This window comes from Brasilonema angustatum, assembly GCF_059505445.1.
Genome location: NZ_JCACKO010000133.1, coordinates 1 through 57,671 on the forward strand (window position 1 = coordinate 1; position 57,671 = coordinate 57,671).

49 protein-coding genes and 1 pseudogene (1 of these 50 running past the window's edge) are annotated in these 57,671 nt (G+C 41.2%); 26 read left to right on the forward strand and 24 right to left on the reverse strand.

Annotated features, from left to right (window positions below):
* Positions 1–2,383: tetratricopeptide repeat protein (locus AC5JM2_RS23465; protein WP_495837234.1), on the forward strand; the 2,383-nt coding region annotated here is incomplete at its 5' end.
* A 244-nt stretch (positions 2,384–2,627) separates the two neighbouring features.
* Entirely contained in the window at positions 2,628–2,810 is a 183-nt protein-coding gene (locus AC5JM2_RS23470; RefSeq protein WP_495837235.1) for a hypothetical protein, read from the forward strand.
* A 670-nt stretch (positions 2,811–3,480) separates the two neighbouring features.
* Here the strand turns inward: AC5JM2_RS23470 and AC5JM2_RS23475 are convergent.
* Together AC5JM2_RS23475 and acsF are read right to left on the reverse strand one after the other, a co-directional pair.
* The gene (locus AC5JM2_RS23475) at positions 3,481–4,386 is read right to left on the reverse strand and encodes an alpha/beta fold hydrolase (protein ID WP_495837236.1); all 906 of its coding nucleotides are present in this window, start codon (positions 4,384–4,386) and stop codon (positions 3,481–3,483) included.
* A 292-nt stretch (positions 4,387–4,678) separates the two neighbouring features.
* Positions 4,679–5,755 carry a magnesium-protoporphyrin IX monomethyl ester (oxidative) cyclase gene (gene acsF, locus AC5JM2_RS23480; RefSeq protein WP_495837237.1) on the reverse strand — a complete coding sequence of 359 codons (1,077 nt, stop codon included), beginning with the start codon at positions 5,753–5,755 and terminating at the stop codon, positions 4,679–4,681.
* 634 nt (positions 5,756–6,389) lie between these two features.
* Here acsF and AC5JM2_RS23485 point away from each other — a divergent pair.
* Together AC5JM2_RS23485 and hemN are read left to right on the forward strand one after the other, a co-directional pair.
* Positions 6,390–7,103, forward strand: coding sequence for a biliverdin-producing heme oxygenase (locus AC5JM2_RS23485; protein WP_495837238.1), 714 nt, complete (start codon positions 6,390–6,392; stop codon positions 7,101–7,103).
* A gap of 267 nt (positions 7,104–7,370) precedes the next feature.
* Positions 7,371–8,753, forward strand: a complete 1,383-nt coding sequence (gene hemN / locus AC5JM2_RS23490; RefSeq protein ID WP_495837239.1) for an oxygen-independent coproporphyrinogen III oxidase — start codon at positions 7,371–7,373, stop codon at positions 8,751–8,753.
* A gap of 284 nt (positions 8,754–9,037) precedes the next feature.
* Here hemN and ovoA read toward each other — a convergent pair whose 3' ends face one another.
* The 3 genes from ovoA to AC5JM2_RS23505 form a co-directional block, all read right to left on the reverse strand.
* Positions 9,038–10,372, reverse strand: a complete 1,335-nt coding sequence (gene ovoA, locus AC5JM2_RS23495) for a 5-histidylcysteine sulfoxide synthase (RefSeq protein WP_495837240.1) — start codon at positions 10,370–10,372, stop codon at positions 9,038–9,040.
* 135 nt (positions 10,373–10,507) lie between these two features.
* Positions 10,508–11,482: an L-histidine N(alpha)-methyltransferase gene (gene egtD / locus AC5JM2_RS23500; protein WP_495837241.1), complete on the reverse strand. Its 975-nt coding sequence runs from the start codon at positions 11,480–11,482 to the stop codon at positions 10,508–10,510.
* A 530-nt stretch (positions 11,483–12,012) separates the two neighbouring features.
* Complete coding sequence (locus AC5JM2_RS23505) at positions 12,013–12,291, reverse strand: hypothetical protein (RefSeq protein WP_495837242.1); 279 nt, start codon at positions 12,289–12,291, stop codon at positions 12,013–12,015.
* A gap of 747 nt (positions 12,292–13,038) precedes the next feature.
* Between AC5JM2_RS23505 and AC5JM2_RS23510 the strand changes: the two genes are divergently transcribed.
* On the forward strand, positions 13,039–14,352 hold the full coding sequence (locus AC5JM2_RS23510; protein ID WP_495837243.1) for a serine hydrolase: 1,314 nt from the start codon (positions 13,039–13,041) through the stop codon (positions 14,350–14,352).
* A gap of 963 nt (positions 14,353–15,315) precedes the next feature.
* Positions 15,316–17,244 (forward strand): alpha-amylase family glycosyl hydrolase, encoded by a 1,929-nt coding sequence (locus AC5JM2_RS23515; RefSeq protein WP_495837244.1) that lies wholly within the window; start codon positions 15,316–15,318, stop codon positions 17,242–17,244.
* Positions 17,245–17,580: 336 nt separating this feature from the next.
* Here the strand turns inward: AC5JM2_RS23515 and AC5JM2_RS23520 are convergent, their stop codons facing one another.
* Both AC5JM2_RS23520 and AC5JM2_RS23525 read right to left on the reverse strand, forming a co-directional pair.
* Positions 17,581–18,768 (reverse strand): mechanosensitive ion channel family protein, encoded by a 1,188-nt coding sequence (locus tag AC5JM2_RS23520; RefSeq protein ID WP_495837245.1) that lies wholly within the window; start codon positions 18,766–18,768, stop codon positions 17,581–17,583.
* 91 nt (positions 18,769–18,859) lie between these two features.
* Positions 18,860–20,893, reverse strand: coding sequence for a histidine phosphatase family protein (locus AC5JM2_RS23525; protein WP_495837246.1), 2,034 nt, complete (start codon positions 20,891–20,893; stop codon positions 18,860–18,862).
* Positions 20,894–21,603: 710 nt separating this feature from the next.
* Between AC5JM2_RS23525 and AC5JM2_RS23530 the strand changes: the two genes are divergently transcribed.
* Positions 21,604–22,542, forward strand: coding sequence for a LysR family transcriptional regulator (locus AC5JM2_RS23530; RefSeq protein WP_495837247.1), 939 nt, complete (start codon positions 21,604–21,606; stop codon positions 22,540–22,542).
* A gap of 53 nt (positions 22,543–22,595) precedes the next feature.
* On the opposite strand, the gene AC5JM2_RS23535 is transcribed toward AC5JM2_RS23530, so the two are convergent.
* The gene (locus AC5JM2_RS23535; protein ID WP_495837248.1) at positions 22,596–23,828 is read right to left on the reverse strand and encodes a pentapeptide repeat-containing protein; all 1,233 of its coding nucleotides are present in this window, start codon (positions 23,826–23,828) and stop codon (positions 22,596–22,598) included.
* A 639-nt stretch (positions 23,829–24,467) separates the two neighbouring features.
* On the opposite strand from AC5JM2_RS23535, the gene AC5JM2_RS23540 reads away from it, so the two are divergent.
* Both AC5JM2_RS23540 and AC5JM2_RS23545 read left to right on the forward strand, forming a co-directional pair.
* A complete protein-coding gene (locus AC5JM2_RS23540; RefSeq protein WP_495837249.1) occupies positions 24,468–26,975 on the forward strand; it encodes an adenylate/guanylate cyclase domain-containing protein in 2,508 nt (835 codons plus the stop codon).
* Positions 26,976–27,029: 54 nt separating this feature from the next.
* Positions 27,030–28,529, forward strand: coding sequence for a mechanosensitive ion channel domain-containing protein (locus tag AC5JM2_RS23545; protein ID WP_495837250.1), 1,500 nt, complete (start codon positions 27,030–27,032; stop codon positions 28,527–28,529).
* 63 nt (positions 28,530–28,592) lie between these two features.
* Here the strand turns inward: AC5JM2_RS23545 and AC5JM2_RS23550 are convergent, their stop codons facing one another.
* From AC5JM2_RS23550 to AC5JM2_RS23560, 3 genes are all read right to left on the reverse strand, one after another.
* Entirely contained in the window at positions 28,593–28,793 is a 201-nt protein-coding gene (locus tag AC5JM2_RS23550; RefSeq protein WP_495837251.1) for a type II toxin-antitoxin system RelE/ParE family toxin, read from the reverse strand.
* Between the two features lie 314 nt (positions 28,794–29,107).
* A complete protein-coding gene (locus tag AC5JM2_RS23555; protein ID WP_495837252.1) occupies positions 29,108–29,314 on the reverse strand; it encodes a hypothetical protein in 207 nt (68 codons plus the stop codon).
* Positions 29,315–29,423: 109 nt separating this feature from the next.
* Positions 29,424–30,101, reverse strand: a complete 678-nt coding sequence (locus AC5JM2_RS23560; protein ID WP_495837253.1) for a LuxR C-terminal-related transcriptional regulator — start codon at positions 30,099–30,101, stop codon at positions 29,424–29,426.
* A gap of 102 nt (positions 30,102–30,203) precedes the next feature.
* Between AC5JM2_RS23560 and AC5JM2_RS23565 the strand changes: the two genes are divergently transcribed.
* From AC5JM2_RS23565 to gatB, 3 genes are all read left to right on the forward strand, one after another.
* Positions 30,204–30,860, forward strand: a complete 657-nt coding sequence (locus tag AC5JM2_RS23565) for a DUF3386 domain-containing protein (RefSeq protein ID WP_495837254.1) — start codon at positions 30,204–30,206, stop codon at positions 30,858–30,860.
* Between the two features lie 362 nt (positions 30,861–31,222).
* On the forward strand, positions 31,223–31,723 hold the full coding sequence (locus AC5JM2_RS23570) for a HugZ family pyridoxamine 5'-phosphate oxidase (protein ID WP_495837255.1): 501 nt from the start codon (positions 31,223–31,225) through the stop codon (positions 31,721–31,723).
* A gap of 150 nt (positions 31,724–31,873) precedes the next feature.
* Complete coding sequence (gatB, locus tag AC5JM2_RS23575; protein ID WP_495837256.1) at positions 31,874–33,349, forward strand: Asp-tRNA(Asn)/Glu-tRNA(Gln) amidotransferase subunit GatB; 1,476 nt, start codon at positions 31,874–31,876, stop codon at positions 33,347–33,349.
* 363 nt (positions 33,350–33,712) lie between these two features.
* On the opposite strand, the gene AC5JM2_RS23580 is transcribed toward gatB, so the two are convergent.
* Positions 33,713–34,444, reverse strand: a complete 732-nt coding sequence (locus tag AC5JM2_RS23580) for a hypothetical protein (RefSeq protein WP_495837257.1) — start codon at positions 34,442–34,444, stop codon at positions 33,713–33,715.
* 181 nt (positions 34,445–34,625) lie between these two features.
* On the opposite strand from AC5JM2_RS23580, the gene AC5JM2_RS23585 reads away from it, so the two are divergent.
* The gene (locus AC5JM2_RS23585) at positions 34,626–35,423 is read left to right on the forward strand and encodes a DUF3891 family protein (RefSeq protein ID WP_495837338.1); all 798 of its coding nucleotides are present in this window, start codon (positions 34,626–34,628) and stop codon (positions 35,421–35,423) included.
* Positions 35,424–35,431: 8 nt separating this feature from the next.
* On the opposite strand, the gene AC5JM2_RS23590 is transcribed toward AC5JM2_RS23585, so the two are convergent.
* The 3 genes from AC5JM2_RS23590 to AC5JM2_RS23600 all read right to left on the reverse strand — a co-directional run bounded on the left by AC5JM2_RS23590 (position 35,432) and on the right by AC5JM2_RS23600 (position 38,433).
* On the reverse strand, positions 35,432–36,496 hold the full coding sequence (locus tag AC5JM2_RS23590) for a glutathione S-transferase family protein (protein ID WP_495837258.1): 1,065 nt from the start codon (positions 36,494–36,496) through the stop codon (positions 35,432–35,434).
* A 122-nt stretch (positions 36,497–36,618) separates the two neighbouring features.
* A complete protein-coding gene (locus tag AC5JM2_RS23595; RefSeq protein WP_495837259.1) occupies positions 36,619–37,077 on the reverse strand; it encodes a hypothetical protein in 459 nt (152 codons plus the stop codon).
* Between the two features lie 453 nt (positions 37,078–37,530).
* Positions 37,531–38,433 (reverse strand): M48 family metallopeptidase, encoded by a 903-nt coding sequence (locus AC5JM2_RS23600; RefSeq protein WP_495837260.1) that lies wholly within the window; start codon positions 38,431–38,433, stop codon positions 37,531–37,533.
* A 441-nt stretch (positions 38,434–38,874) separates the two neighbouring features.
* On the opposite strand from AC5JM2_RS23600, the gene AC5JM2_RS23605 reads away from it, so the two are divergent.
* The 4 genes from AC5JM2_RS23605 (at position 38,875) to AC5JM2_RS23620 (ending at position 40,716) form a co-directional block, all read left to right on the forward strand.
* Positions 38,875–39,150, forward strand: a complete 276-nt coding sequence (locus AC5JM2_RS23605; RefSeq protein WP_495837261.1) for a ribbon-helix-helix domain-containing protein — start codon at positions 38,875–38,877, stop codon at positions 39,148–39,150.
* Between the two features lie 95 nt (positions 39,151–39,245).
* Positions 39,246–39,656 carry a XisH family protein gene (locus AC5JM2_RS23610; protein ID WP_495837262.1) on the forward strand — a complete coding sequence of 137 codons (411 nt, stop codon included), beginning with the start codon at positions 39,246–39,248 and terminating at the stop codon, positions 39,654–39,656.
* 56 nt (positions 39,657–39,712) lie between these two features.
* A complete protein-coding gene (locus AC5JM2_RS23615; RefSeq protein ID WP_495837263.1) occupies positions 39,713–39,985 on the forward strand; it encodes a XisI protein in 273 nt (90 codons plus the stop codon).
* A 71-nt stretch (positions 39,986–40,056) separates the two neighbouring features.
* Positions 40,057–40,716 (forward strand): Uma2 family endonuclease, encoded by a 660-nt coding sequence (locus tag AC5JM2_RS23620; protein WP_495837264.1) that lies wholly within the window; start codon positions 40,057–40,059, stop codon positions 40,714–40,716.
* 119 nt (positions 40,717–40,835) lie between these two features.
* On the opposite strand, the gene AC5JM2_RS23625 is transcribed toward AC5JM2_RS23620, so the two are convergent.
* Genes AC5JM2_RS23625 through AC5JM2_RS23635 form a run of 3 tightly spaced genes read right to left on the reverse strand, consistent with a single transcriptional unit; the run spans position 40,836 to position 41,807 of the window.
* Positions 40,836–41,225, reverse strand: a complete 390-nt coding sequence (locus AC5JM2_RS23625; RefSeq protein WP_495837265.1) for a type II toxin-antitoxin system VapC family toxin — start codon at positions 41,223–41,225, stop codon at positions 40,836–40,838.
* Positions 41,212–41,475, reverse strand: coding sequence for an AbrB/MazE/SpoVT family DNA-binding domain-containing protein (locus AC5JM2_RS23630; protein WP_495837266.1), 264 nt, complete (start codon positions 41,473–41,475; stop codon positions 41,212–41,214). The genes AC5JM2_RS23625 and AC5JM2_RS23630 overlap by 14 nt, the downstream gene beginning before the upstream one ends.
* 23 nt (positions 41,476–41,498) lie before the next feature.
* The gene (locus AC5JM2_RS23635; RefSeq protein ID WP_495837267.1) at positions 41,499–41,807 is read right to left on the reverse strand and encodes a type II toxin-antitoxin system HicB family antitoxin; all 309 of its coding nucleotides are present in this window, start codon (positions 41,805–41,807) and stop codon (positions 41,499–41,501) included.
* A gap of 62 nt (positions 41,808–41,869) precedes the next feature.
* Between AC5JM2_RS23635 and AC5JM2_RS23640 the strand changes: the two genes are divergently transcribed.
* The 3 genes from AC5JM2_RS23640 to AC5JM2_RS23650 all read left to right on the forward strand — a co-directional run bounded on the left by AC5JM2_RS23640 (position 41,870) and on the right by AC5JM2_RS23650 (position 42,736).
* The gene (locus tag AC5JM2_RS23640; RefSeq protein WP_495837268.1) at positions 41,870–42,001 is read left to right on the forward strand and encodes a hypothetical protein; all 132 of its coding nucleotides are present in this window, start codon (positions 41,870–41,872) and stop codon (positions 41,999–42,001) included.
* Positions 42,002–42,110: 109 nt separating this feature from the next.
* Positions 42,111–42,401 (forward strand): nucleotidyltransferase family protein, encoded by a 291-nt coding sequence (locus AC5JM2_RS23645; RefSeq protein WP_210616362.1) that lies wholly within the window; start codon positions 42,111–42,113, stop codon positions 42,399–42,401.
* Positions 42,398–42,736 carry a HepT-like ribonuclease domain-containing protein gene (locus tag AC5JM2_RS23650; RefSeq protein WP_495837269.1) on the forward strand — a complete coding sequence of 113 codons (339 nt, stop codon included), beginning with the start codon at positions 42,398–42,400 and terminating at the stop codon, positions 42,734–42,736. Before AC5JM2_RS23645 ends, AC5JM2_RS23650 begins: the two co-directional genes overlap by 4 nt.
* 278 nt (positions 42,737–43,014) lie before the next feature.
* Here AC5JM2_RS23650 and AC5JM2_RS23655 read toward each other — a convergent pair.
* From AC5JM2_RS23655 to AC5JM2_RS23670, 4 genes and pseudogenes are all read right to left on the reverse strand, one after another.
* Positions 43,015–44,893: pseudogene (locus tag AC5JM2_RS23655) on the reverse strand (WD40 repeat domain-containing protein); the annotation flags it as partial.
* Complete coding sequence (locus AC5JM2_RS23660; protein ID WP_495837270.1) at positions 44,886–46,712, reverse strand: nSTAND1 domain-containing NTPase; 1,827 nt, start codon at positions 46,710–46,712, stop codon at positions 44,886–44,888. The pseudogene AC5JM2_RS23655 and the gene AC5JM2_RS23660, both read right to left, overlap by 8 nt.
* A 235-nt stretch (positions 46,713–46,947) precedes the next feature.
* A complete protein-coding gene (locus AC5JM2_RS23665) occupies positions 46,948–47,889 on the reverse strand; it encodes a DUF1822 family protein (RefSeq protein ID WP_495837271.1) in 942 nt (313 codons plus the stop codon).
* A 47-nt stretch (positions 47,890–47,936) separates the two neighbouring features.
* Complete coding sequence (locus AC5JM2_RS23670; RefSeq protein ID WP_495837272.1) at positions 47,937–48,623, reverse strand: hypothetical protein; 687 nt, start codon at positions 48,621–48,623, stop codon at positions 47,937–47,939.
* Positions 48,624–48,862: 239 nt separating this feature from the next.
* Here AC5JM2_RS23670 and miaB point away from each other — a divergent pair, with 239 nt between their 5' ends.
* The 5 genes from miaB (at position 48,863) to AC5JM2_RS23695 (ending at position 53,702) form a co-directional block, all read left to right on the forward strand.
* The gene (gene miaB, locus AC5JM2_RS23675) at positions 48,863–50,218 is read left to right on the forward strand and encodes a tRNA (N6-isopentenyl adenosine(37)-C2)-methylthiotransferase MiaB (protein WP_495837273.1); all 1,356 of its coding nucleotides are present in this window, start codon (positions 48,863–48,865) and stop codon (positions 50,216–50,218) included.
* 169 nt (positions 50,219–50,387) lie between these two features.
* Positions 50,388–50,843: a hypothetical protein gene (locus tag AC5JM2_RS23680; protein WP_495837274.1), complete on the forward strand. Its 456-nt coding sequence runs from the start codon at positions 50,388–50,390 to the stop codon at positions 50,841–50,843.
* Between the two features lie 83 nt (positions 50,844–50,926).
* Complete coding sequence (locus tag AC5JM2_RS23685; RefSeq protein WP_495837275.1) at positions 50,927–51,670, forward strand: gamma-glutamyl-gamma-aminobutyrate hydrolase family protein; 744 nt, start codon at positions 50,927–50,929, stop codon at positions 51,668–51,670.
* 95 nt (positions 51,671–51,765) lie between these two features.
* Positions 51,766–52,878: a D-alanine--D-alanine ligase family protein gene (locus tag AC5JM2_RS23690; RefSeq protein ID WP_495837339.1), complete on the forward strand. Its 1,113-nt coding sequence runs from the start codon at positions 51,766–51,768 to the stop codon at positions 52,876–52,878.
* A gap of 161 nt (positions 52,879–53,039) precedes the next feature.
* Entirely contained in the window at positions 53,040–53,702 is a 663-nt protein-coding gene (locus AC5JM2_RS23695; protein ID WP_495837276.1) for a hypothetical protein, read from the forward strand.
* A gap of 283 nt (positions 53,703–53,985) precedes the next feature.
* Here AC5JM2_RS23695 and AC5JM2_RS23700 read toward each other — a convergent pair whose 3' ends face one another.
* Both AC5JM2_RS23700 and AC5JM2_RS23705 read right to left on the reverse strand, forming a co-directional pair.
* On the reverse strand, positions 53,986–54,129 hold the full coding sequence (locus AC5JM2_RS23700; RefSeq protein WP_495837277.1) for a hypothetical protein: 144 nt from the start codon (positions 54,127–54,129) through the stop codon (positions 53,986–53,988).
* A 32-nt stretch (positions 54,130–54,161) separates the two neighbouring features.
* Complete coding sequence (locus AC5JM2_RS23705; RefSeq protein ID WP_495837278.1) at positions 54,162–54,443, reverse strand: hypothetical protein; 282 nt, start codon at positions 54,441–54,443, stop codon at positions 54,162–54,164.
* Positions 54,444–56,226: 1,783 nt separating this feature from the next.
* Here AC5JM2_RS23705 and AC5JM2_RS23710 point away from each other — a divergent pair.
* Positions 56,227–57,671: the 5' portion of a UDP-N-acetylmuramoyl-L-alanyl-D-glutamate--2,6-diaminopimelate ligase gene (locus tag AC5JM2_RS23710; protein ID WP_495837279.1), read on the forward strand. 49 nt of this gene lie beyond the right edge of the window; only the first 1,445 of its 1,494 coding nucleotides appear in the window; its start codon is at positions 56,227–56,229; its stop codon lies beyond the right edge, outside the window.

Here is a 57,671-nt window from a genome sequence, read left to right on the forward strand (position 1 = left end):
AGTCGAGGTTTTGGGATTGAGATATTTATCCTCTTTTTTTGGCGAAGGTATTGTTATTGGAAGGGAAATATTTGTCAACGGTTTGGTAGAAGCAGTTAAAAAACAGCCCTTAGTAGGAGTCATTGGTCCTTCGGGTACTGGAAAATCTTCTGTTGTGTATGCTGGGCTGATTCCCCAACTGCGTATGACAGAAAACTGGGTGATTGAATCATTTCGTCCTGGGAATCAACCATTTTATCAGCTAGCATCTGCGTTAGTTCGTCAATTAGTGCCAGGAGTTGATGAAATTCAACAATTGCGCTCAGCAGCTGGACTAGATAAAAATATACAGCAGGGTTTAGTTACTTTGGAGCAGATAATGTCTCGCATTATGGAACGTAATCCGGGTAAACGTCTGCTGCTGTTTGTCGATCAATTTGAAGAACTCTACACCCTTTGTCAGAAGGAAGAACAAGAACGCTTTGCTGATTTGATGCTCCAAGCTATCCATCAGGAAAATTTAACATTAGTTTTCACATTACGGGCTGACTTCTACGGCTTTGTCCTTGGTTATCGTCCTTTACGAGATGCATTGCAGCAGTTTACACCGCAACTGTTAAGTGCAATGAATCGAGAGGAACTACTTCGAGCAATTGAACAACCAGCCCAGAAGATAGAAGTCCAATTAGAAGCACAATTGGCGCAACGAATTTTAGATGATGTTGGCAATGAACCGGGGAATCTCCCATTGCTAGAATTTGCCATGACTCGACTTTGGTCTTTACAGCAAAACCGCACACTCACTCATCAAGCATACCAAGAGATAGGTGGTGTGAAAAAAGCGCTAGCAAATCATGCTGAGGAAGTTTACCAAAAATTGAGTGAAACAAAGCAAAAAGCTGCACAGCGCATCTTTGTGCAATTGGTGCGCCCAGGGGAAGGAACTGAGGATACTCGTCGCATCGCCACCCGCAAAGAAGTAGGAAATGAGAATTGGGGATTGGTGAGTGATTTAGCAGGATACACAGCCCGTTTGGTTGTCACCGGACATGATGAGAAATCTGGGGAAGATACAGTGGAAGTTGTCCATGAAGCCCTAATCCGCGAATGGCAAACGCTGCGCGAGTGGATGAAAAAAGACCGTTTGTTTCGAGCTTGGCAAGAGCGGTTAAGGGATATTATACATCAATGGGAAGAGACAAAACGAGATCAAGGAGTATTGTTGCGTGGTGTGCCGCTGTCAGAAGCAGAAGAAAAATTAAACACACGGAGCGAAGAGCTAAGTTCATCAGAGCAAGATTTTATCCAACTAAGTATTGAACAACGCGATCGCCAGCTTCGAGAAGAGAAAGCCCGTAGGCGAAGGGGAATTGCTAGTGTTTCAGGGGCAGTATTGATGATTATGACGACATTGGGACTGACAGCTTGGTATCAGTCGAAACAAGCAGAACTCAATTTTGCTATAGCTAAACACTACTCACAAGCGTTTATTTTTATGGCTGAGTACGGGAACAAGAAAGGAGCACTAAACGAGTTCACCCAAGCGTTGCGCCTAAATCCTAACAATGCTAATCTCTACTACAACCGAGGGTTTGTCTATATTAAGTTGGGAAACAACAAAGGCGCAATAGAAGATTACACCCAAGCCCTGCGTCTTAATCCTAAGTATACTAAGGCCTACAACAACCGAGGGTTTGTCTATATTAAGTTGGGAAACAACAAAGGCGCAATAGAAGATTACACCCAAGCCCTGCGCCTAGAGCCTAACTATGCTGATGCCTACTACAACCGAGGGCTTGTCCGTACAAACTTGGGAGACAACAAAGGCGCAATAGAAGATTACAACCAAGCGTTGCGTCTAAATCCTAACGATGCTAAAGCCTACTACAACCGAGGGCTTGTCCGTACAAACTTGGGGAACAAAAAAGGGGCAATAGACGATTACAACCAAGCCCTGCGCCTTAATCCTAACGATGCTAAAGCCTACTACAACCGAGGGTATGTCCGTAGTGATTTGGGAGACAAAAAAGGCGCATTAGACGATTACAACCAAGCCCTGCGCCTTAATCCTAAATATACTGATATCTACTACAACCGAGGGCTTATCCGTGGTGACTTGGGAGACAAAAAAGGGGCAATAGAAGATTACAACCAAGCCCTGCGCCTAGATCCTAAGTATGCTAACGCCTACTACAACCGAGCGCTTGTCCGTAGTGACTTGGGAGACAACAAAGGTGCATTAGACGATTACAACCAAGCCCTGCGCCTTAATCCTAACGATCCTGACGCCTACAACAACCGAGCGCTTGTCCGTAGAGATTTGGGAGACAACAAAGGGGCATTAGACGATTACAACCAAGCCCTGCGCCTAAGGGACGAGGGCGCGAAGAACCAAAAAAATTAATTTTATTATGGCTTATCCTAATTATGGCAACAATTTTAAACTTAGTTATTAGGGCGCGTAATTTAACTGGGCAAGCTTTTTCTTCATTACAATCAAGAAAAATATGTTTCTTTCATATGTTGCTAGTGACGATTGCCCAAAGGGCTTCATCCTTAAGAAAGAGGACTAATTCTTTCCAATAGAAGTAGCACAGTTATAGAATTAGGTACTTAATTGAAATTAAAAATTATGAAATGGAAAAAAGATGAATAAGACATTGATATCAATTCTAATGTTTGGATTCTTACTGTTGTTTATCATTTCTCCCTTTGCTGGTCTTGCAAGCTTGATGATCCTGTTGTTATTCACAGCTTTTTTCTCTTTAGCATCGAACATATTCCAAGCAATTATCGGTAGCAGTGATACCAACTCTAATTCCTCAGGTTAATGGGAGCATCCCAATTTTGCACAGACACCTGGCGAATAGAATTCGCGGCTACACAGGCAAAGTCCGCCTGCGCGGACTAATTACAGCCTGCCTCCGCAGGCTTTGTTTGTATAGCCCCAGACTTCCAGTCTGTTAGCGAAGCGGCACGAAGTGCGGGCATTTTGCACATTTGGGATGTTCCCGTTTGTATTTGGGTGCAATACACGCTCAAATTAAATAGGTTGGGCATTGTAGTGCCCAACCTACACAATATGTGTATTTCAGTAGTCCATAGGTTTACTCAGATCTTGCACCTCCGGCTGATACGCCTTGAACTGAAGTTCAAGGCTAATAACCCAAGTCCGTTAAAACGGACTGAAAAACTTACCCAGTCCGTTTTAACGGACTTGGACTTTGAGCCAATAAATTTATTTCTTGGCGGACGAAAAGTATGGTGCAAGATCTGAGTTTACCTGTTTCTCCGTCATCAGCAGGACTTACGCAACAAGGGAGAATGTCATTGCGAACGGAACGTAGTGGAGTGTAGATGCGAAGCGGCTTCCCGATAGCCGTAAGGCGTGGCGTCAGCCATAGGGTAGCAATCTCGACCTTGAGGAGATTGCTTCGCTGTCGCTCGCAATGACGGAATTACGTTGAAATGCGTAAGTCCTGATCACAAAGGAAAAGCTGTTCAAACAGATGACTCAAGTAAAGGTAAAAATTTCCTAATTAGCCCAATCGTGACAGCAGGAAGTTCCAATTGGGGGGTTAAGCCTACATCCTCTAAGTTATAAAAGATGCGGACTGCCTGAGGGTTCATGTCTGCAAGTCGGCGACCGACTTCTGGTCCTGTAAATTCTGACTTTTGCCCCCAAATCATAGCAGTAGGAATGGTCAATTGAGTTATATATTGAGATAAATCAAAAGATAAATCACCACGTACGAAAGCAAGAGCAGCATACTCTCCATTAAACTGTTGAGCAGATTGCAAATATGCTTCGACAATTTCAGGATAAACTCGTTCTGGACGAGCAAATTGACGTTCTTCCAAAAAGCTGCGAATGCCAAAACTGCTAGAAACCCCAGTCATGTAAAGCAATCGATCTACAACTGGGATGTTGACAATTTGAGCAGATAAACTCTTGCTGTAATCTTGTCCAAATTCAGCCAAACCTGCTGGTGTGGTCAAAATTAAAGACTTGAATAAATCGGGGCGAAGAATCGCAGCGCGAATCGTGAAAGCAGCAGTGAGTGAAGAGGCGATCGCACTAATCGGACCATTGCAAGTCCTTTCTATGAACTCAATAATAGTTTGAATGTAGTCATTAACACTATAACTTCGAGCCGGATGGTCAGAGCGTCCCCACCCAATCAAATCCGGCGCGACGATTCGATAATCCGCAGCAAAAGCTGGATAAACTTTAGACCACTCGTAAGCAGAAGAACCACCACCAAACGCGTGTAGGAAAACTAATGTTTTCTCGCTTGATTGCTCAACATTTGTGTCAGACCACGGTTTCCCAATAGCAGTATAGTACACTATTCTTCCTAGCGTGGTCATCACATATTTTTCACCAAACCCAGGGGGTAAAAACATAGAAATACCTAGTGTGCTGCATTATCATTTCCATCGTGCAGACAGCAGCTAGGAAAAGACATCATTCTAAAGTTGAATCTATAGCAGGGAACAGGGAACAGGGAACAGGGAACAGGGAATAGGGAACAGACTTTCAAGTCTCTTGGTGACCGTGTTTTCTCATTAGTTCGTGTCTTAATCTACCTGGCGACTGCTGTACAAAGCGAATGGTGCAGCAAACAAGTGAATGATTTACACTCAGTCCTTAAGGACGAGTGTAGGCGAATGGCAAATCTTTATGTTTCCGGAAAGTTCAGCAAACTGCTTGGCGAGATACTTCAGCATCAATAGGCTTGATAAAGTAAAGCCGTAACAAATGCCCGATGATTGAAAGTATCAAGGGTAACTTTTGAAAGAATTTGACAATCTTTGGACTATTGCTGTTGTTAATCTCTGTAAGCTTGAGATTAATATCAGAACACTCTTCCAGCCGCCGGAAAAACTCTGGGTGTTCTGTATTTAATATCACAGGAAATGCCCGTGCAGCGGTTTCATTCGTCTTTTCAATCACTTGGATATTGTACTCGTATGCATTGATGCCAATAGAGTGATAAAATGACGCCCTCTCCAGCACTGTTAAAGTATGAGTCGCGAACACAGACAGCAGGAAAAACCGTACCCACAAACGGGCTTTCCAGTTGTTCCAGAGTTGGGGTTGCGATCGCAACAGCGCTTTAAAGAAATCTCCATGTCGATTCTCATCTTGACACCAACTCTCGAAATAGCCAAACAAGGGATAGAATTTCAACTCTGGATGTTTCTCTAGGTGACGGAACATAATGATGTAGCGCCAGTAGCCAATTTTCTCAGACAGGTAAACTGCGTAGATAATCCACTCTGGTGGGAAAAAGGTGTAGGTACGATTCTTTGTCAGATAGCCCAAATCCAGTGAGAGATTAAAATCCCCCATTGCTTTATTGAGAAATCCCGCATGGCGTGCTTCATCCCGCGCCATAAAATTAAAAGCTTCCGCCAAAAGAGGATTTCGCTGTTTGAGTCTGCGCGATAACTCTTTAAACAGAAGAAACCCAGAAAACTCTGAAGTGCAAGAGCGTTCTAAAAAATCAATAAAAGCACGGCGTGTTTCCCCATCAATCATATCCCAACTCTGCTGAAACTCAGAATCACGCACGAAGTGATGGCGGTTATAATCAGCCCGCAGTTCATCCACAATAGCTCTCAACTGGGCTTCATCCGCTGAAATGTCCAACTGTGCTACAGCGTCAAAGTCAGTCGTGTAAAACCTGGGCGTTAACAATGTTTCCTGCACAGGCGCTTTCACACCTGGCTTTTGCAACTCAGGCGTAGGAGTTTGAAGAGACTTAGCCATGAGAATCGTTCAATCAATTTATCTTTTTAAAGCTATATAAGCATAAAATCTTCTTGAAATCTATCAAAAGTAAAATAATTTAAAAAAATGATTTGTAAATCCGAAAATATAAATAAATATAAACGGTTTCCTAGTTACACAACGATTTGATAGTTTAATGGTTAAAGTAGTCATCAATATGGTTTGGAGCAACAAGCGAGCGTGATAGTGTCTCGCTCAGTTCTGCTCTAAACCCAAGATAGCTATCTCTGCCTAACTCTGAGGTTAACTGTGAACTGCTTTTATAATCAGTGAACAGTGAACAGTAAACAGTGAACAAGGGGTGGACGAGTCCATTTCCTACCTGATAACTGATACGAGTGGTACCAATACGGTTCGGTTAAGATCCCCCCGCCTGCGGCGACCCCCTTAAAAAGGGGGTAAAAGAGGGTTATAAGCCCCCCTTTTTAAGGGGGGTTGGGGGGATCTTCAAAATATTAAAACGTTAACCGAACCGTATTGCGAGTGGTACTTGATAACTGATAACTGATAACTGTTGAAGCCTTACACTGGGAATTCTGCGAAAATCCGAAACTTCAATAAATCAAACCCTTGTTTGGGTACGTATTTTATTTGGACGAGAACGATTTTAACGATGAGTAGCAATCTAGCCCAAAAACTTCGCTGCGGAACACAACAGGCTCATGCAGCAATTGAAAATGTGGGATTTATGAAATGTTTTGTTAAAGGAGTTGTCAATAGAGACTGCTTTGCAAAATTTTTAGGTAACTTGTATTACATCTACAGCGAACTAGAAGCAGCATTAGAGCACTACAAAGACCATTCTTTGATCAGTGCTGTGTACTTTAAAGAACTCAATCGCAAAGCTCATTTGGAAAAAGACTTAGAATTTTACTATGGGCAAGACTGGAGAGGGAAAATCGCACCTTCAAAAGCTGCTCAAACTTACATAAGCCGCATTCATGAACTTTCTGCCAAAGAACCTGCGTTATTAATAGGTCATGCCTATACTCGCTACATGGGTGACTTGTCTGGTGGTCAAATGTTGCAAAAGGTTGCTCAGTCAGTCTTGAAGCTTTCCGGATATGAAGGCACATCTTTCTACAATTTTGACCAAATTCCAGACAAGAAAGCATTTAAGGACAAATATCGTCAAACGTTAGATGAACTGCCAATAGATGACGCAACCGCCGACCGGATTGTTGCAGAAGCAAACAACGCATTTCACCTGAATATGCAAATGGTTCAGGAGTTAGAACAAACCCTGATCAAAGCAATTGGTCAAGTCATGTTCAATACCCTGATTAATAGCAATAACACTGATAGCACCGAACTCAGTACAGCTTAGAAATTACACCTCATGCAAAAGTCAACAAACTAGGGGTGTAAGGGTGTAGGGGTGTAGGGGTATAAGGGTTTGAACATCTACACCCTGGCACTCCTATACCCCTTGCCCAAACCCTTGATTTCTTGTTTCCATGCCTAAGTTCTAATATAAATATGAGTGCTTTTATCAAGGTGCATGAATAACGGATTTTATGACGCGTATATAAGATGATTTATCTGTTTGATTCTGACGGTATTCTATACGCTCATCTTATTGGAAGCTACCTCAATGGTTTATCAAATTCCTGGTGTAAAATTTGATTTCGATATCATCAAAAAGTACGATGCTCCTGTACCCAGATACACCAGCTATCCACCAGCAACACAATTAATAGAAGCATTCACCCCAAGCGACTTTAAAAGTGCGATCGCCACCTCAAATCAAAGAAAAACTCCCCTTTCTTTGTATTTTCACATACCCTTTTGCCAAAGTCCTTGTTACTTTTGCGGTTGTAACGTAGTCATTTCAAACAACAAGAATATTGCTCAACCATACGTGGAGTATCTGGTTCGCGACATCAAGAAAACAGCCAGCTTCATTGACCGAGATAGAGAAGTGGTTCAGATTCACTGGGGTGGCGGAACCCCTAATTATTTAAGCCTTGAACAAGTAGAATTTTTATGGAAAAATATCAAGAAAAATTTCACCCTGAGCCAGACAGCAGAAATTTCTATTGAGATTAATCCCCGCTATATCGATAAAAACTACATTTTCTTTTTGAAAGAAATTGGGTTTAACCGCATTAGTTTTGGTATTCAAGATTTTAATCGTCAAGTGCAAGTTGCAGTGAATCGCGTCCAGCCAGAAGAAATGCTGTTTGATGTGATGAGCGCGATTAAAGAAGCGAAGTTTGACAGTGTGAATGTAGATCTCATATACGGTCTACCTTACCAGACTGTCCAGACATTTCAAGAAACGGTTAAAAAAACAATTGAATTAAACCCAGACAGGATTGCTGTTTTTAACTTTGCTTATGTCCCTTGGCTGAAAACAGTGCAAAAAAACATACCAGTAGAAGCACTACCGCCAGCACAGGAAAAGTTAGAAATTTTGAAGACGACAGTTGAGGAGTTGACGAATCATCAATATTTATTTATTGGCATGGATCATTTTGCCAAATCTAATGATGAATTAGCAATCGCTCAAGGCGATCGCACTCTCAAACGCAACTTCCAAGGCTACACAACTCAAGCACAAGCAGAACTCTTTGGTTTTGGTGCCACATCCATCAGTATGCTAGAAGATACCTACGCCCAAAATCACAAGCAATTAAAGGATTACTATCAGGCAATTGACACAGATATTCTACCTATTAGTAAAGGTATCAAACTTACTTGGGATGATATTCTCAGACGCGATGTGATCATGAGCATCATGTGTCATTTTCAACTGTATAAGCAAGATATTGAAGACAAGTACCATATCGTTTTTGACGATTATTTCTCTGAGGAATTAGAAGTGTTGAAGAGTTTAGAAGCAGATGGATTGGTTAGGCTATCAAAAAACCACATTAGTGTCACAGAAATCGGTAGACTACTCATACGAAACATTGCTGTCATCTTTGATATGCACACAATCAAACAAGAGAAAAAGTTCTCTCGTGCAATTTAAAGACTTATATAGCAATCCGTGCAGGAGTTGTGAAATTACTCGTTGAGGTAGGGAACGCTTAACAGGGAACAGGGAAGAAGAATGTACAAATGTACTTTGTTTTTAAGCGCAGAGCGCAGGCACTTTCACACAAATGAAATAGGACTGCTATAGGCGCTTGCCCTTTAACCGAAAAGTATTGAGACCTCTTGCAGAAGTCGGAAACTCTTAACTTTTAACAAAATCTTGTAACATTTCACTTTTGCCAGAGGTTTAATGTCTAAAATTACGAGATTCTTTGATTTCTAAATGCCTTGAACAATCCTAAAACCTGCGTGTTGATAGAAGTTGGGACGGAACCAGTTGCGGTAATATTTTAAAGCCTCTGTGCCGTTCGTTATCCAACATCCTCCTAACATCATGTGATGTTTTGTATCGAAAAAAATAGCAGAATTATCTTCATAAAGATAATGAGGTTTATATCCTGAAAGTGGGTTTAGATTATCACTCAACCATTCCCAAACATTACCCCGCAAATCGTACAGTTCAGAGTAGCTTTTTGCTGTTTCTAACATCCCGACGGGACTCGGTGATCCAAATTTTAAATTGAGATTGTAATTATCTACATCATCTTCTAACAAAGTATTACCGTAAGTAGCTAAATGGTACTCTGCTTCACTCATTAAGCGAGTCTGATTGTCTTTCCAATGACAGTAAGCCATTGCTTCATAGTGATTGACTTCCACAGGCCAATCTAAAGGTAAGTCCATTTCATCAAACATGGCTCGATATTTATAGCTACCATTTTCATGTAGCCAAAATTTGGGATGTTGAATATTGTATTGAGTTTTCCAATTCCAAGATTCTTCATCCCAATAATCTTGATTTTCGTAGCCACCTGACTTGACAAAGTAGATAAATTCGGCATTGGTAATTAGATATTTACTGGCTAAAAAAGATGCAACTTCAACAGTGCGATCGCCATACTCAATATCCCATCCGTAGGTTGGATCATCATAGGCTTTGCCTATTTTCACGACTCCACCAGCAACTTCTATCATTTCATTCTGAGGAGTGTAACCATTAAAAGGGGCATATTTCCAGTTTTGGGGACGTTTGACTCTCTCTACAGACAATTGGCGAATTAACACCGAAGAGGTTTCAATGTGAATACGCTGGTGTTCTATCCCCATCATTAAAGCCCAAAGAGGATGATTTGGATGGATAGGATTCGTGATGGGTGTTTTCTTAATCAGTTCTGCAATGATTTCATAGGCTTGTTCTCGATATTGCCAAACCTCTGCAACTTGGGGCCATTCAAGATGAGCGATCGCTTGATTTAACTCCTGTGGTATTTCAGGATCAACCCCAATTTCAAAGAGAATTTCATAGTCATGATTGAGGTGTTTTTTTAACAAATCAACGCAAATTAATTTATTAATGTAAAAAACAGCCGAATGTCCCAGATAAAAAATCAGAGGATTTCTCAGAGGATCGGGATTGAGATAGAATGTATCTTCTCCAACCAGACTTTTCATCAGAATATCTTCCAATTGCCAAGCATTTTCAAAGTAATTGAGAAGAACTTGATTATTGCAATTATCAAGCTTTGGAGGATAAGCAGATTTAAGAGTATTCATGGTGTCACTAAATTGCTGTGGAAGTAGGACGCTAGAAATTTTTATCCGCAAATTAACTTATAAACCTTGTAAATCAAGGCGAAAAATTTAATTTGCGGATCTGTTTATTCTATTTTAAGTTTTCGGAAGGAAGATTTAAGCTTGGCAAAGAATTAACCCAAACCACTGATTGGGATCTGTCCAAATTTTTAGTGTTTTTAGTCCTTGTAACTCAAGTTCTTTTTGGATAGTTACTAAATCGAACTTGCGAGAAATTTCCGTGAGAATACTTTCTCCAACTTCAAACAAAACATTTAAATTTAGAGTTTCTAGGGACACCCAATGACTTTCAAGGCAATGAAGATACATTTCTATCTGAGTCTCCGTTTGATTATAAATAGCTTCATGGATAAAGAAATTCAAATCGAAACTACCCTGGAAACGCCAATTTAAATGGGAAAGCATATTCAAATTAAAAGCAGCCGTTACTCCTTGACTATCGTTATAAGCCGCTTCTAAAATATCCTTGGGTTTTTGTAAATCAATACCAAGGAGAAAATAATCACCTGTTTTTAAAGTGTGAGCAATTTGCCTCAAAAACCTGTTGCACTCTTGTGCTGTAAAATTCCCGATTGAACTTCCCAGGAAAAAAATCATCCGTGATGGCACGGTAATCGATTCTAGTTTTGCTAAGGCTTGTTCGTAAGTTCCTATTAAGCCCTCAATCGACAAATCGGGATATTTTTGTTGTAGCTGTAACACGCTACTTTTGAGGATTCCTTCACTAACATCAACCGGTACATATTTACAGGAACCTGGAATTTTTTGGTAAGCATCTAATAAAAACCGGGTCTTGGTAGAACTGCCACTGCCTAATTCTACAAGTTCATAAGCACCTGTTATCTGAGCAATTTCATCGGCATATTGACGCAATATCCACGCTTCTGTTCGTGTAGGGTAATATTCTGGTAATTCACATATTTGTTCAAAGAATTCTGAGCCGCGATCATCATAAAAATATTTGGGAGGTAAACTTTTTGGTGTTTGAGTTAATCCTTGAATGACATCTTTACCCTCATTGTTGAGAGCTTGATAATGCTCATTAAGAATTTTTAAATATGTTGTTAACATTTTGTTAATGTCTTAATTTCTGGATTTAGGGTTTAACCCATTACTATTGCAGATTTAGAATGTAATAGCAATACTTTTTATAAGAATAATTTTGTCTAAAATTACCTAATAATCAATAGATTTAACGTAGTATAACGAAAGATTTTACTAATATAATATTGATGAAATCATTCAAAGCTGAGCCAATATAATTCAGTTAAGAAGAATTGTAGGTTGGGTAGCGATCGCAAAACCAAAACTACTTTTATTCTTGTATCGAAAAATAACTGAAAAGTCTTGGAGCATGAGTAGTATACAAATATAAATATGAAAAAAAATATCATAATAATGATATTATCATGAGAATCTGCTTAAAATGTGCTGAATTTTTACGTTTTATGATCCAGATTTTTTGCAATTTGTTTATCTCACCTAGCACTTTTATTTTATTTGTGAATTTACTCCTACAAATAGGGAACTTTTAACTCTTAATAACTCAAGTTCCTAGTTATCAAAAAGCGCCTTGCTTGGGATCATCCATCCTATCTTTGTCAATTTGTAGTGCCAAGAGTTGCGCATTGCGGTGAATCCAGCGCTGCAAGCGGGTTTCCCGCCGTAGGCGACTGGTGTATGCGCAAAGCGCACGCCCAGAGGTCTAAAGCGCAGCGAGACCGGAGATCTTCCCCGGAGGAAGCCAGTACTTGATGAGGGTTTCCCGACCTAGGTATCTGGCGTCGGGTTCCCGGTGTTGTAGCGACTTCGGGGCTGTCCAACCCGGTTTTGTTCAAAAAGGGAGCAAGATGCTCCCACTCTTTGTATTTTGCATGCATAGGGATGCTCTCCCTTGCTTCAATTACAAATTTTTTTGTATCAAAAAAATACTTTTTGACGGACACTCACTAGCAACTTACGTTAGTAAGTAGATAGTACGAAAGATGCCCGTTATCTTTAATATGCACATAATCAAACAGGGAGTATCCCAATTTAAAAAAAAGACAGTAGTGGGAGCATCTTGCTCTCTACTTTTTTACAAAAGTGTGCTGTTCTGCCCGCACTAAAATATAAAATAAATTTACATATTTTGCATGTTGCAATAAAAAAATAGAAAAAGTTCTCTCGTGCAATTTAGAGAGTCTAGGATAACTTTTCGTTCACTTATTAATATGAATACCCTCAAGAAAGAGTTATATATCAAGTTTTGAGAGATTTATCATCAAACAGGATGGTTCTTCTGTAAGGCTTTTTAGGAAGTTAATTTTCGCAACGAGACACAACACATCCTCCTAGCATCAAGGTTGCCATTGCTTATTTGATTTGTTGTGGATAACAAACCACTCTTTAAATTTAAAGACTGACATAGCCAAATGAATGTTCCCAAGAATTTTTTTATGTGGAAAAACCGTTGTTAATTTCGGCTATAACACAAATAACTTAGTTTTCTGTTACTAAACTCACTTGCGATAACGCAACTAATTAGGAATAATTACAGTTTCATGTACTTTTTTTCCGGATAAGGCCATAAAAATCTGGAAAAATTGTCCATACCAATCCTACTATCGCTCACAAAAATCACACGGATGAGACTTAGTTTCCTGTTAGCTAGCGTCGTCAGTATTGTACTGTTATCTTCTCCAGTCAAAGCGGCTCGCTTACAATCTTGGTATTTCGACCCTGTTCAAAATCAACTAGATATAACTACTGATTCTGGAGTACAACCAAAAGCTTTTTTAATCAATAACCCGATGAGACTTGTTATTGATTTGCCAGGAACAACGAATCTAAACGAGAATACAATCCGTAAAAATCTTGGCTCAGCAATTCGAGAGATTCGGCTTGGACAAGTAGACTCCCAGACAACCAGATTGGTTGTTGAATTAGCACCTGGTTACACAGTTTCCCCAGAAAAATTACTGATTCAGGGAGATTCTTCTTCACATTGGATAGTAAAATTCTCCTCAATTGAGCGTGCAGCTATCGGTGATGCACAAGCAACTGTCGTAAATACCAGCGTTGGAGAAGAACAAATTCCCCTCCAAATTGGCGCTATTTCGACCTTTGCTGGAGTTGTCCCCTTGGGTAAGGAATTGTTGCAGCTCAGTTCTCCACTGAAAACACTGATGGCTCGCTACAGCTTTCTCTCACCAGGAATGTTTTTCCTAGACTTGGATACAGGCAACTATTTGGATTTCAATGGAGAGAAAGTATTTCCAGCTGCTAGCACCATTAAGTTTCCGATTTTGGTTGCTTTATTTCAGGAGGTCGATGCAGGTAGAGTCAAGCTGAATGAAACGTTAGTAGTGCGGCGTGACTTGAAGGCTGAAGCTGAAGGTTCTGGAGTCTTACAATTCAAACCTGTGGGAACCAAGCTGAGTGTTTTAGATACTGCCATAAAGATGATTACTATCAGTGATAATACTGCCACTAATATGATTATTGACCGTTTAGGTGGTATGGCTAAGTTAAACGACCGGTTTCGCAGTTGGGGACTGCAAAATACCGTGATTCGTCATCAGTTAGGCGACTTTAAGGGAACTAATACAACCAGTCCCAAAGACTTGGTTAGACTATCGGCGTTAGTTGCAAATAACAAGTTGCTTAGTAGTACAAGCCACTCCCAAGCTTTGGGAATCATGCGTCGCGTTGAGAACAAAAGACTATTACCAGCTGGTCTTGGTAAAGGTGCGGTCATTGCTCACAAAACAGGAACTCTTGGAGTTCTGCTTGGGGATGCAGGTATCATTGAGTTGCCATCCGGTAAGCGATATTTAGCAGGCATTTTGGTGACAAGACCTTTTGGTGATACAAGAGCCAGAGACTTTATTAGTCAAGTTTCTAAGCTCGTTTATGCCTATCTAGACCAACCGAAAGTGACTAGTAGTGTATCTCAATAGAAGTTATTGACAAAAAGTTTGTGGGTATAAGAGAAATATTGTTCTCCCTTATACCTAGCCAAACTTATAGCCTCTACGGCGCTTCTGGTGGCTGCACTTGGCATACTTTGAACAACAGCTTAAACAGCTTGTTCTGAGATAAGTAAGTCAGCGTAAAAATTTCAAGGTATGTCATTGCGAGTGGAACGTAGCGTAGCGGTTCCTCTTAGGAACTAGTAAAACGTAGACCCCGGAGGGGGCTTCCCGCAGGGTAGCAATCGCAAGGATTTTGTGGATTTTACATTCTGTTACATAGTTTGATTTATTTGTGCCGACTTACTTAGTCCCCACATTCCGCATGAGTAAATGTGCTTAAAAAATCTGCTCTCCGCAGGTTGTCGCGTCAAAACCAGAATTTTTCAGAATCGGATAAAATCCAGTCTAGATAAACATTTCACTCTTTTTCTCATATATGGGGGTCGCGAGAAGCGTTTTAGGTAAAACCGACTAATACGCCCGCTCGATTACTGAGAATAGAGTCAATAAACATGATTTTGACACTTTTATTCAAGGCAAAGCTGAGTGTAGAATTTTGGTTTTCATGGTTGAACCCCTTGTTTTAACTAGATTCTGGAAAATACCAAAATCTGAAAATTAACCCACAGAATGTGGGTTAGTCATTTGTTACAAGTTAAAATAAGATTTGTTTGTAGATAAATTCTACTATTCTTTCAATAAAAAAGGTATAAAATTAACCATTTATACTGCTTTTTCCGCTTCAGAATGAGTGATGAGTGCAAAGATTAGGCGGGCGTATTGCTCTTCTAAATCTTACTATAGATATACTTATAAACTAGCTAGAGATAGATATTTTTTTACAAAAAAAGACTAGATAATACCCTTGTTTGTAGCGGCACATGATCCTTAAAAGTCTATTCATCATGGGTCTGCAAACCTTATTTATCTAGGATTTTTCATTTTAATATGGTAGATACTCCTCCTTCGCTGTTTTCAAAAGCTCAATACAACGTTGAAAATACAGAGGCAGAAGTCTCAAATATTATAGAGACATCGCCATCAGAAACAGAAGTTGATCTAGAGTTTCTTTACACTAGAGATATTGAATTTCGTCAGGAAACGATTTACTTTCTTGTCGTGGATCGCTTTCATGATGGCGATCCAGAAAACAGCGAAGGTAGTAATCCCGAACTGTATGACCCAACCAGGAAGGATTGGGGTAAGTATTGGGGTGGTGACTTGCAAGGTGTTATCGATAAGTTAGACTATCTCAAAAGCATGGGAGTGACTGCAATTTGGTTAACTCCTTTGTTTGAACAAGTTGAAGACTTGTTTGTTGGCAGTGCTGCGATACATGGCTATTGGACAAAGGACTTTAAGCGGATTAATCCTCGCTTTATTGCAACAGATGAAAACCCTTCTTTAAACGAAACACAGGAAACAAGAAATACAACGTTTGATAAATTACTTGATGAGCTGCACAAGCGCAAGATGAAATTGGTGCTGGATATTGTTTGTAATCACAGTTCACCCGATTTCAGCGGTAGCAAAGGCGAATTGTATGATGATGGAGTCAAAATTGCTGACTTCAATGATGACAAGCAGCATTGGTATCACCATTATGGCGAAGTGAAAAACTGGGAAGACGAATGGCAAGTACAAAATTGTGAACTTGCTGGTCTTGCAACTTTTAACGAGAACAATACTGAATATCGCAGTTATATCAAGTCAGCAATTAAGCAATGGCTAGACCGGGGTGTGGATGTACTGCGGGTGGACACTGTCAAACATATGCCCATCTGGTTTTGGCAGGAATTCACTGGTGATATGTACAATCACAAGCCAGATGTGTTCATTTTTGGTGAATGGATTTACAACCATCCCAATGATGAGCGTTCTGTTGACTTTGCCAATAACTCTGGGATGACGGTTTTAGACTTTGGGCTGTGCGGGGCAATTCGGGAAGTGTTAGCACAAGGTGCAAAAAGTGGATTTCAACTTGTTCAAGATATTTTTGACCAGGATTATCGCTATAACGGGGCAACAGAATTAGTTACCTTTCTTGATAACCACGATATGCCCCGTTTCCAATCGCTGAATCCAGATCCAGCGATGCTGAAAGTGGGAATTGTTTTGATTATGACGGCTCGTGGTATTCCTTGCATCTATTACGGTACAGAACAATATCTCCACGATGACACTGATGGTGGTAATGACCCGTACAACCGCCCTATGATGGAAAATTGGGATAGGGATACGGAAATTTATCGCTGCATCAGGCTACTTTCTGGTTTACGGCGACTCAATCCAGCAATGTCGATGGGTAGCCAATGGAAAAAATATCTTACACCCAATGTTTTCTGTTACGTGCGTCGCTATCGTGAATCAGTGTGCTTTGTAGCACTAAATAGAGGTGGAGAAGTCACGATACCAGAAGTGGAAACAGAACTGCCTGATGGAGAACACACTTGTGTGATAACTCGCAACAAGTATGAAGTGAAAGATGGTAAAATTTCTAACTTCCACCTTGAAGAGCGAGGCGCTATCGTCTTAAGCCGTCTTGGAGAACGGGTGAAAGGGGAAACTATTGTGCGAGTCCAACTCAATGGTGTGCAGACTCTACCAGGTGAAACCATCGTCATTATTGGAGATTGTCCCGAATTAGGCAACTGGGATATAGGCAAGGCATATCCTCTGGAATATATCAACACCAACACATGGTTTGCGGAAATTCCTTTTAACGAAAGTGCTGGTAAGCTCGTCAGCTATAAATATGCTATGTGGCGAGAAGGGAAATCGCCTCTGCGCGAAAATCTGATGAATCGTCGCTGGGTGATTGCCAAAGAAGGTACTGTCAAATGGCGTGATACTTGGGTTTCTGGATCAGAATCGTAACAACAGGAGTCAGAACTCAAAAGTCAGGAGTCAGAATATTATGTTTAATCTTTCCTGACTCCTGAATTCTCCCCAGCAGAGAAATCTGTTTTGCTCAGATCATCTACGCCTGAAAGTATGTTGTTCTCGGAAAAAAGCTGCTCTTGTGAGAGTGAACCAGAACTCAAAAAGGTAAAGGTCTTGTTGTCAGAGTCAAATGTACCAAAATACCAAGCAACTGGCAGTAGTTTTTGATATTTTTACCATCAACTTACCTATCCTTAAGTTGTCATTTGCCGAGCGCCATACATTCTTTTTCGCAGATATCTAATGCATTTGGTGTATTTGTCTGCTTTGTCAATTTTTGATCGGTTCTAAATTATTTTGAGCTTCTCCAAGATTAGTTTGGAGTTGCACCGGATAATAGGTGAATAGATTAATCTGCTCTTTTTCCAGTAGAGTCAGTATCGCTAGGTTGATTTTTTCGATGGTATCAAAGTATAATCTAGGATTACCATTAGTATTAGCAAAAACCCTAATTTTAATGATACGAGAATTTTGATTTAGTTCGCTAAAGTAGATAAAAAACTTTTCAGTCAATATATCAATTGACTGAGGAATTTCCCGAAGACCGACACAAACTTTTTCGGTTTGTTCTGCCGAAATACCATCAATTTTTAGGGTTAAGTTAATACCTATTGAATTATCATTTCCTATCGGTTGGAACCAATTTTCAACGACTCCATTAATCATTTTAGAATTGGGCACTTTTTGGATAGTGTTTCTGGTCAGTATACGAAGGGTTGTACTTCGCAGTCCAACATTTTCCACTTTAATTAGACCCTCTACTCCATGCATCGTCACTTGGTCACCGGGTCGAAACAGGTTATCTACGTAGATAATGACAGTACAACATAAGTCATAGAACAGGTCTTTAAGTAACAAACCGATGGCAACACCCGCTCCACCAAGCAGACCGATCAGTGCCCCTGCCGATGCACCCAAAAACACCTCACTTGCTTTAAGTAAGATGATCACGATCGCCAGCACCTGAAACAATTTCGGCAAATAGGGCACGAGCAAATCGTCTAACTCGGTTTCAGTTGAGAGCGTCCATTGTTTAAGCACCTCTCCCAACACAGGAGCGGCACGGTAAACAATAAAGGCGAAGGTAGCGTAAGCACCAAACCTGAGAATCCCTTCTACTTGTTTGTTCAATTCTGGGCTGAAATTTTCTGCCAGAATTAGCTGCACTATCCAGAGTCCACCGATAACAATCAGCCAGTTTAAAGGTTGTTTGATAACCTTGACCAACTCATCGTCAAAGGTGGTCTGTGTTCCGCTCGTCAGATGCTCGATTCTACGAATGATAATTTCGGAGAAAACTTGTTTTAACGCCAGGGTAAGTATGAGGACAATAACGCTCAGAACTATTTTGAACAGCGGTATATGTATATTGAGGATAGAGATGTCTGCACTAGAAATGAGTTTCCAAACATCAGAACCAGCAAGAGCTTCTATAGATGATATTGCAAAAGTTTTCATGGTTATCTAATGTGATACTTACAAAATTCGTAGGGTACATTAGCCTAGGGCATAACACACCTTACGTAGCAGTTTGCCCAACCTCGCTTTCTTATGTTGTTACTGGGGATGCAGCAGCAGAGACAACGTTAAGGTTAGCAACCAACCCGTAGGTTGATACATAATCTTCTAACTCTTGCAAATCAACTGTGCCATTTTTATCGGAGTCAAGAGTCGCAAAAAGATAATCAGTTACGTATCTCCTGACATCATCAGAGCTACGTTCACCTGTTGTCATATCTTCTATTCGCCCTAAAAGCTCCATAATCTCGTCTTTATCGAGTGCATTGCTTTTATCTGTATCCAATTGATGGAAAAGTTTTCTCACATCTTCTGTTGCCATTCTCGAAGAACGCAGTGTTTCTCGCAATAATTCATTACCAAATGAATTCATAAACAAGATCTGCTCGACGAGTGGTATGCAGAAGAACCCCAGTGCTGCCCAAAAAATTGCATAACTTACTGCGTAAGGATTTGCAGTTGAACTAACTCCGAGGAATAAAGCAGCCCAAAGGAAAAAGTTGGGATTAACAAGCAGGATATAAGCATCCTGAGCTTCTGCCTTGATCAACTTGCCTTTTGTAAACACTGAAGTTAATACAGCAAAGACGCGGATGAAGATAAAGACTAATGTTGCCACTGCCAGTTGTTGCAGACAAGCTAGCGAGCGGTTCGCATCTGTTGAGAAATATAAATCGCTTAGGAATGTTGATGGAGTAAATTGAAAACCACTTGCTAAAGCCATAAATGCGACAGCAAGCACTCCAATAAATTTCCAGTTCTTACTATGGTGGTTTGATTCAACAGGAGATTTGTCACGCCAAAACTGGGCTAAAGCTCCCGGTATTGCCAAACCAACAATTAGAATCACACCGAAAAATATCAGGCTTGAGGTGTTAATTGGTAATTGTTTTGCCAAACCAAATGTAACAATCAGTGCCACTGGAGCGATGATTGATAACGTCCTTGATAAGATAGCCGAGGGATAAAGATTACCGCCCCAGAGTATTGATAAAACTGGGGAAGTAAGGGCGGGTGGAACCATCCAAAAAAGCACCCACATAACTTTGTACAAATCGCCGGGGCTTTGATACAAGATTCCAGAAAATATTAAAAGTAGCCCAACTACCCATCTGACCAACATCCAGGCGTAGACTATATACTTCACAGTTGAAGTTACTTTACGTTTACTTGCTGCAAAGTCAATGTCCAAGTAGGTATAAAACGTCGAAGCTGCCAGACAGACAACGATGATCCCTCGAAATAGTTCTGAGGGAATGCCTCCGACGGAGGCGCTTACTGCCCTAACCAAGCATCCCAATAAGAAAGCAGCCGCATAAAGCAAAATTGCCCACATAATTGACAGATCGTTGATCTGTTTACGCACCGAAGCTGCACCGCCAGATTCCTTGCCGCGAAACTTGACTAGCTCCTCACCACTAAGAGCTTTACCATTAGGGAGTTTCAGATGTTTATAATCAGTGGGTGGTAAATCGCTTAAATAAAGTGCTAAAGGCTCCAATACATATTGGTGGCACACTACTAAAACAGTTTCGCCCCTCCTCAAGTGCGGTACAACCCGCTCCTCGTAGAAAGAAGCAGCGCGTCCGTAAACTTGTGCAATCTTCTCGCCAGCCGGAGGGGCTTCGTTATGGGAATGCAACATTTCCTCGAAGCCTTCGTAGCCCAAAGCAAGACGCAGCAGATTTAGGTTACGTCCGGCAAAAATGCCAAAGGATTTCTCGCTAATTCGATGGTCGATTTCAACAGGGATATCGGGTGACTTCAGCGCCTGACTTTCAGCAAGGGCTATTTCGCAAGTTTGCCGCGCCCGTCTCATGTGAGAGACATATACTGCATCAAACTTCACACCTTTTTTCTTAATATCAACACCTGCACGGCGTGCCTGTAACCTCCCAAATGCTGTGAGGTCAACATCCAGTACTCCTGCAAAAATGTTACGTTCGTTGCTTGTGCTTTCACCATGCCGAATAAAGTAGGCACGTCCTGGATAATCATCCTTTTGTGCTACTTTGTCAGACCCATTTGAAGACAGACTAGTAGTAGAATTATTAGTTTTTTCCATAAATCACATTTCATAAATCAGGTTTATTTTAAAATGAAACTATTGGTAACTATATAAATTTAGAATTAAGTTATATTAAGATATCTAGCAAATATATCAGGTAAAAAAGTGGTACAAATTCTCAACTTATTCTCATACCAAAAGTCGAATTTCAAAAATTAAACCTCCAAAAGGTTCCTTAAATCGTGAAGACAAACAGAGATTCCAAAAAGCGGGACAGCTACAGTCATTCGTGTTTTGTCAACCGGTAAAAAATCCTCTGCTACCAGCTAAAGTTAAGGTTCCTGTTATCGGGTGGGTTAAGTTTCGTTAATCACGAAATACTCCGTTAGATGCCGTTTTCTCATTTGTTGCACCTAACCGTAGAAAACCGTACAAGCTAAAAAGATGCAACGGTAAGCTACATTATCCCAACCCCTGATTGAAAATCAGGGATTTTTACTGATTGGAATCCAAATTATTGTGTCGCAAACTATCCCCCAATTGACTTGCTTTCAAAAAACATATTGATAGTAAACAATTCATGATTCTTTGTCAAATGCACCACATCAATAGTATGTATGCATGAAATAGATTTGTCCCAACTCGATATCCTCATCAACTGTACTGGCTCACCTACACCTGTCCCAAAGGGATTCGGTTATTTCTTAAGAAACATACTGATAGTAAATAATTGAGTATTTTCTAAATGCATGATATCAATAATAAGTATGCATGAAATAGATTTGTCCCAACTCGACCTTAATCTTCTACTGGTGTTATATGCCTTGCTGCAAGAACGTAACGTCACGAATGCTGGAAAAAAAATTGGTTTGAGTCAATCGGCTACCAGTCACGCACTTCAACGATTACGTCAAGTGTTCAATGATCCACTACTTGTACGGTCAAAAAAAGACATGCTTCTTACACCATGTGGTCTTTCTCTACTTGAACCACTAGAGAAAATTTTGTTAAATATCGAGCAGCTAATTCAACCAACCGTTTTTGAACCTAAAACAGCACTAGGTACAATCGGGCTAGCTGTATCAGATTACGCAACCGTTTTGATTCTTCCTATGGTTTTGAAGGAAATTTCTCAGCAGGCTCCTCAACTGAATATCGAATGCCATATTTGGCGTGGTGAGACATTAGATAACTTACGAAATGGAGCCATCAATCTAGGCTTAGGAGTTCCTAAGCTACCGGAAACTGAGGAGTTTAAATCCCAAAAGTTATTTGTAGAAGATTTTGTGTGTATCGTTCGGGCTGACCATCCTATCACTCAAACGGATCTTACAGTTGAATCTTATCTTGCTTTGCCACACGGGTCGGTCACGCCTATAAACGTAATCCCGATTAAAGGCCATCTGGATAATGTGTTCTCAAACTTAGGCGTAAAGCGTCGAGTGATGTTGAAGACACCACATTTTCTCTCGGTTCCTATGATTGCGGAACAGACTGATCTGATTTTTACCTTGCCTCGTCGAATTGCAATGCAGTTTGCTCAATATACAAACGTTGCTATACTTGAGCCACCGATTGAACTTGGTCAGTACGATTATCTTATGATTTGGCATCAGCGTTATCATGAGGATCCGCTACATATTTGGCTACGCTCACTAATAGTGTCCCAAACCCAGGACTTTGAAACTAAGAGCAAAAATTATTAAGCAAAAAAATATTTTATTTATACTTTTTTCTGATAACATAGTCAAAAATGGATCTACCCACTGCTAATCTTTAGTGATAAACCAAGTAGCTGACGCGATCGCTCATCATACATTGCCTCTGTCTTATTGTTGGCAGCTTCGATTTGAACGGCATTCATATTAACCGCATCCCTCAAATCAGCACCCCTGAGGTCAGCACCTGCTAAGTTCGCATTCAGTAGGTTGGCATTTTTCAGTCTGGCACCCGACAGATTGGCATTTAGCAAATTAGTTTTTTCTAGCTTGGCACCTCCTAGGTCAGCGTTCACCAAGCTAGCGTTTTCCAGCCTAGCACCCGACAGGTTAGCATTTGCCAGTCGGGCGCTCCTCAGGTTGGCATTTTCCAGTCTGGCACCCGACAGATTGGCATTTTCCAGTATGGTACTCCTCAGGTTGGCATTCAGCAACTTGGCGCCCATTAGATTCGTATTCTTTAAGTTCGCTTCCCTCAAATCGACATTTTCCAGCTTGATCCCCGCTAAGTTGGCATTCAGCAAGTTGGCCTTCTCTAGCTTGGCACCTCTAAGATCGGAATCACTCAGATCCGCATTCTCTAAATCAGCACCTCTGAGGTCGGTATCTTCTAAATTGATACCTGCCATATCAGCATTCCTAAAATCAGCATCGCTGAGGTTCAACTTACTCATCAGTTCTGCGTCAATTAAGAAGCGCACCACATTGCCTTTGCGCTCTCTGTCTTCTCCTAGCCGCCGCAATATTGATAAAGTCCTGGCACGGATCACATTCAGAGCGACTTCTTGTACCGGATCATCCTTACTTAAAATAGACAATTTTTTGTCAAGCAATAATTCTGCCAAGCGATCAAAATAAGCTTGTAAAGCTTCTTCACATAGATTAATATTAGCTATCTCTTTGTCCAGTTCTGCTTGCTCCTCAGCCCGTTTTTCTTGCTGCTGCTGAAACAAAGCTCCCAAAACCGTCAGCGAAAATGGGACGATCAATGTATTTACCCATTCTATAAGTGTCGCCCCCGATTCAGGCTCTTTAGTAGTGATGCGCTTGATAGTTGTAATTTCTCCATTTTTTTCTATAGTTTCTGTGACGATTGATACATCTGGTTCTGAACTAAGTCCAGTCCAGTCTGCCCATACCCAAGCTCCTTTTTGAATGGTTAAGGGTGGAAAAACTACCAAAATTGCGGCAACAACAAGAATAGAAATAACCCCAATCAACAATTTATTTGGAGTCAACCAAGCAAGCTTTTTTGTTAAGCTTGTCAAATCCATACTAAACTATTCTCCCTTAATTTCTGATATTGTAACCGTTCGAGTGGGTCTAGAAGAGCTATAAAATTCAGAAGGCAGAAGGCACCCACGCTTAAAAACGTGGGATTGAAACAAGGATGCTTTATACCTCTTGGTACTCTCCGCTCAGTATAATTCTTTTAAAGTGGGCAATGACCCACAACTAAAGTTGTATTGATATTTCTTTCCTTCTGCCCTCTGCCTTCTACTTGGTGCCTTTCTTGGTAAGCTGTTTAAGACATCATTCTCAGCTTGATTCGTAAAAAAATTAAAGTCGGAAAAGTAGGAGAATTTTTTTGATAAATTAGTTAAATCTCCGGTATTCATCCGTTGAGATGGTTTAGATGATGGTACCTGAAAGAACTTGAGTTATAATTGTGGTCGATATAGATCTACTTAAGTGTACCAAAAGTAGCAATTTAAAAATTTACTATTATAGACCTTGCAAGTATAGGTAGGGTATGGGCATGTCTGTCGTGTTGCCAAAATTTATGGGAAGAGAGTTTGATTTTCTTTAGTTAAGACTTTCAAATTCTCATATTTTATATATTTACAAAATGAATATTATATGCATTTTAAAAATATCTTGTGGAAACAATTCCTAACACTGATTTTAGACTCATGAAAGAAGGCCATGTAGACCGTCGTACTCAACCGAAAAATTGGCTCACTCAGCTCAGTGTTCGCACTAAGCTCATCGTTATGCTGCTGGTGGTCAGCTTCTGCTCAGTGATAGCAAGTACAAACATTTGCGCTAATGCTGGTAAGGAAATTCTGTCGGAAAAGGTGTTCAATCAGTTAACCACTGTACGGGCTACCCACGCGCAACAGTTCCAGCAGTACTCCAAGTTGCTGGTTGACCACGTCGAGACCCTTAGTGAGAACGCAATGTTTATCAGCGCGATGAAGGAGTTCAAGCAAGCGTTTGATAAACTAGCTACGGTAAACGTGCCCAAGGCATATGATGACAAACTGGAGCAGTTCTACAGTAAGGAGTTTATTCCCCGTCTTAAACAGAAGATGGAAGCTGCACCGCAGCCCGAAACTTTTCTGCCCACAACTACAGCCGCCCGCTACATTCAGTATCACTACATTGCCAATAACCCCTATCCCATTGGTGAGAAATATAAGCTAGTAGACCCCAAAGATGGTAGTGAATATAGCCGCTACAAAGCTCAATACACAGAGAATTTTCATAATATCATTGAGCGCTTTGGGTACTACGATATTTTTCTGATTGATATGCAAGGAAATATCGTTTATACGCTCTTTAACGAAACCGATTTGGCTACTAACCTGCTGTTGAGTCCCGCCGATGACAATAATTTGAGTCAAGCGTTTCGAGATTGTCGCCGCTCTAATAGCAAAGGGTTGGTCAAAATCGTTGATTTCCAACCCTACCTCAGATCCTACAATATGCCGTCGGCATTTGTGGCTGCCCCGATTTTTGAGGGAGCGCAGATGATTGGCGTGTTGGCGTTCCAGACGCCAACTAGTCGAATTAATGACCTCTTTAACCATGCTAAGAAGTGGAGAGAACACGGATTAGGGGAAACAGGAGAAGTCTATTTGGTAGGACCAGACCTGTTATTGAGAACAGACTCTCGGTTTTTGGTTGAAGACCCAGACAAGTTCGCTCAAACGCTGCGTAACAACGGACTGCCTGAAGCAACCATCAAGAAAATCCGCGATTATAAGACAACAATTCTGCTTCAGCCCACTCAAAATGAAGGGATAAAACAGGCATTTCGGGGTAAGACGATGACAATGCGTAGCAGAGACTACCGGGGTATTGAAGTGTTGGGAGCCTATGCTCCGATAGAATTTGCTGGCTTGCAATGGGTAATCGCCGCCAAAATGGATGTCGCTGAAGCCTTTGCATCCATCAGTCACTTTGAACGAAAAGTCCTTGTTGCTGCTGCTTTAATCATGGTAATTGTCACCTTAGTAGCGATGTGGATAACGCGGGTTTTTGTCAAGCCGATTGAGCGCCTAATTGCCACAACGCAGAAAGTGGAAGCCGGCAGTGAAAGTGCGATGGTAGTGTCGGGAACGCGGGATGAATTTCACGATCTAGCGACGGAGTTCAACAAGACGGTGTATAGCTTTCGCCACCAAATTCGAGAACGTGAACACCGCCTTGCTGAGAGTGATACCTTGATTACGCAACTCTTACCGCTACATATTGCTAACCGCCTCAAAGCCGGAGCGGGTGTGATTGCCGACCCGATGCCCAACGTCACAGTTATGTTCACCGATTTACATCGCTTCACGCGGCTTTCTCAGATCATGAGTGGCGAGCAGATTGTGTATCTCCTAGATGAATTAGTGGATGCGTTTGACGATTTGGTAGATAAATATGGTCTGGAGAAGATCAAAACCATTGGTGATGGCTATATGGCAGCCTGTGGCTTGTCTATGCCTCACCTCGACAGCGACAAGCGGGCGATTGATTGTGCGCTGGAAATGATCGCGCACGTTCGCCGCTTCAACAATGAGCGAGGTTTGGATCTCGATTTGCGAGTTGGTATCAACACTGGCGAAGTGATAGCGGGTGCGGTTGGGAAAACTCGGTATGCTTACGATATCTGGGGTGAAACCGTGAATATTGCCTATCGGTTAAAGTCTGCTGCCCCACCTGGAGGAATCCTAGTTTCTGCAACTATCCATGAACGTCTCGTTGACATGTATGAGTTTGAGCCGTCTCGACCGATCGCAGAACCTGATAAGGAAGCACTAGAGGCTTGGCTATTGCGAAGTGAGCGCAAAGTTGTTGCCGAAAAGGAAAAAGAGCGTGTTTCTAATGGGACTGGCACGGCAACTAAAGCTACTAGGCGAACAGAGGCTAACCGTTTGGGTCAGGTGAGAGATGAGATGGGTAACAAGGGCGAGGCGGTGGACAGATCTAAGCTGGATCATTCTTTGAGCCGTACCGTCATCCAAGCGGAATCTGGGAATGGAGCCAAACGAGAATTTAGTGACAAGTTGTTGAATTCAGCTAATGAACAACTAGGAAATACTCGTGTTCAACCAGCATGGCGAAATGGTAAACAAGACATAGCGGATCGCCGCGTCAATGACTCTCTCAAAAAGAAATTGAGCATCTGGAATCGACTTTGGAAGCGGTAATTTGTACGGACGACTTGGAGACAACTGACCCCTGTGTGCACGTGGAACTGTTTGATGAATACCTCAAACTGGAATGAGCCTTGGTTTATTTGGGCGATCGCATTAGGCTTTGGCTTTCCATTGCTGACTATTGTGCTAGAAGAGGTAATTCAGCAGTTGAAGCGACGGAACAATGCCTTTGCTCCAATTTTGCAACTGGTAAAGAATTTCGTCCTGCCGACTTTCATCCTCCTAGTATTTGTTCGAGATGTCTTTAGGCTTGACCAACAAGGGTCACTCTCCAAGATTCTGGAAACGCTGTTTTTGATATCGGCGATCAACATTGTTTTGTCCCTGATCAATGTATGGTTATTTGAGCGGACACAGACAGAGTCTTGGCAGTCCCGGATACCAAAACTACTGATTAACCTTTGTCACTTCTTAGCTATTTTAATTGGTGGGCTACTGATTCTCTCAAAGGTATGGAGCGTTGACCTAGCTGGACTAGCGACTGCTCTAGTCGTAGTCGCGCTTGTCATGGGTCTAGCCTTGAAAGACCCGCTTGGCGGCATTTTGACCGGAATTATGGTGGTGTTTGAGCGCCCGTATCGTGTAGGAGATTGGCTGAAGGTCGGCGAAGTTGAGGGTCAGGTGACTGATATTAACTGGCGATCAGTACGTCTGTTAACGACGGATCGCAAAGCGATCATCTTGCCCTATCAGGTAATCGGGCAGGAAGTTGTTTGCAATCATACTGGGAATGATCATTTCTCTTCCGCCACAATTAAGCTGAGTTTCTCCTACGACAATCCGCCCAATTTAGTTAAGCGAGTCCTCACAAATACAGCTCTGTCAGTCCGAGGAATTCTAGAAACTCCGCCCCCAGAATGTACTCCTGTTTCCTATGAGGGATCATTCATTACTTATGAGCTGGAATTCTATGTCAAAGATTTTGCAGCAGTTAAGCCAATTCGAGGTGAATTGATGTCCCGCCTCTGGTACGCTGCTCGCCGTAACGGTCTTGTACTTTACCACTACAACTACGAATGCCAGGTAGAGCTACCAACTAACAGAGTCGAAAATTCTAAGCACAAACTTAGCCAATCGTTCTCTTCTATACCTGCCTTCATCCCGCTTACCAAAGAGCAGCGTCAACTCGATGATTTAGCCAAGGGAACAACCATTCAACACTTTGGTGCAGGAGAGCAGATCGTTTGCCAAGGTGAGCGTGTTCGTACCTTATACGTCATTATTGCTGGGTCTGCCAGCATGACGGTTCAAGATGATGCTGATGCCGACGAGTTAAAGGTTCTAACTCTGTGCCCTGGAGAATTTTTTGGGGTACAGTCACTGTTTAGTCGCAGCCCCAGTCCCGTCTCATTCATGGCGGCAGAGGACATAGAGGTGATGGTGATCGGTGCAGATGCGCTTGATGCGATGCTGGTACGCCAGCCAAGCTTATCGCATGAAATGGCTAAAGTGATTGAAGTCCGAGAGAATGCTATTAATGTGGCAAAACGAGCTAATCAAACTGAACAACGCTCTATTGATAATGGACATAAAACTATTGATTGATTAATTTGTAATTTAGTTTTATTCTACTTTAACATAGTGGGACTTCAAACTATAGCTTACTACTCAGTACACTTCATCATGACTGCCAATATCTACAAACACAGCTTTTGCATTTTCTGCGAAGTGGAACAATACTCTCTCATCGTAGTCTATGCTAAAACTCCACGGATCCTTGAGTTTTCCTGATAGTTTGTGCGTTTTCAGGCTCGTATCAAATGGGTCAATTGTGAACTGCTCTAATTTCTGCCAAAATCTCGCTTCCAAATCTCAATACCTTTGCCAAAATAAGAGCCTACAAAAATTTTGGCAAAACTGGCAAAAAGACCCATACATAAGCGTTTAGTTGACCCTGTAGTTTTGACTCTCAAACCCTTTATGCTGCGGGCAATACGTTAAAAAAATCTTGCGACAAACCTTGAAGGAATTTTTAGGACTTATTGTTTTGCCAAGCCTCAGAGAAATGGGAGTTTAGACATCAACTCACCCTCGTTAATTGGCAAAGGTATTGAAATCTACATTGCCTTTAATACGCTTTTTTAAAGCACGCTTGAATGAGGAACTGAAACTGACTTCCACTATTATTCCTCTAGTAGTTGTCTCAGTTCATTGATATTGGAAGAAAACTTTAGTTCCCCTTTTTGCTGCTCAACCTGTGCTGACTTTAAGTTCCTATGGATCTGTTCGCGACGTTCTTCGCCCAGATACTGCTTCAGTAGCAGTTGAATTTCTTGCTTTTCGTCAGTGGAAAGACTTTTGATTGCCTCAACCACATCACTGAAAGTCATGGTTTGTAAAACCTTAACGTATCTACATCGACTAATTTAACACGCTGTTTGTTCTTGGAAGATGAAAAGACGTAACAAAAAATATTAATGCAAGAAGTCTAGTTAACCATCAACTCACAACCGCTCCCAAACTATCTTGCAGTTTTGCCACCATTTCAGCACGAGCTGAAACTTCCAACTTACGAAACATCCGTTTGAGCGCCTGCTTCACAGAATTTTGTGTGATCCATAGTTGTTCGCCAATTTCCCCATTGGTTAACCCCCGCGCTACCAACTCAGCAATTTCTAACTCACGGGGAGTCAGACGACTAGCAAACGAGCACACAGGTGTTTTTGGTTTGGCGCGTAAAGTTGCAAGTTTTGCAGAAACATGAAGGCATAAAGCACTCATGTCCCCGAGATCATTGACGTTAAAAGCTGCAGTTCCACTCGCACGAGCAAGATTAAGCGTTCCCACTAGACGTCCATCACAAACAATTGGTCCACTCATCACGTGTTCATGATCATGGCGCGAGCAAAAATGCTTCCACTCTCCTGTAGGTAACACCAATTGCTCGTGAGCTGGAGCATGACGTTCAACCACGTAGCGTCCAACTGGGTTGCTTTCCATACACACACCAGGAACATCCTGAACATTCTCTGTTAGGAACGGCTCATCCAACAGATGAATCCCCCAATGCTGCACGCCAAAATACTCCGCCACTGTATCTATCAGAGCTAGTCGTAATTCTTGCTCATTGCTCACAGAAGCTATTTCATAAAATACAGTTTGGAGAGACTTTTCCATAGGTGTACCCACTTGGGGTCTATGCGAAACTTAATAATTACTTCTATGCTAATAGCAGCAAAGGTAAAAAGCTAATATAACTGGTGATATATAGGAGAAACAATGACAGTAACACAAGTTTCTGCTCAAGAACTTTTTCGTGCTGCTTACGAAAACCGCTACACTTGGGAAACAAACTTCCCTGGCTACACCGCAGATGTCACTTATAAGCAAGACGAGCAGGTGTTTACAGGAAAAATTCGTATCAACTCAAATCTCAAAGCGGAAGTTTTTGAGATAGAAGATGAGCAGGCAAAGCAAGTGATTCACAATCAAGCTTGGGAAATAGCGATTCACCGCATTCGTCGCTCCTTTGAACAAACCCACGGCGAGAATACATTTCGCTATGGTGCGACTGACGAAACTGGTGCGGTTGAAATTTTTCTAGGCGGAAAGTCCGAGGGCGATCACTACAAACTCCGCAATAATGAAGTTTGTCTCGTCCACCGTCATATCCACGGTGTTGTTGTGACAATTAACACGTTCAGCAGTCATGAGACCGGAGAAGGTTACCTGTCCCACCAATATGATTCTGTTTACCACGATCCAAAAACGGGTGAACAAAAGGGCGGAAGAAGCGAGTTTACAGATGAGTACGAAAAAGTTGGTGATTACTTTATTCTAAATCGCCGAGAAATTCGGACCCAGACAGCAGCACAACTATCGATTCAGGAAATTATCTTTTCTAACATTCAGTTGTTGGAACCTGTAGCTGCTTAAGTTTTTTGATAGGGCTAATATATGCAACGTGCATATATTAGCCTGTATTTTCATAGACTTATTTTTTACCAAGTTACTTATAAGTTTTACTTGGGTTCCATATAAATAATCTAAATCTAATAACTATCTAGTTCTTCTTGTTTTTTTAACCTCTGTTGTACGACAGATAACTGGTGCAGACAGAATCACAAAAGCAATCAAAGCCAAATTAGTAAACATTGTTTAACCCCTGTTATTTTTTAAGTCCTTCTGGGTATAAGACTACAGATGGTTCCGGCGAAGTTCCAGAAATTTCTGATATTTAGGACACTTTTCAAACCTTCATATATAAACTACTTTTTTATCTACAGGTTGTATCATGTATGTCCCAATTTGAAACCGCCCTCGCCGCCTATCAAAGTTTCACAGACTCTTTCCAAAGCCTTATTATCAGTACCGTGAGTGCTGATAACACCCCCAATGCTAGCTATGCTCCTTTTGTGATAGATGACAGCAGAAATATTTACATCTATGTCAGTGGTCTTTCTACCCATACTCAAAATCTTCATGCTGTCCCCAAAGCAAGCGTATTATTTATTGATGATGAGTCTCAAACTAAACAAATTTTTGCCCGTAGCCGTTTAACCTTTGACTGTACAGCTACCTTAGTAGAACGCGAGACTGATTTATGGAAGCAAATTGTAGATAGCTTTGAAGCGCGTTTTGGAGAAATGATTCAGATATTGCGGGATTTAGCAGACTTCCGCATTTTTCAACTGACGCCAAGCAAAGGTCGCTTTGTCATCGGCTTTGGTGCTATTTATGATGTCGATCCGAATGACCTCAGCACCTTGACTCATATTACTGGTGAAAGCAAAGGATAGCAAAGGAATAACAGCAACCAACCCAAATATCGTTTTGTAATTTGTGGTCGGTTTTCCTGTCAATAGGCATCAGGATTTAAACATTCAAAGCAAGTCGTAATAAAGCTAAAATAGTACCACTATGAAGGACTATGCCTAATTTGTGATTTTATGACTTCTGCTGCTCCAGTAAAAACTGAATACGAGGCGATTATTGGTCTGGAAACCCATTGTCAACTCAGCACCAAAACTAAAATTTTCTCTTCTAGCTCTACGGCATTTGGTGCTGACCCCAATACTAACATTGACCCGGTTTGCATGGGTTTGCCTGGTGTCTTGCCCGTACTGAATGAAAAAGTTCTAGAATATGCTGTTAAAGCAGGTTTAGCGCTGAATTGTCAAATCGCCAAATATAGCAAATTTGACCGCAAGCAATATTTCTATCCTGACTTACCCAAAAATTATCAAATTTCTCAGTACGACTTACCCATTGCTGAACATGGCTGGTTAGAAATTGAATTGGTAGATGCTGACGCTAACCCTGTTCGCAAAAAGATTGGTATCACCCGTCTGCATATGGAAGAAGATGCAGGGAAATTGGTACATGCAGGAAGCGATCGCCTTTCCGGTTCCACCTACTCTCTGGTAGATTACAATCGTGCTGGCATACCTTTAGTAGAAATTGTTTCTGAACCAGATTTGCGTTCTGGACAAGAAGCCGCTGAGTACGCCCAAGAATTGCGTCGAATCTTACTTTACCTGGGCGTCAGCGACGGGAATATGCAAGAAGGTTCTCTGCGTTGTGATGTTAATATCTCCGTGCGTCCTGTTGGACAAAAGGAATTTGGCACTAAAGTAGAAATCAAAAACATGAACTCGTTCAACGCCATCCAACGGGCGATTGAATACGAAATTGAACGGCAAACTGCAGCAGTAGAAGCTGGCGAACGTATCATACAAGAAACTCGTCTGTGGGAAGAAGGTTCTCAACGTACAATTAGTATGCGGATTAAAGAAGGTTCTAGCGATTACCGCTACTTCCCCGAACCTGATTTAGCTCCCATCGAAGTTTCAGAACAACAATTACAAGAGTGGCGCAGTCAACTTCCTGAACTCCCAGCCCTCAAACGCCATCATTATGAAAGCGAGTTGGGGCTGACTGCTTATGATGCGCGAGTCTTGACGGAAGAACGTGCAACTGCTGAGTATTTTGAAGCGGTAATTGCTGCAGGGGCAAATCCTAAAGCTGCTGCTAACTGGATTACTCAGGATGTCGCCGCTTACCTCAACAAAAATAAACTCAAGATCACCGAAATTGGCTTGACACCCACTAACTTGGCTGATGTAATCACTCGGATTGAGAAAGGGAAAATTAGCAATGCGATCGCCAAAGAAAAACTACCAGACTTGCTGAGTGGGACTTCTCCTGAAGAACTGTTTAAAGGCAAAGAACTCATCACTGATCCCAGCGTACTGGAATCTATTATTGATGAAGTCATGGCTGCCAATCCCAAAGAACTAGAAAAGTACCGCAACGGTAACACCAACCTCAAAGGCTTCTTTGTGGGACAAGTTCTGAAAAAAACCAACAAACTCGCAGAACCCAAACTCACAAACCAATTGGTGGAACAAAAGCTGAACGGCTAAACTCTGTAAAGACGTTGGGTTTAACATCTCCATTTTTCCAGTAAGCCCCTGCTTAACAATTCTTTACAAAAAAAATCCTAAAAAATCAGGAAAAAGGGGTGACACCCCCCACCCCAAAGAGTATATACTATGTTTAGTAGATGCACCCTGATGATCTGGAGAGCTACCCAAGTGGTTCTCCTTTTTTATTTCTTTAATTTGGTTACTTGTCCGGTCATTACGGAACGTATCGGGCATTGCAACGCTAGAAAGTGCGTTACCGCTTCGGTTAATTCAAAATTCAAAATGGACTGCGTCGCGCTGCGCTAACAAAATTCACGCATTGAAGATCCCTTCGGGGTGACTGGCATCGCGAAAAGCGAACTAACCACGAACGACTAGGCGATCGCCCATAACTTCAACATCTTTCACCTCCACTGGAAGTTTTTTCAATTCATTTGCAACTTGTTGGTTGAGGAGTTTTTCGTCAAGCCCAAAACGTTGATACATATCGGAGAGAGTCAAGCTGAGACTGCCCAACTTAACGCGGGTTGTCTGATCCAAGCTGATTTGTTTATTGTGCACCTTGGGTTTTCCTTCAACCTCTATGTATACGGGGCGATATTTTAAGATGGGCACAGTTGATAACAGTTTGGAAATCGCAACTTGTTCCTGGGATGGCAACTCGTTTAAGGGAATTGTTCTGAAATCTATCACAGCACCTGCAGAGATTTTGCCATCTTGAATTTGAGTATTTGTCTTAACAACTGCTTGAGCAAGCCGACTTTTATCAGTCGTTTGAGCAATTCCTGAAAGAATCAGCGTATTAACTTCATTCGCATCTAGTTGGACTTCACGTTTGGCATTTGCCCCTTTAAGATGCTCAGAAATTTTACTCAATACTTGCTGTTCTGATGGTTGAATCTGGGTTTCGTTTTGCTCTGTTTTGGCAGGTAGACTTGCTGTTGTCGATGGATTTGAGTACCAAGCAGGTAGCTGAGTTGCTTGTTGCCAAAAGAAGAATAAAACAGCACTACTACCAGCGATCGCACAACACAACAGTAACAAAAGTCGCTTGAACATAACCAAATTCCAAGTCGATATTTTAAGTTTCATATTTTTTTATATACATTTTTCTCGACCATTAGGTCTAGGTTCAAAAAAATGTTTAAGCAAGCGTCAGAAGTCTCTAGTGGAAGATTTAAATAGCCCTGGTTACATTCATTTAACATAGGTTTTTTGTTTGGTGATTAGTTCACAATAAAGATATAAAACAATGCTCCCGTGGTTTTTATTTATGCTGCATCGTTTCACTAAACAGGGACTCATTTGCATTACTCAACCAAATCACGCTTGGCTTTCAGGTCAATTGGCACAAGTTTGGGGAAATGAAGACTTTGGTGACTTTGCTCCAAAAAAAGAAGTCTGTCTCGGTGCGGAACTACATGATATTGGTTGGCTGTTTTGGGAACAAGCACCGACGCTGAACCCGAAAACTGGCTACCCTTATAAATTTATGGAACTTCCAACGCGGGAGCATATAAATATCTGGTCTGGTGCTAGACAACTCGCACTTCCTCTGAGTAGGTATGTAGGACTCCTTGTCTCACTTCACGGAACAGGTTTGTATGAACGCTTTACAAGTTGGCAAAACTCAGCAACTTCCTCTCAAATTGTGCAGCAGTTTTTAGAGGGCGAATATGCCTTCCAAAAACAAATGATAGCTTTTCTCAAAAATGACCAATATTATGCACCATATACAAAACCAGAAGTTATTCAGCGCAATAGAAAACTGATAGCTATATGGGATGCACTATCTATCATTTTATGTCAAGAATTAACTAATAGTAATGATGCACATGTTTCTCACGTACCAACAATTGACGGTGAAACCACTGTCAAACTGACTTTAAAAGAGGTTAAAAACAACCATTATCAAGTCACAGTATCTCCTTGGCCTTTTCAATACAGTCAGGTAGAACTTGTTTACGAGGGACGACTTTTACAGGAGACTTTTAGTGATGAAAAAGCGATGCGAGAAGCTTTGATGAGTGATTGTGCGGTGACTCTGAGCACGACTTTGCAACCAGACTAGAAAGCTTTTTATACATAATTTGTTTGCTTGCCCATCTTGTCGCGATTATGTGGTTCTTGAAGAAACATTGGATCAGGACCAGATGGGATAATACCACCTGGATTGAGTGGAAACAAATTCCCGTAGTAGTCTTGCTTGACACTTTCTAAGTCGCAGGTGTCAGCAATACCTCTGATTTGATACAAGTCACGCAGGTAAGGTCCCAGGTTCTGATAGTCCTGAATTCTTTTGCGATTACACTTAAAAAGCGCGTAGTAAACAGTATCGAAGCGGAATAACGTTGTAAACAAACGGACGTCTGCCAGTGTGACAGTCTCACCACAAAGGTATCGACTGCCACTCAATGCTGTGTCAATTTCATCTAGAGCGGTAAACAGTTCATGATAAACTTGATCATAAGCTTCTTGTGTCTGGGCAAAGCCGCAACGATACACCCCGTTATTTACACTGCTGTAAATCCTTTCATTCCATTGGTCAATCTTTTCTTTGAGTTCCTGTGGGTAGAGATCTAGTGTGGGATTGTTTGCCAACTCGTTGAACTGTGAGTTGAGCATCACAATAATCTCTGAACTTTCGTTGTTAACAATCGTCTTTGTTTGGGTGTCCCACAACACTGGAACTGTAAAGCGTCCACCGTAACCAGGTTGTGCTAATTCATAAAGTTCGGCAAGCGTACGACAACCTTCGTATTCCTGATTAAACACCCAACCTCCTTCAATTGGAGAAGGCGACACAATTGTCAGCGATATTGCTTGTTCAAGTCCTTTGAGCGATCGCACAACAAGAGTACGATGTGCCCAGGGACAACCCAGCCCTGCTATGAGATTGTAACGCCCTGTTGCTGGTTGATACAGATTGCCTTGCTCTGTCCCAACAGAGTTTCTAAATTCGCTGTTTGGTCGAATGTACTCGCCTGACTTGTTACGGGGAGCTAATTTCGACATCATCAGATGCCAAATAGTCGTCCAGACGAACTTTCCTAGCTTAATGATGAGCTTTGGTGGAAGTGACTTCTTACCCTTTTTTGTTTTGGTTTGTTTGTCTGCGACTGGTGAAAGGGTTTGTTGTGACATAAGACTAAGCCGCGCGTTGTACAGTTCATAAATTTAATGGTAACGCTACATTTTTCACGCTTAGTTCCACAAGAGTTATTTTATCCCTGAGTCATCTGTCGCAAACATTTTTTGAATCGGTATTACTTACCGAAAACCCCAACCCCGTAGTAGCATATTGCAGAGTTGCAACTGGGCAGATCAACCTTGACTCGATACGTTCCACTTCGAGCTGGAGTCACACCAACAACCGGAATGTCATCATCATCGGTATCAGCCGCAACGACTTGACCACGGTTATTATAAAGGGTAAGGTCTAAATCTCCACAATCTCCGTCGCACACGCCAACGATGCCATATTCGTGACCGGCACGCAGATTTATGGTTAAATAATCAGAGCCACCACTACGAATTGCATCGATAAAAGGTTCATGGGTTAGCTGATAGCCATTTAAACCAGCACGAATTGCACCTCCCATTAATTGCGCCCTTACTTCCTCAATAAAAGTGTTAGCACTCGCGGGAGTTGGTGCAATAAAAAGCAAACCAGAGATGCCAGAGATAATAGCTGCTGCACCTAAAAAATGAGCTTTGATATTCATAAGTTAAGCTTCCTTTTGTGGTAATTTTGTACGGGAATTTATGCACTTGAAATCAAGCACAAGGATTTTGTAGAGACGGGTTTGATCACGTTTCTACAAGCGAATATGTATCTTGCACCTGTTGAAGTTCAAAAAGGCGAGATTACTAGTACACAAGATCTTTCTTAATTTGTGGGATGAGTTGATTGTTGGAACGATCTGTAGGTGTAATACCAAGTTGCGTTCTGTTGTAGTAGCGCTTTAGGGGAGATTGCTTCGCTCCACTTCGTTTCACTCGCAATGACAGGTACTACCGGGGAATTGCAATTTTGTGTAAGATGTGGAAGAAAAAGAATGCGCTCGCAAAGCGACTCAGAACTGGAGCATCGCCTTCTTTTATCCTTTTAACCTCTTCACTTACATCTACGAATTTACCTGTGTTCAAATACGCAATTTCGGATTTTTTTAGAGGAATTACCGAGAGATAAATCTGGAGTTAATTCGCAAAGATACTCTATCTTCTGACAAATCTAATTTGAGTGGTTGAGGATTATTTTTTAATCGCTCATTACCATCTATCCATAAAGGAAGCCACGAATATTTCTTCATCACTTGGTTAAGTGCATAAATTCTTTGTTGTGTCGGTGGATGGCTGCTATTTTCTGTGTAGTCAGAGGGTAAACGAGAAAGCAGGTTAAACACTCGCAAACCTCCATTTGGATCATAACCAGCTTTAATCATATAGGTGTAACCGATTTCGTCTGCTTGAAATTCATGCTGGCGACTTAATGCTTGTATGGTTCTATCAAACTCTTGTTTTTTCTGAAGAATAATTTGTTGTTTCATGACATCTTTTGTAGCTGGATATATGGGAGTTTTAGATTTTCTCCGTTCTTGTGCAATCCAATTGTTATATTCTGACTGTGCTTGTTTGAGTAATTTTTCTTTTAAACTAGCTTCTGTTTCTTGTTGCTGTGCTAAATGGCGTTGTGTGTGGTGGGCTAATTCATGACTGATAATAAAAGCTAAAGTTGCATCATCACCGTGGATTTGATCTAGCAAGCCTTTGTAGATAACTATTTTATTTAATTCACCCGCGTATGCACTGAAATTATATTCATCAGTGATTTGAAAGCGCCACGGGTGCTCATCAAGTCCATTGGCACGAATCACTCTTTCCGCTACGCTGTAAACCCATTTTAGATTATTATTTTTTGGTTGTAATCGTGGGGTGGAAGTTGATGAATTTGTAGTTGTTGAAAGTGATGGTAATGTATTTATGGCATGGGCTAAACCTGATGTATTGAGGTTGAGTAAAACGCTGCTGCTAAGACCTAATGTGGTAAAAAGGAATTTGCGGATGTATGAAGATGCCATAATCGTAAATGCTTATTTGCTTCGTTTCAATGCCTTTGATTATGTTTACGAAATGACAACTGTGTTATTACGCATTTTTTAAAATTTTCTCAATCCAGCAGGGGTTGCCCAAAAATAACGATAAAACGCAAGCGATACCTACGCTAAGCTATGCGATGGGCGAAGCCCCGCCAAGGGCGATCGCACTGTCCCCTAATCTTACAGACAAGCGAGTGCGTGAAGACGCACGCTGCGCGATACGCGTAGCGTCAAGCCTCCGGCTTATCGCACTCTGTACCCGTCTGAGCGCAAACCGCACGCTCCGTGTTCGCCCTCGCTTGCGCTTACGCGATGGACTTTTGCCCCGACTTTGGCGCAACCAGATATAGCTAGAAAGCTAGAATGTCAGGTGGAGTGCATACTCTTCAGTAAAATTTTAGAATAGAACTAAGGTACTAGGAAATGAACATTTCCCTAAATCCTGAACAAGAGGATTTTATAAAAAAACAGATAGAAAAGGGTAAATATACTAATGCTTTAGAAGTTATTAGTGCTGCTTTTAAGGTACTAGAAGAAAAAGAATTACAGCCTGATAATTCGCCTCATACAAATGAAAATAAAATAGTCTTAGATGATGATAAAATACGAAGTTTAATGAAATTTAGCGAATCTGCAATAAACGAATATTGGCTTAACGAAGAGGAAGACGAAGCTTGGAAAAACCTATACAATACTTGAGCAAGGGTGATGTCATTAAGCTAAAATAGGAATTAAAGCGAATACTGCGTATTATCTACTTTTAACCAGCCTAATTTTTAGTATAGTGAACTTTTATGGCAAAAGATAGATTTCATAATGTTGTCAGAAATGCTTTAGAAAAAGACAGATGGATGATTACGGCAGATCCTTATGAAATCAATGTGAATGATGTAGATTTTGAGATTGATTTAGCAGCAGAGCAACTTTTAGGAGCAGAGCGAGAAGGACAAAAAATAGCGGTGGAAATTAAAAGCTTTATTAGTCCATCGAATGTTTCAGAATTTCATACTGCTTTAGGACAATTTTTAAATTATCGGGATGCATTAGATAAAATTGAACCCGCTCGCTTACTTTATTTAGCTGTTCGTGTCCCAGTTTATGAAACTTTTTTTCAAAGGAAATTTATTGCATCGGCAGTTGCAAAATATCAATTACGATTGATGATTTACGATGTACAAGAGGAGGTTATTCGTCAATGGCTGTAGAAAAATATCGGCAATATATTCGACATCTTCTTTGCGAACGGCAAAAGCGAGCTTCGATGTCACGAAATTACGAAGAGTATGAAGTACAAACAATTTTCGACGAACAGCAAGATCACTATCAACTACTTTATGTTGGCTGGCGTGGAAATAAACGCGATTTTGGCTGTATTTTACATCTCGATATTAAAGATGGGAGAATATGGATTCAACATGATGGCACAGAAGAGGGGATTGCCAATCGATTAGTTGAAATGGGAGTACCCAAGCAAGATATTATTTTGGCATTTCACGAACCCTATGTGCGTCAGTTTACCGGGTTTGGAACTTGAGAAATAAAAGCACGGGAAAGAATTAATATAGCTTCGCTAAAATAAAACCACCTGCTGTCACAATATGAACTATGACCTATACCCCACCCAAGCTTATCACTTTCGAGCAATTTCTCGTTGAGTATGGGGATAATCCGCGTTACGAACTTATTGACGGAGAATTACGTGACATGGAACCAACTGGTCCTCATGAAGAAGTTGCAGGAAATATTGCTGGTAGAATTTATACTGAAATTCTTCGTACTCATTTAAACTGGTTGATTCCCAAAACTTGTTTGATTAAACACCCACGCGCAGAAGCAACAGCATTACGTCCAGATGTGATTGTTTTAGATAAAGAAAAACTCGCTAAAGAACCACTTTGGCAAAAGGAACCTATTATTTGTAATGGTAATACGATTAAGCTGGTTGCGGAAGTTGTGAGTCAGTGCGTTGCGCGGGTTCCCCGCGTTGAAGCAACTGACGAACCCGTAAGGGTGAGTACTAATTGGCAAGATGATTATGCAAGAAAAGTTGAAGAATATGCTTTTCTGGAAATTCCTGAATATTGGATTGTAGATTTTCGTGGTTTGGGTGGTTTGCAATTTATCGGTAATCCCAAACAACCTACTTTTACTGTATGCCAATTAGTTAATGGTGTATATCAGCAGCAACAATATCGCTTGGGAGATACTATTTCTTCTTATTTATTCCCAAATTTAGATCTGAAACTAGATGATGTCATGCCATAGCGATAAGCCGGAGGACTTCGGCGTGAGCGCTCAGTCGAACGCTTGACGCTACGCGTATCGCACTTTTTTTAAACTACACAATACAGATATTTAGTTGTTGTAAAGGTAAAATTACAAACTTAAGGTTGCTGTACTTCACAAGTAGTTAATCCCTTAGCTCTTTTTATAAACTTCTCATCAAAAGTATAAAATTGTGTATGATTTTGACTATTGGCAAGGTGAAAAGCATCCGCAAAATCTAAGCCAGCTTCATGCCATTGCAGCGATTGAGCCACCACATTTGCGTTATTAAGATGAACATTTGGTAAGCCGAAAAGTTTTCTTAAAGCTTCACAAATCTCGACAGGTTTAAATTTATAGGCAAATCTAAGCACCCATTCAGTTTCGAGAATGACAGTATCAGGTATAAAAACATTCTGTGTTTGAAAAATTTCTAGACTCTTTTGGTATTGTAATTCGTCATCTTGAGTCAAAAAACGCACAATTATATTAGTATCAACTGCCACCATGCCATGATTCCTCTATACCCTGACGGATAGCATCATCCATTTCTTCAAGAGTTTTTGGTATGCCTTGGTATTTTAAGCATCCACCAACATCAGCCAATGTGGTTTCTAAAAAAGGTTTTTTTGGTTTCAGAAGAATTCCGTCACCCATATCAATTGCTATTAGTTCCTGTCCCACTTCCCAGCCATGAGACTTTCGCAATGGTTCGGGAATCATTACTTGTCCTTCATTGGAGATTTTTGTGATTTCCATAATTGAGAGAACATAAAATATAATTATTCTGTTGAAATTATTGTATGTGATTCTTTGCGGATAGTAGCTAGTTTCTCCATAAAATCGTCAAATGTTGGATCGTTAGCAAATATTCCTGCATACTTCATCTGAGTTATTTCTTGGTGAGGTAGTTCTTTAGGATTAACTTCGATAGTCACAAACTTACCTGTTGCTAATTGCGTTTCTAACGCCGTTTTAACCTTTGATATAGCTTCTTCTTCTGTATTAGCCTCAACCATTACATTTGGCATACCAACCACTGACGCTACAAAGTTATCTTTTTGATTTTGAACAAAAATTTGGTATTGCATAATTGTTTATCTTTCGGTTGAGAAATAAGAATTATCTATAGATAACATTATAACCTATACCGATGGTTTCCAATATCGCTGAGTTCGGCGGTTTTTTTTCTGACATCAAAATATCGGCTATTTGTATAGGTTCTTATGAAATAGAAGATTTTGAACTCGATTTGAAAAATTTGCGGGAGTTGGGTAGGTTGTGATTGTTATTAGAGCAGGTTAGTATGATAAGCGTTGACACCAAAGACCAGAAGATGCCTGAAAATGCCAAACTAGAGGTAGAGATTTGTTGAAATCATTTTGGGTTAGGCTATGGGCATTGATGAAATACTTAAAGCTTATCGGGAAGAAATTTTGAGAATTGCGGCTTTGTACGGAGCGTATAATGTCCGGGTATTTGGTTCTGTGGCGAGAGGAGAAGCAAGACTAGATAGTGATGTAGATTTTCTGGTGGAACTTGAACCACAACGAACCTTACTAGATCAAATTGCTTTGATGCAGTCCTTGGAAGAATTGCTAGGACGTAAAGTGGATCTAACTGAACCAGAAACTCTACATGAGTTGATTAGAGATAAAGTGTTGCGGGAAGCTGTGGTGTTGTGAGAGATGATCGGCTGTACTTGAGCAACATCTTTGAATGTATCGAGCGCATAGAGTCTTATACTCGTGATGGCAAAGAGGTATTTTTGCAAACCACTATAATTCAAGATGCGGTAATTAGAAATTTTGAAATTATTGGGGAAGCAACGAAGCGGTTATCTCCCGAAATCAGAGCAGTTTACCCAGATGTACCTTGGCAGCAAGTAGCAGGTTTTAGAGATGTACTGATTCATGATTATTTGAAGGTGAATTTAAATCGAGTTTGGGGCGTGATTGAGCAGAATTTGCCCCAACTAAAGGCAACTATTGAGGCGATTTTGCTTGAATTGGGGAAGTAATTACAGGCTTTCCTGCTAGCTCAGATCTTGCACCATAATGTTCGTCCGCCAAGAAATAAATTTCTTGGCTCAAAGTCCAAGTCCGTTAAAACGGACTGGATAAGTCTTTCAGTCCGTTTTAACGGACTTGGCTTATTAGCCTTGAACTTCAGTTCAAGGCGTACTCAGGTCGAGGTGCAAGATCTAATACGTTCTAGTAATTGCTTGTCTGTCATTATCTGGGGTGTGGCGTATTAAGTTTATTTTGATTTTAATTGAATTAACATCGCTATTGACCCTCAACGCTTGATGTCGTCACACAAACGCCTATCTTCTGCGCTGACATCGGGGTTATTTTTATTTTGTAGGTAGTCTCGTATTAAGCCACACCCCCGCACCAGCAAATTATCTAAATCGAAATTCCACAGTTTTATAGTATTATCACTGGACGCAGAAGCAAGGGTTTTACCATCGGGACTAAAGCTGAGGCTTTGAATATAGGAGCTGTTAAAATTACCTTTGTCTTCTTTGAGAGTTTGAATCTCCCTACCAGTGTTAACATTCCACAATTTCACCGTATTGTCATGTGATGCGGAAGCAAGGGTTTTGCCGTCGGGACTAAAGCTGAGGCTTGTAAACAAGTCTGTATGACCTTTAAGGGTTTTAATTTCCTTACCACTTTTGACATCCCACAGTTTCGCTGTCTTGTCAATAGATGCGGTAGCAAGGATTTTACCATCCGGGCTAAAACTGACGCTATCAACAGTGTTTGTATGCCCTTGAAGGGTTTTAATTTCCTTGCCACTGTTTATATCCCACAGTTTCGCTATCTTGTCAGCAGACCCGGAAGCAAGAGTTTTTCCATCCGGGCTAAAACTGACGCTATCAACAGTGTTTGTATGCCCTTGAAGGGTTTTAATTTCCTTGCCACTGTTTATATCCCACAGTTTCGCTGTCTTGTCCAAAGCAGACCCGGAAGCAAGAGTTTTTCCATCGGGACTAAAGCTGACGCTATTAACATATTCTGTATGCCATTTCAGGATTTGTCTATCACTGTTGACATCCCACAAAATTATCGTATTGTCAGATACGGAAGCAAGGGTTTTTCCATCGGGACTAAAGCTGACGCTATTAACATTGTCTGTATGACCTTTCAGGATTTTAATTTTCTTGCCACTTTTTAGATCCCACAGTTTCACCGTTTTGTCACGAGATGCGGCAAGGGTTTTACCATCGGGACTAAAGCTGGTACTATCAACCCATGATGTATGCCCTTGAAGAATCTTAACTTTCCTAGCACTGTTGATATTCCACAGTTTCACCGTGTCGTCAGTAGATGCAGAAGCAAGAGTTTTGCCATCTGGGCTAAAGCTAACGCCATTAACTCCGGATGTATGCCATTGAAGGGTTTTAATTTCCTTGCCACTGTTTATATCCCACAGTTTCGCTGTCTTGTCAACAGATGCGGAAGCAAGGATTTTACCATCTGGGCTAAAGCTAACGCTATTAACCCAGGATGCATGTCCAGTAAGTGTTTTAACTTCCCTACCACTGTCTGTGTCCCACAGTTTCACCGTGTTGTCAAGTAATGATGCGGAAGCAAGGGTTTTGCCATTCGGGCTAAAGCTGACGCTTGTAACAGAGGATGTATGCCCATTAAGGGTTTTAATTTCTCTACCAGTGTTGATATCCCACAGTTTCACCGTTTTGTCATATGATGCGGAAGCAAGGGTTTTGCCATCTGGGCTAAAGCTGACGCTTGTAACAGAGGATGTATGCCCCTTAAGGGTTTTAATTTCTGTACCACTGTTGAGATCCCACAGTTTCACTGTTTTGTCACTAGATGCCGAAGCGTCAGCTTTTGCCATTCGGGCTAAAGCTGACGCTTGTAACATGTTCTGTATGCCCAATAAGTGTTTTAATTTCTCTACCAGTGTTGAGATCCCACAGTTTCACTGTTTTGTCACTAGATGCCGAAGCAAGGATTTTACCATCCGGGCTAAAGCTAACACTATTAACGGAGTCTGTATGACCTTTGAGAATTTTAATTTCCTTGCCACTGTTGATATCCCAAAGTTTCACCGTATTTTCATTAGCCCCGGAAGCAAGGGTTTTGCCATCTGGGCTAAAGCTGACGCTATTAACGGGGGCTGTATGACCTTTAAGGGTTTTAACTTGAAACTCTTCTACCACCTTTAGCAATGTCGATAGAGTTTGCATCTGTGTTTCCCCTGCTATCCAAGGTTTCCAAATATTTCCTGTAAGGAATTTTCCACCGTTCTAATTCTTCCCGGTTCATCCGCACCAGTAATTCTGGTTGATAATTCTGCAACGCTTTGCCAAAAGGTTCGTAATCATCAAGCGCCTTGCTAAAAAAGTCCGCCCGCAAAGTAAGCACCAGAGTAAAAAACGGTGCATTGTTCACCGCTTGCAGCAATCCATCTAAAAAGATTTTGCGTTCCGATGCATCCGCGCAAAGCGTATAAATTTCTTCAAATTGATCGCCAACAAGCAACAATCGGCGCTGCGAGTCGGGAGATAAAGTTTGGATGCTTTCGATAGTTGTTTGCAGAGTTGACGTATCTTGTCGCAATTGGAGTTCTAGTTTAGCTTCGAGTAAGTGGCGATCGTCGCCATCCTCCAAGTTAAACGCTGATGCCAACGCCAACGCTAACGACTCAAAAGGATTTTTCAAAGGACGAAACGAGAGAATCAGCCAACTATTAACAGTATCCCGACGCAACTGAGGAATTAAACCAGCAAACACCAACGATGACTTTCCGCTTCCAGAAGCACCAACCACAGCAACTAACGGCTTGCTGTTAACGGAGGATACAAGCTGCAAAGTCGCCTTCTCTCTACCAAAAAAATACTGGGCGTTCGCTTCCCCAAACGCCGCTAACCCTTGATAGGGACAAAAAGAAATTATCCCCAAACTTTGCCAAGTTGGTGGTATTTCCGTCTGATTTTGGACAATAACAGGCAACCAACTTGCACAAGGAAATTCTGACTCAAGTTTTTGTAACTCACTCCGCGCATTTCTCACAGAAATATAGAGAGACTTTCCACTAGTAAACTCTTGTAAAAAATACTTCAAAAACTTCTGCGCTACCTGATCTGGTACAGGTTCCCGCATGACAATCACTTGCGGAATATTCAATTGTTCTAATTCGTAGGCAATACCCAAACCATCGCAAGAATTAAAAAACGCTATTTGCAATCGTCTTTTTATCGCCACTTGCAAAGCATCTCTCAATTCTGCCATCGTCAAACTATCACAGTTATTTAAATAAATCCTTCCCTGCATTCCTTGAGTTTGGGAATGTCCAGAGAAAAACAACATATCCCACCCTAGATTATCTTGCAGGTAATGATTTAATTCCTGGCGGGATGGGTTGTCAGTTAAAATAATTTCGGCATCATTGCCACAGAAACTTTGCAAATATTGCTTATCTTCGTCTATATTAATTCCCGTGCGATCGCCTAAAATAATTAAAATTCTAATCTTTTCTCGGTAAGGTCTTTCCCCACGTTCAGCATTGGGTGAGCTTAAAGCCACTTCTACCAGTGGAAACTTACTTAAAATATCCCACAAATGCCAGGGTAGCTGACGTAATTCATGGCAAGAAGTTGTAATAATTATTCTGATTTCATTTTCTGGTTCTAATTCCTTTAAACAATTGACAATTGAGTCAAAAGATGCTGAAGCTAGCCAAGAATTAAAATTCTCCAGTAAGTTTATTGATTGCTTTTCGCACTCTTCATTCAGAGATTGAATATTAATGCTGCGAACTTGAATAGCTTTAATTCTAAATTGACCATACCGACTGCGATAGGTATTGTGCCATGTATTTAATAATGGGGTAATAGTCGTATTGCCTGGTAACTTAGCTGTGATTGTTCGATGAGGTGTTTCTCCATCATTAGCAATTTCTAAAGTTACATTAAGTTCGGAATTAATCTTACCATAAAACTTGAGCAGCACTAATTTTTTCATAAGCAATGTAAATGATTTTTTTTTGTAGGGACGAAGGGCTATAAGAAAGTAGGAACACGGTAGAGCGATCGCCCCCAATACGGTTCGGTTAAGATCCCCCCGCCTGCGGCGACCCCCTTAAAAAGGGGGTAAAAGAGGGTTAAAAGCCCCCCTTTTTAAGGGGGGTTGGGGGGATCTTCAAAAGATTAAAACGTTAACCGAACCGTATTGCGATCGCCCCCACGCAATATACTTATCACACAACGAACTCTTGTCTTACTTTCGACTCTCCTAAAATGACATCAATACTAAATGTCTCCCCAAAATCAGCGCTAAATTCGACTTCAATCCAATTATCTTTCTGCCGAGAAGTCGTATCTAAAACTTCCTCTCCCTGATCATCAATCACAGCCACCTTTAATCCTTCAGATATATACACTTTTTCCCCAGGTATATATTCATCTTTAGGGAGAGACACTTGTATCAAAATTTTCACTTCATCTTGATTTTTAATTGCTAACTGATTTTCTGCTGCGAGCGTCACAATCAAAGCAACAGATTCGCCATTTAACTCCAAACCCAAATCAATTTTTCTACCGCGTGTGATACTGAAACTTCTACACCCCATCCATTCGATTTGTTGCGGATGTAAAAGTTCATCAATTGTCTGCCAGCCTTCTGTAATAACTCCTTTTATCCATTGCTGAAGACTAACTGTTGCTGCTTGTTCTTTCTCCGTCAAATAATCGAGTAAATCGTCTACTGATTGCAACTGACTCAGAGAAACTTTTGCGGCTGCTTGAGTTGTAAAACCTAGAATCGTCGCTGATTTTAAAGATTCGCTCAGCTGCACGGCTACATAGCCAACTCTATCAAATCTAACCTCTGGCGGAATCTCCAAATATTCTGCATTTGGTAAAACAGGACGACACTCTAACTTTCCAATATTTTTGACTTCTAACTCTGCTACATCTATTAAACTCCGCATCCAAGGATTGTAATTATCTTCTTCTTCTTGATTGGTTTCAAAATCCATACAGCGAAGATAAGAATCTACTGCATATACAGCTAAAGTATTGAGATATATTTTTCTGGCATTTTCATTGTTTGATATCCCTTGTCTGCGCTTATCAGCCTTATCATGAGCCTCAAAACTCAAAGGAACTCTAAAAGATATTTGTTCAGCGTTAGCGTTCATAATTAATTATCCTTAATGTTGAAGTGCAAAGAGTGAATGATTGTAAACTACTGTAAATATCTACGAAAATAATCGATAATCTTACGCTTTTTTAGACTCCGTTGGTAAAGCTCAGAAAGTCTTGGTATTGGATGATCTAATTTTTCCGATATATACTTCCACTCTTCTCCATCTAATCTCATTAATAAAATTCGTTGCAAATTGGCATTTATGTCATTTCCGATGTAAGTAATCTGTAAAATCCTTTCTGGATCATCTTTGATAAATTCTCTAAGTAAATAATTTTCGCTATTTTCGTAGGTTTGAGATACTTCTTTTTCTTTTAGTTCTTTGCGAACTCTAGACAATTGCCCTTTCGCCGAATTATCAAAACCAACTTCCAAACTATATAATTCATCCAGACAGAAGATTGCTTGTTGTCGTCTGGCTTGTCTGAGAATCTCAAAAAACCGTGAGTTCATTATTTGATTTACCCAAGCCATAACCGGATGTTGTGGATTGTAATTATGGATATTTTCGCAAATTTTCATCCAGGTTTTTCCCAGTGCTTCGTCATAAATGTCTTGAAAATGAGGATAATCTTCCCATTCTGTAAATCTTTTTATTTTTCCGGAATCCTGAATTTTTTTGATTAACCGATTCAACGCTTTCCTTCGTTCACGACTCTTAGGCGGATGTTGTTGTGCTTCGTTTACTAACTGTCGCAGTTGATAATTTAAAACATCTTCATCCATTGAAACCTCCTGCTTAACTCCAAAAGTTCGGTAATTTGTTGTAAATATCGAAACATTAATATAAAATGATGCGATAAGACTCCCGTACCACTTCAAACCCTTCTACGAATGAGACGGGGAGTTTTTACGCAAAATTAAGAATAATATTGTATGTAGTACAAAACTACATTATTTATAGTATCGAAAATCTATAATTTTCATTAGTGCAATTCGCGATCTCATTCCCTTTGGAAGTTACCATGACCACTTCATCCCGACGCTATCACATCACCACCTTCGGTTGCCAAATGAACAAAGCCGACTCAGAACGTATGGCTGGCATCTTAGAAGACATGGGCTTTGAGTGGTCAGAAGACCCAAATCAAGCAGATTTGATTCTCTACAATACTTGTACAATCAGAGATAATGCTGAGCAAAAAGTATATTCATATCTTGGTAGACAAGCAAAGCGTAAACATGAGCAACCAGACTTAACTATCGTTGTTTCAGGTTGTGTTGCCCAGCAGGAAGGCGAAGCACTGTTGCGGCGTGTGCCAGAATTAGACCTGGTGATGGGACCGCAACACACTAACCGTTTGAATGATTTGCTACAACAAGTGTTTGACGGTAACCAAGTTGTCGCAACTGAACCCGTTCACATTATGGAAGATATCACCAAGCCGCGACGGGATAGTAATGTCAGCGCTTGGGTGAATGTGATTTATGGCTGTAATGAACGCTGCACTTACTGTGTGGTTCCAAATGTACGCGGTGTGGAGCAATCCCGTACACCCGAAGCAATTCGCGCGGAAATGGAAGAAATAGCGCGGCTTGGTTATAGAGAAGTGACTTTACTCGGTCAAAATATTGATGCTTACGGGCGAGATTTGCCGGGAGTCACGCCGCAAGGTCGCCATTTGCACACTTTGACAGATTTACTTTACTATGTCCATGATGTGCCAGGAATTGAGCGGATTCGGTTTGCCACTTCTCATCCCCGTTATTTCACCGAACGCCTGATCAAAGCTTGTGCAGAATTACCCAAGGTGTGCGAACACTTCCACATTCCCTTCCAATCTGGAGATAACGAAGTTCTAAAGCGCATGAGTCGGGGTTACACTCATGAGAAATATCGCCGGATAATCGATACAATTCGGCGGTATATGCCAGATGCGTCGATTAGTGCTGATGCAATTGTGGGTTTTCCGGGTGAGACAGAACAACAGTTTGAAAATACTCTCAAATTGGTAGATGATATTGGCTTTGATTTGTTGAATACAGCAGCGTATTCTCCACGTCCAGGAACACCAGCAGCAATTTGGGATGAGCAATTGAGTGAAGAAACCAAGAGCGATCGCCTGCAACGACTCAATCATCTTGTTGGTATGAAAGCAGCCGAGCGATCGCAACGTTACATGGGACGCACTGAAGAAGTCCTAGTGGAAGACCAAAACACCAAAGACAAAACCCAAGTCATGGGACGTACCCGTGGAAACCGTCTCACCTTTTTCACTGGTGATATCAATAAACTTAAGGGCAAGTTGGTTCAAGTAAAAATTACCGAAGTTCGTGCTTTTAGCTTAACAGGTGAGGAGATTCCGGTCTTGGTTTGCTAGCTGTCAGCGTTAGAGGAACTTTTGGTTTGATTGGATGGTTCGATATCGCGCTTTTTGGCTGCGGTTTCGCAGTTCGCTTGCAAAGAAAAAGTGCTGGTGAGAACCTGTAAGTATTAATTACGTCGAAGTATTCGGAACATGCATTTTTTCTTTTAGTGAACAGGTAAGTATGCAGCAACTAACTTGGAGACAGTTAAAGTTTGTAATAGGAGTTTTTTTGGCTATAGGGATTACTCCAGTCCTAGCTCAAAATACACCACAAAACCCACCCGCACGCACGTATCAACCTGGCTATTGGCAACCGATCGCACGAGTCAATCCAAAAAGCCCATTTGCAGTTGTCCTAGTCAATCAAACAAAGTCTGCTTTGAAATACAATTTTCTTGATGGGCGTGCGGATAACGATTTATCTGTGGGAGCTAATACACAACTCAAAAATATTTCCCTACCAGTTAACATTGCCGTTTACGATCCTTCGCAAGAAGCTGCAACTCAAGAAGCAAGCGGTTTGAGGTATGAAACTTCTGTTACGAATAATGTTCTGACAATCACAATTATGCCTGCTCGAACTACAGGTTATCATGTGATTAACATAGCTAAAAATGGAGCTATTTACAAATACTAGAGCAAACAAATACAAGATACAGCAACTTTGCCCGGATGTGCTACGCTATCTGAATTTGAGGCGTGATAGAGTGTGCAAAAACCATGAGTCAAGAATCCAAACCCCCACAGATTGGTATCACAACCTATGGTCGTCAGCAAGCAACTGCTGTATCCCCACTCAGTGCTTACTCAAATGCTGTACAAGCCGCAGGTGGTGTGCCAGTTTTGTTGCCAGCAACAGAGGTTGAGCCATTAAAACTCCTTGAGCCTCTTGATGGTCTTATTCTTTCTGGTGGTGGAGATATTGATCCAGTTTTTTACAATGGCTCGTTTCATCCTAAGATTTATTCTGTAGATTCACATAGAGATGTTTTTGAACTCCAAATAGCACGCTTTGCTTTAGATAACCACATACCAGTGTTAGGCATTTGCAGAGGATTGCAAATCTTGACTGTAGTATCTGGTGGTACTCTCATTCCTGATATACCAGATAAGTATGGTACATCCGTCTTGCATAGACTAGAACCAGAACCAGGACTGTGGCAATCTACAGAGCATATAATCAAAATCAATCCAAATAGCCGTCTGGCAAAGTTGATTCAAAAAACTCAAATATCTGTGGTTTCATTTCATCACCAAGCTGCACGTAGAATCCCGCCTGGTTGGCATGCTGTTGCATATGCATTGAAAGATGGAGTGATTGAAGCAATCGAACATGAACATCATCCTTGGGCAATAGGTGTTCAATGGCATCCAGAACTTTCTCCAAATGATCCCAATCATCAGCGAATTTTTCAGGGTTTTATACAATCAACACTTTCTCGGAAAAATCTTATTAGAATTTGAGTTTGTGTCTGTGATGGCTCAGTCAAGAAAAATAGAGCAACTTTGCCAAGTTGTGCTACGCTATCTGAATTTGAGGCGTGACAGAGGTATTTCCGATGACAAAGCTGCGGGTGGGATTGCTTTTTGGTGGTCGTTCGGGAGAACATGAAGTTTCTATAAGTTCAGCGCGGGCGATCGCCAGAGCTTTAACGACAGAGCAAAATACTGATAAGTATGAAATCTTGCCTTTCTACATCCAGAAAGATGGACGTTGGCTAGCAGGGGATGTGCCGCAACAAGTTTTGGAATCCGGAACACCGCTGCAATTGCCAAGTACACCTAATGATCAATTATCAGTTGCCAAAAATCAAGTTCTGGGCCGTTGGCAATCTCCTTCCCAAGTTGCAGAAGTAGACGTTTGGTTTCCCATTCTCCACGGTCCCAACGGTGAAGATGGCACAATACAAGGGTTACTCACCTTAATGCAGGTTCCCTTTGTTGGTTCTGGAGTGTTGGGTTCGGCGGTGGGAATGGATAAAATTGCCATGAAAACAGCCTTTGCCCAAGCGGGATTGCCGCAGGTAAAATACAAAGCGTTAAATAGAGCGCAAATTTGGTCGAATCCTTGTGTTTTCCCCAAACTGTGTGACGAAATTGAGGCGACTTTGGGTTATCCGTGCTTTGTCAAACCTGCTAATTTAGGTTCATCGGTCGGTATTGCCAAAGTGCGAACAAGACCAGAATTAGAAGCAGCATTAGATAACGCCGCCAGCTACGACCGAAGGATAATCGTTGAAGCTGGAGTTGTCGTACGAGAATTAGAGTGTGCCGTTTTAGGAAATGATAGTCCGAAAGCTTCAGTTATGGGTGAAATTACTTACGCAAGCGATTATTACGATTACGATACTAAATACACAGAAGGAAAAGCAGGTTTACTGATTCCAGCACCTGTACCGGAAGCTGTCACTCGTCAAATTCAGGAAATGGCAATGCGCGCCTTTATTGCTGTTGACGCTGCTGGATTGGCAAGAGTAGATTTTTTCTACGTCGAAGCTACAGGAGAAGTTTTCATTAACGAAATCAACACATTACCAGGCTTTACAGCAACAAGTATGTACCCTTTACTTTGGGCGCATAGCGGTGTTTCTTTCCCCCAATTAGTTGATAGATTAATCCAACTGGCTCTCGAAAGACATTCTGCTTCCTCAACAACGCAAGAGGAAAACTGATTTCCCGCCCTCTAGCAAAAAGTATTAATAAATACAAATAGCGTAGAAACAAATATCAGATTAAGTTACTAGTATTTTAAGAAACTATACTGAAACTACATGAGTTTCTACGGATACATCCTGGTTAACCCTTCAGTATAATCTAAAACTGGAGGGTTAAAATGAGCAAAGCAACTATGGAAAATAGCCAGAGTATACAGCAGCAGTCATCGCAATCAAAAGCACCTATACCCAAGTCGGGGAAGAAAGTTCCACCAACGACAGGGAATAAAAATTTCCTGATAAATCTGCTTGTACGTCATACTTGGCTATTGCCAGCAGGGTTGTTATTGATTTCTCTAGGTAGTACTGCTGCTGCCTTGTACAGCTTGGGCTATGTGGGGCATATGCAACCAGAGGAAGCAGAAATCGCCCAAGCTGAAATTATCAAACCAATTAAAGCACCCTCCAAAGCAATCAACCCTACACCTTTATGGATGGTGGCTGCTATTGCTCTGAGTTGTGGTAGTGGTACCTTAATAATATTCCTACTGCTAAACCGTCGGGCACAGCCTCAAGAAGTCACAAATAACATTAACCGCTATCAAAAACGCTTAGCAAAACGTCGTCCAGCATCAAAACCCCGTCCCAAGAAGAACGTACCAGCTTTTGTGCCATCAAAACCAAGGACGCCTGTTGTCGCAATGCCCAAGCGAACAGAAACTGTAGTCACAGTTTTACCACCAGAACAAAATGTCTCGCCGAGTCAGGGTAAAGAATCTCTGGCAAATATATTGGATATGCGCAAACATACTCCATTGTCAACCATTATACGTAAAGATTAATATAGCAGGGAACGCTTAACAGGGAACAGGGAACACAACGACCACGCTCAATGCATCGCTCTTAACAGACTTGAAAGTCTCTTGGTGACCATGTTTTCTCATTAGTTCGTGTCCTAATCTACCTGGCGACTGCTATACATAAAAATTAGCACAATTCACTAAACCGTATTGAAGTTTGAAATTTCTAGACTTCATCTGCTGTGCTTAGCAGTGAAAGATTGTGTTTCAAAAAAAGTCGCATTTTTGATTGCCAATAACATTTTTGCTAAGTGTTTACAAAGCATCAGGTAGCTACATAACCGCCATCTACAACCAAAGACTGACTCACGGTTTCTTCGCCTTCAGAGTCACGACGAGCCGCAACGACAACTTTTGCGCCTGCTTTACCAAAGGCGATCAGCAATGCTTCGGCTCCCTGCTGGAGCATCGCCGTCGCCCGACCGATTCCAGAACTTCCACCTATAATAATTGCAACTTTGCCTTCAAACTCTGGAGAAACACAGGGGTGTAAGGGTGTAAGGGGAGCCAGTGCGTTGGGCGGGTTTCCCGACTTGAAGCACCTGGCGTTGTAGGGGTGTAAGGGAGCCAGTACTTGATGAGGGTCTCCCGACCTAGGTATCTGGTGAGACCAGCGCGAATGACGGCTTTCCCTCCCGCAGCGCTGGTCTCACCGTAAGGCGTGGCGTTAGCCATAGGGCGAACCCGGAGGGTGCTAGATATCAGTTCAAATTGACCTGCCATAATTTATCCTGCAAAGACATACCAGACGCCAAGAAACAGAGATGCTTTTATTATGGGTGACTTGGCGGACATCATATCATTGGGGAATCAGCAAGAGCGCTTACACTCACCAACTGGCATACTTTAGGTGTGTAATCAAACTCTAACTTTCAGACAACACATGAAATTATAAATTACTACGGATTAAGGGGTATGACCCATCATTTATTTATAGAATCATAAGGGGTCTAACCCATCATTTATTCATACGAAATCAGGGGTCTAACCCCACACTAATTTGTGACAGAAAGAAGCACAAAAGTAGACTTGAGAGCCTTGTGAAGGACGATTTTTGTACTTTCCTCAAGTTAAGCTATACTCATAGTGATTCAGCCACAAAAGTGAGGAACTATCTGGACTGATTACTAATTTATGTTGTGTTAGGTAGTTTGCAAAAAAAATAAAAAAATTGCCAAAGTGGCAACCAAGCTATGAGTGAATCGATTAAATTAAAGAAGGTAAACGACTTCAAGGGTTTTGTTATCAGGGTGTATCACATACCATAAAGTGTGATACATCTTTCACAAAAATTACCCAAGAAACAGAAAGTATATCCTCAAATGATCTACTGACTAGTTGTTGAGAGAAATCAATATGAATAATCAAGTTTACATTTACCGCGCCAGGAATATTCAGCCCGTACAGGCATTGTCCTTGACCTGCACATTAGCCCCCTAAATCACTGGCAGTGTCTGTACATATTCCTGTCTCTTCAGCGGTAAATGGTAAGTGGGAGCTTTGATAGCGTTTGGTATGCTTGCTCCCACTCTTTTTTTTTACTTAACTTGACTAATATGAAATAAAGAATTTTTCAAAGATAAAATCTAAAATTGTGTTGTTATTGATGAGCTTTCAAAAAATAAAAAAACTGCCAAAGTGGCAACCAAGCTATGAGTAAATCGATTAAATTAAAGAAGGTAAACGACTTCAAGGGTGTTGTTATCAGGGTGTATCACATACCATAAAGTGTGATACACCTTCTACCAAAAATCACCAAAGAAATAGAAAGTATATCACAAAATGATCTACTGACTAGTTGTTGAGAAAAATCAATATGAATAATCAAGTTTACATTTGCCGCACCAGGAATATTTAGCCCGTACAGGCATTGTCTTTAACCTGCACATTAGCCCCCTAAATCACTGGCAGTGTCTGTACATATTCCTGTCTCTTCAGCGGTAAATGGTAAGTGGGAGCTTTAATGGCGTTTGGTATGCCTGCTCCCACTTTTTTTTTAATAGCAGATAAGCCAAGTACAGTTAATCGAAAAGTTTTTTCCAATTGATCGAATAAGAGAACAGCGATTATTGGGAACAGGAAATTCTGTAAGCAGCGTCGAAGTGAGCCGAAGTGTTAAAGGGCAAGGATTAAAGTTCGTGGGAAGCACCTTTACCCCTTCACCGAACCGTATTGCCCGCACAACTATTAAGTGGTAAGTTTTGGGTGGGGGTTTAAATTTTTATGGGGATTCAAACGGAAGCATGAAAGCTCCGAAGTTTGATTGTCAAGAAATTGAATGAATTGACAATCAAACGTTATTTATGTCGAAAATGAAATGCGCGGAGGGTAAATTCGTTGGAATTCCTGGGACGCAAGAATCTGCGTGTCAAAAGAGCGCAGAGTGTCAACCAAAAACTCCTGTTGCCCGTTGCCTATTCCCAATTCAATTAACTCAAAGTATTTGTATAAACAGAAAACATAGTGCAAAATAAGCAAAATCAGAATGTGTGACGAGGTTCACAAAATGAAACTGCGGGAGTTACTAGCGACTGTAGATGATGTTGTGCAGTTACCACAACATCCAGCAATGGATGCCGAAATCAAGAATTTAAAGACAAATTCCCATGCTTGCGTTGCGGGAGATTTGTTTATTGGGATGCCTGGAACACGAGTTGATGGTGGAGACTTTTGGCAAAGTGCGATCGCCGCTGGTGCTGTAGCTGCAATTATTTCTCCTCAAGCAGCACAGAAACATCCACCGACACCATCTGCTTGTGTGATCAGCACTGATAACATCACAAAAGCCTGTGCCCAATTAGCAGCGACTTTCTACGACTATCCTGGACAAAAACTCAAACTTGTAGGTGTGACGGGCACAAATGGTAAAACCACAACCACCCACCTGATTGAGTATTTTCTGCATCAAGCAAATCTGCCAACAGCTTTAATGGGGACTCTCTACACTCGTTGGCATGGTTTTGTCCAAACTGCTGCTTATACAACACCGTTTGCAGTGGAACTGCAACAGCAGCTAGCGACGGCTTTTGATGCTGGGAATGAGTACGGAGTGATGGAAGTGAGTTCCCACGCTTTGGCGCAGGGTCGAATTTTGGGTTGTCAGTTCGAGGTAGGGGTGTTTAGCAATCTTACCCAAGACCATCTGGACTTTCACCTTGATATGGAAGATTATTTTACAGCAAAAGCACTGCTGTTTAGTCCTCAATATCTTAAGGGACGGGCAATCATTAACGCTGATGACTCCTACGGCAAGCGGTTAATAGCATCCTTAAACGCAGAGAAAGTCTGGAGTTATAGTGTTAATGATTCTACAGCTGATTTGTGGATGAGTAACCTGAGTTATGAACCGAATGGTGTCAGTGGTACATTGCATACACCAAAAGGTGAGGTTGCTTTTCGTTCACCGCTTGTTGGTCAATATAACCTAGAAAATTTACTGGCAGCAGTAGGAGCAGTTTTACACTTGGGGTTAGATTTACAGTTAGTCGCATCTGTTATACCTGAGTTTCCCGGAGTTCCGGGACGGATGGAAAGAGTACAAATTCTTCCGGAGCAAGATATCAGTGTTATTGTGGATTATGCCCACACACCAGATAGTTTGGAGAATTTGCTCAAAGCAACGCGAGCGTTTATTCCAGGGAAAATGATTTGCGTGTTTGGGTGTGGAGGCGATCGCGATCGCACCAAACGCCCGAAAATGGGTAAAATAGCTGCTCAATTAGCAGATGTCGCTGTAGTGACATCCGATAATCCCCGTACTGAAGACCCAGAAAGGATTTTGCAGGATATTTTAGAAGGAATTCCAGAAACAGTAAAGCCGATAGTGATGGGCGATCGCGCAACCGCCATTCGTACTGCCATATTGCAAGCACAACCTGGAGACGGCGTTTTACTTGCCGGAAAAGGTCACGAAGACTACCAAATTCTTGGAACAGAAAAAATCCATTTTGA

Bases quoted from the DNA above. Each gene is read 5' to 3' on its own strand.
- AC5JM2_RS23685 (WP_495837275.1), top strand. From the start codon at position 50,927: ATGAGTCAAGAATCCAAACCCCCACAGATTGGTATCACAACCTATGGT.
- AC5JM2_RS23600 (WP_495837260.1), bottom strand. From the start codon at position 38,433: ATGGCATCTTCATACATCCGCAAATTCCTTTTTACCACATTAGGTCTT.
- AC5JM2_RS23700 (WP_495837277.1), bottom strand. From the start codon at position 54,129: ATGCTCCAGCAGGGAGCCGAAGCATTGCTGATCGCCTTTGGTAAAGCA.
- AC5JM2_RS23485 (WP_495837238.1), top strand. From the start codon at position 6,390: ATGAGTAGCAATCTAGCCCAAAAACTTCGCTGCGGAACACAACAGGCT.
- AC5JM2_RS23535 (WP_495837248.1), bottom strand. From the start codon at position 23,828: ATGGATTTGACAAGCTTAACAAAAAAGCTTGCTTGGTTGACTCCAAAT.
- AC5JM2_RS23530 (WP_495837247.1), top strand. From the start codon at position 21,604: ATGCATGAAATAGATTTGTCCCAACTCGACCTTAATCTTCTACTGGTG.
- AC5JM2_RS23595 (WP_495837259.1), bottom strand. From the start codon at position 37,077: ATGAATATCAAAGCTCATTTTTTAGGTGCAGCAGCTATTATCTCTGGC.
- AC5JM2_RS23660 (WP_495837270.1), bottom strand. From the start codon at position 46,712: ATGAAAAAATTAGTGCTGCTCAAGTTTTATGGTAAGATTAATTCCGAA.
- AC5JM2_RS23580 (WP_495837257.1), bottom strand. From the start codon at position 34,444: ATGAAACTTAAAATATCGACTTGGAATTTGGTTATGTTCAAGCGACTT.
- AC5JM2_RS23680 (WP_495837274.1), top strand. From the start codon at position 50,388: ATGCAGCAACTAACTTGGAGACAGTTAAAGTTTGTAATAGGAGTTTTT.
- AC5JM2_RS23630 (WP_495837266.1), bottom strand. From the start codon at position 41,475: ATGGAAATCACAAAAATCTCCAATGAAGGACAAGTAATGATTCCCGAA.
- AC5JM2_RS23695 (WP_495837276.1), top strand. From the start codon at position 53,040: ATGAGCAAAGCAACTATGGAAAATAGCCAGAGTATACAGCAGCAGTCA.
- hemN (WP_495837239.1), top strand. From the start codon at position 7,371: ATGGTTTATCAAATTCCTGGTGTAAAATTTGATTTCGATATCATCAAA.
- AC5JM2_RS23505 (WP_495837242.1), bottom strand. From the start codon at position 12,291: ATGCATGCAAAATACAAAGAGTGGGAGCATCTTGCTCCCTTTTTGAAC.
- AC5JM2_RS23620 (WP_495837264.1), top strand. From the start codon at position 40,057: ATGACCTATACCCCACCCAAGCTTATCACTTTCGAGCAATTTCTCGTT.
- AC5JM2_RS23610 (WP_495837262.1), top strand. From the start codon at position 39,246: ATGGCAAAAGATAGATTTCATAATGTTGTCAGAAATGCTTTAGAAAAA.
- AC5JM2_RS23635 (WP_495837267.1), bottom strand. From the start codon at position 41,807: ATGCAATACCAAATTTTTGTTCAAAATCAAAAAGATAACTTTGTAGCG.
- AC5JM2_RS23605 (WP_495837261.1), top strand. From the start codon at position 38,875: ATGAACATTTCCCTAAATCCTGAACAAGAGGATTTTATAAAAAAACAG.
- AC5JM2_RS23515 (WP_495837244.1), top strand. From the start codon at position 15,316: ATGGTAGATACTCCTCCTTCGCTGTTTTCAAAAGCTCAATACAACGTT.
- AC5JM2_RS23470 (WP_495837235.1), top strand. From the start codon at position 2,628: ATGAATAAGACATTGATATCAATTCTAATGTTTGGATTCTTACTGTTG.
- AC5JM2_RS23520 (WP_495837245.1), bottom strand. From the start codon at position 18,768: ATGAAAACTTTTGCAATATCATCTATAGAAGCTCTTGCTGGTTCTGAT.
- AC5JM2_RS23475 (WP_495837236.1), bottom strand. From the start codon at position 4,386: ATGTTTTTACCCCCTGGGTTTGGTGAAAAATATGTGATGACCACGCTA.
- AC5JM2_RS23565 (WP_495837254.1), top strand. From the start codon at position 30,204: ATGACAGTAACACAAGTTTCTGCTCAAGAACTTTTTCGTGCTGCTTAC.
- AC5JM2_RS23640 (WP_495837268.1), top strand. From the start codon at position 41,870: ATGGTTTCCAATATCGCTGAGTTCGGCGGTTTTTTTTCTGACATCAAA.
- AC5JM2_RS23665 (WP_495837271.1), bottom strand. From the start codon at position 47,889: ATGAACGCTAACGCTGAACAAATATCTTTTAGAGTTCCTTTGAGTTTT.
- AC5JM2_RS23590 (WP_495837258.1), bottom strand. From the start codon at position 36,496: ATGTCACAACAAACCCTTTCACCAGTCGCAGACAAACAAACCAAAACA.
- AC5JM2_RS23555 (WP_495837252.1), bottom strand. From the start codon at position 29,314: ATGACTTTCAGTGATGTGGTTGAGGCAATCAAAAGTCTTTCCACTGAC.
- gatB (WP_495837256.1), top strand. From the start codon at position 31,874: ATGACTTCTGCTGCTCCAGTAAAAACTGAATACGAGGCGATTATTGGT.
- AC5JM2_RS23560 (WP_495837253.1), bottom strand. From the start codon at position 30,101: ATGGAAAAGTCTCTCCAAACTGTATTTTATGAAATAGCTTCTGTGAGC.
- AC5JM2_RS23625 (WP_495837265.1), bottom strand. From the start codon at position 41,225: ATGGTGGCAGTTGATACTAATATAATTGTGCGTTTTTTGACTCAAGAT.
- AC5JM2_RS23525 (WP_495837246.1), bottom strand. From the start codon at position 20,893: ATGGAAAAAACTAATAATTCTACTACTAGTCTGTCTTCAAATGGGTCT.
- AC5JM2_RS23540 (WP_495837249.1), top strand. From the start codon at position 24,468: ATGAAAGAAGGCCATGTAGACCGTCGTACTCAACCGAAAAATTGGCTC.
- AC5JM2_RS23545 (WP_495837250.1), top strand. From the start codon at position 27,030: ATGAATACCTCAAACTGGAATGAGCCTTGGTTTATTTGGGCGATCGCA.
- AC5JM2_RS23615 (WP_495837263.1), top strand. From the start codon at position 39,713: ATGTCACGAAATTACGAAGAGTATGAAGTACAAACAATTTTCGACGAA.
- egtD (WP_495837241.1), bottom strand. From the start codon at position 11,482: ATGTTAACAACATATTTAAAAATTCTTAATGAGCATTATCAAGCTCTC.
- AC5JM2_RS23670 (WP_495837272.1), bottom strand. From the start codon at position 48,623: ATGGATGAAGATGTTTTAAATTATCAACTGCGACAGTTAGTAAACGAA.
- AC5JM2_RS23645 (WP_210616362.1), top strand. From the start codon at position 42,111: ATGGGCATTGATGAAATACTTAAAGCTTATCGGGAAGAAATTTTGAGA.
- miaB (WP_495837273.1), top strand. From the start codon at position 48,863: ATGACCACTTCATCCCGACGCTATCACATCACCACCTTCGGTTGCCAA.
- AC5JM2_RS23705 (WP_495837278.1), bottom strand. From the start codon at position 54,443: ATGGCAGGTCAATTTGAACTGATATCTAGCACCCTCCGGGTTCGCCCT.
- AC5JM2_RS23585 (WP_495837338.1), top strand. From the start codon at position 34,626: ATGCTGCATCGTTTCACTAAACAGGGACTCATTTGCATTACTCAACCA.
- ovoA (WP_495837240.1), bottom strand. From the start codon at position 10,372: ATGAATACTCTTAAATCTGCTTATCCTCCAAAGCTTGATAATTGCAAT.
- AC5JM2_RS23570 (WP_495837255.1), top strand. From the start codon at position 31,223: ATGTCCCAATTTGAAACCGCCCTCGCCGCCTATCAAAGTTTCACAGAC.
- AC5JM2_RS23690 (WP_495837339.1), top strand. From the start codon at position 51,766: ATGACAAAGCTGCGGGTGGGATTGCTTTTTGGTGGTCGTTCGGGAGAA.
- AC5JM2_RS23510 (WP_495837243.1), top strand. From the start codon at position 13,039: ATGAGACTTAGTTTCCTGTTAGCTAGCGTCGTCAGTATTGTACTGTTA.
- acsF (WP_495837237.1), bottom strand. From the start codon at position 5,755: ATGGCTAAGTCTCTTCAAACTCCTACGCCTGAGTTGCAAAAGCCAGGT.